The organism is Streptomyces roseolus (assembly GCF_014649855.1).
Taxonomy (GTDB): Bacteria; Actinomycetota; Actinomycetes; order Streptomycetales; family Streptomycetaceae; genus Streptomyces; species Streptomyces roseolus.
Map to the genome: position 1 here is coordinate 1 of NZ_BMTV01000036.1, position 57671 is coordinate 57671.

Annotated in this window: 47 protein-coding genes; 13 read left to right on the forward strand and 34 right to left on the reverse strand. The window is 75.4% G+C overall.

Going from position 1 to position 57671, the window contains the following annotated elements:
- Positions 1-137: 137 nt before the first annotated feature.
- The 3 genes from IE245_RS31775 to IE245_RS31785 form a co-directional block, all read right to left on the reverse strand.
- Positions 138-1052, reverse strand: coding sequence for a hypothetical protein (locus IE245_RS31775; protein ID WP_189953975.1), 915 nt, complete (start codon positions 1050-1052; stop codon positions 138-140).
- A 77-nt stretch (positions 1053-1129) separates the two neighbouring features.
- A complete protein-coding gene (locus tag IE245_RS31780; RefSeq protein WP_189953977.1) occupies positions 1130-2563 on the reverse strand; it encodes a polysaccharide lyase 6 family protein in 1434 nt (477 codons plus the stop codon).
- A gap of 128 nt (positions 2564-2691) precedes the next feature.
- Positions 2692-6144 (reverse strand): hypothetical protein, encoded by a 3453-nt coding sequence (locus IE245_RS31785; RefSeq protein WP_189953979.1) that lies wholly within the window; start codon positions 6142-6144, stop codon positions 2692-2694.
- 251 nt (positions 6145-6395) lie between these two features.
- On the opposite strand from IE245_RS31785, the gene IE245_RS31790 reads away from it, so the two are divergent.
- From IE245_RS31790 to IE245_RS31800, 3 genes are all read left to right on the forward strand, one after another.
- Positions 6396-6950 (forward strand): GNAT family N-acetyltransferase, encoded by a 555-nt coding sequence (locus tag IE245_RS31790; RefSeq protein WP_189953981.1) that lies wholly within the window; start codon positions 6396-6398, stop codon positions 6948-6950.
- Positions 6951-6961: 11 nt separating this feature from the next.
- Complete coding sequence (locus IE245_RS31795) at positions 6962-7615, forward strand: hypothetical protein (RefSeq protein ID WP_229851768.1); 654 nt, start codon at positions 6962-6964, stop codon at positions 7613-7615.
- A 94-nt stretch (positions 7616-7709) separates the two neighbouring features.
- Positions 7710-8216 carry a DinB family protein gene (locus IE245_RS31800; protein ID WP_189953984.1) on the forward strand — a complete coding sequence of 169 codons (507 nt, stop codon included), beginning with the start codon at positions 7710-7712 and terminating at the stop codon, positions 8214-8216.
- A gap of 118 nt (positions 8217-8334) precedes the next feature.
- On the opposite strand, the gene IE245_RS31805 is transcribed toward IE245_RS31800, so the two are convergent.
- The 5 genes from IE245_RS31805 to IE245_RS31825 all read right to left on the reverse strand — a co-directional run bounded on the left by IE245_RS31805 (position 8335) and on the right by IE245_RS31825 (position 11580).
- The gene (locus IE245_RS31805) at positions 8335-9426 is read right to left on the reverse strand and encodes a sensor histidine kinase (RefSeq protein ID WP_189953985.1); all 1092 of its coding nucleotides are present in this window, start codon (positions 9424-9426) and stop codon (positions 8335-8337) included.
- Positions 9419-10135, reverse strand: coding sequence for a response regulator transcription factor (locus IE245_RS31810; protein ID WP_189953987.1), 717 nt, complete (start codon positions 10133-10135; stop codon positions 9419-9421). Before IE245_RS31810 ends, IE245_RS31805 begins: the two co-directional genes overlap by 8 nt.
- Positions 10136-10144: 9 nt before the next feature.
- Positions 10145-10843, reverse strand: a complete 699-nt coding sequence (locus tag IE245_RS31815) for a VanZ family protein (RefSeq protein ID WP_189953990.1) — start codon at positions 10841-10843, stop codon at positions 10145-10147.
- Between the two features lie 117 nt (positions 10844-10960).
- Complete coding sequence (locus tag IE245_RS31820) at positions 10961-11239, reverse strand: hypothetical protein (protein ID WP_189953992.1); 279 nt, start codon at positions 11237-11239, stop codon at positions 10961-10963.
- On the reverse strand, positions 11236-11580 hold the full coding sequence (locus IE245_RS31825) for a hypothetical protein (protein WP_189953994.1): 345 nt from the start codon (positions 11578-11580) through the stop codon (positions 11236-11238). The genes IE245_RS31820 and IE245_RS31825 overlap by 4 nt, the downstream gene beginning before the upstream one ends.
- 190 nt (positions 11581-11770) lie before the next feature.
- On the opposite strand from IE245_RS31825, the gene IE245_RS31830 reads away from it, so the two are divergent.
- The 3 genes from IE245_RS31830 to IE245_RS31840 all read left to right on the forward strand — a co-directional run bounded on the left by IE245_RS31830 (position 11771) and on the right by IE245_RS31840 (position 14222).
- Positions 11771-12337 carry a dihydrofolate reductase family protein gene (locus IE245_RS31830; RefSeq protein ID WP_189953997.1) on the forward strand — a complete coding sequence of 189 codons (567 nt, stop codon included), beginning with the start codon at positions 11771-11773 and terminating at the stop codon, positions 12335-12337.
- A 27-nt stretch (positions 12338-12364) separates the two neighbouring features.
- Positions 12365-13000, forward strand: a complete 636-nt coding sequence (locus IE245_RS31835; RefSeq protein WP_229851770.1) for a hypothetical protein — start codon at positions 12365-12367, stop codon at positions 12998-13000.
- A 127-nt stretch (positions 13001-13127) separates the two neighbouring features.
- The gene (locus tag IE245_RS31840) at positions 13128-14222 is read left to right on the forward strand and encodes a hypothetical protein (protein ID WP_189953999.1); all 1095 of its coding nucleotides are present in this window, start codon (positions 13128-13130) and stop codon (positions 14220-14222) included.
- 326 nt (positions 14223-14548) lie between these two features.
- Here IE245_RS31840 and IE245_RS31845 read toward each other — a convergent pair whose 3' ends face one another.
- Both IE245_RS31845 and IE245_RS31850 read right to left on the reverse strand, forming a co-directional pair.
- Complete coding sequence (locus tag IE245_RS31845; protein WP_189954001.1) at positions 14549-14851, reverse strand: hypothetical protein; 303 nt, start codon at positions 14849-14851, stop codon at positions 14549-14551.
- Between the two features lie 182 nt (positions 14852-15033).
- A complete protein-coding gene (locus tag IE245_RS31850) occupies positions 15034-15879 on the reverse strand; it encodes a GntR family transcriptional regulator (RefSeq protein ID WP_189954002.1) in 846 nt (281 codons plus the stop codon).
- A 264-nt stretch (positions 15880-16143) separates the two neighbouring features.
- On the opposite strand from IE245_RS31850, the gene IE245_RS31855 reads away from it, so the two are divergent.
- The 6 genes from IE245_RS31855 to IE245_RS31880 all read left to right on the forward strand — a co-directional run bounded on the left by IE245_RS31855 (position 16144) and on the right by IE245_RS31880 (position 23101).
- On the forward strand, positions 16144-17406 hold the full coding sequence (locus IE245_RS31855) for an extracellular solute-binding protein (protein WP_189954011.1): 1263 nt from the start codon (positions 16144-16146) through the stop codon (positions 17404-17406).
- Between the two features lie 3 nt (positions 17407-17409).
- The gene (locus tag IE245_RS31860; RefSeq protein WP_189954013.1) at positions 17410-18339 is read left to right on the forward strand and encodes a carbohydrate ABC transporter permease; all 930 of its coding nucleotides are present in this window, start codon (positions 17410-17412) and stop codon (positions 18337-18339) included.
- A complete protein-coding gene (locus IE245_RS31865; protein WP_189954016.1) occupies positions 18336-19190 on the forward strand; it encodes a carbohydrate ABC transporter permease in 855 nt (284 codons plus the stop codon). The genes IE245_RS31860 and IE245_RS31865 overlap by 4 nt, the downstream gene beginning before the upstream one ends.
- Positions 19191-19261: 71 nt before the next feature.
- The gene (locus IE245_RS31870; protein ID WP_189954017.1) at positions 19262-20833 is read left to right on the forward strand and encodes a beta-N-acetylhexosaminidase; all 1572 of its coding nucleotides are present in this window, start codon (positions 19262-19264) and stop codon (positions 20831-20833) included.
- A gap of 67 nt (positions 20834-20900) precedes the next feature.
- On the forward strand, positions 20901-22340 hold the full coding sequence (locus IE245_RS31875) for a cellulose binding domain-containing protein (RefSeq protein WP_189954019.1): 1440 nt from the start codon (positions 20901-20903) through the stop codon (positions 22338-22340).
- 95 nt (positions 22341-22435) lie between these two features.
- Entirely contained in the window at positions 22436-23101 is a 666-nt protein-coding gene (locus tag IE245_RS31880) for a phosphatase PAP2 family protein (protein WP_189954021.1), read from the forward strand.
- A 12-nt stretch (positions 23102-23113) separates the two neighbouring features.
- On the opposite strand, the gene IE245_RS31885 is transcribed toward IE245_RS31880, so the two are convergent.
- The 21 genes from IE245_RS31885 to IE245_RS31985 all read right to left on the reverse strand — a co-directional run bounded on the left by IE245_RS31885 (position 23114) and on the right by IE245_RS31985 (position 49897).
- Entirely contained in the window at positions 23114-24439 is a 1326-nt protein-coding gene (locus tag IE245_RS31885) for a glutamate-1-semialdehyde 2,1-aminomutase (RefSeq protein WP_189954023.1), read from the reverse strand.
- A gap of 8 nt (positions 24440-24447) precedes the next feature.
- Positions 24448-24999: a dTDP-4-dehydrorhamnose 3,5-epimerase family protein gene (locus IE245_RS31890; RefSeq protein ID WP_189954025.1), complete on the reverse strand. Its 552-nt coding sequence runs from the start codon at positions 24997-24999 to the stop codon at positions 24448-24450.
- The gene (locus IE245_RS31895) at positions 24996-26198 is read right to left on the reverse strand and encodes a polysaccharide pyruvyl transferase family protein (protein WP_189954027.1); all 1203 of its coding nucleotides are present in this window, start codon (positions 26196-26198) and stop codon (positions 24996-24998) included. The genes IE245_RS31890 and IE245_RS31895 overlap by 4 nt, the downstream gene beginning before the upstream one ends.
- Positions 26195-27142 carry a glycosyltransferase family 2 protein gene (locus IE245_RS31900; protein WP_189954029.1) on the reverse strand — a complete coding sequence of 316 codons (948 nt, stop codon included), beginning with the start codon at positions 27140-27142 and terminating at the stop codon, positions 26195-26197. The genes IE245_RS31895 and IE245_RS31900 overlap by 4 nt, the downstream gene beginning before the upstream one ends.
- Complete coding sequence (locus IE245_RS31905) at positions 27139-28437, reverse strand: MATE family efflux transporter (protein WP_189954031.1); 1299 nt, start codon at positions 28435-28437, stop codon at positions 27139-27141. Before IE245_RS31905 ends, IE245_RS31900 begins: the two co-directional genes overlap by 4 nt.
- A 5-nt stretch (positions 28438-28442) precedes the next feature.
- The gene (locus IE245_RS31910) at positions 28443-29717 is read right to left on the reverse strand and encodes a DUF4910 domain-containing protein (RefSeq protein WP_189954033.1); all 1275 of its coding nucleotides are present in this window, start codon (positions 29715-29717) and stop codon (positions 28443-28445) included.
- Complete coding sequence (locus IE245_RS31915; protein ID WP_189954035.1) at positions 29714-30736, reverse strand: NAD-dependent epimerase/dehydratase family protein; 1023 nt, start codon at positions 30734-30736, stop codon at positions 29714-29716. Before IE245_RS31915 ends, IE245_RS31910 begins: the two co-directional genes overlap by 4 nt.
- 3 nt (positions 30737-30739) lie before the next feature.
- Entirely contained in the window at positions 30740-31387 is a 648-nt protein-coding gene (locus IE245_RS31920) for a PIG-L deacetylase family protein (protein WP_189954037.1), read from the reverse strand.
- Positions 31384-32178, reverse strand: coding sequence for a glycosyltransferase family protein (locus IE245_RS31925; protein WP_189954039.1), 795 nt, complete (start codon positions 32176-32178; stop codon positions 31384-31386). Before IE245_RS31925 ends, IE245_RS31920 begins: the two co-directional genes overlap by 4 nt.
- A complete protein-coding gene (locus IE245_RS31930) occupies positions 32175-33410 on the reverse strand; it encodes a class I SAM-dependent methyltransferase (protein WP_189954041.1) in 1236 nt (411 codons plus the stop codon). The genes IE245_RS31925 and IE245_RS31930 overlap by 4 nt, the downstream gene beginning before the upstream one ends.
- Positions 33410-34618: a glycosyltransferase gene (locus IE245_RS31935; protein WP_189954043.1), complete on the reverse strand. Its 1209-nt coding sequence runs from the start codon at positions 34616-34618 to the stop codon at positions 33410-33412. Before IE245_RS31935 ends, IE245_RS31930 begins: the two co-directional genes overlap by 1 nt.
- 7 nt (positions 34619-34625) lie before the next feature.
- The gene (locus IE245_RS31940) at positions 34626-35846 is read right to left on the reverse strand and encodes an O-antigen ligase domain-containing protein (RefSeq protein WP_189954045.1); all 1221 of its coding nucleotides are present in this window, start codon (positions 35844-35846) and stop codon (positions 34626-34628) included.
- Between the two features lie 66 nt (positions 35847-35912).
- Entirely contained in the window at positions 35913-37895 is a 1983-nt protein-coding gene (locus tag IE245_RS31945; RefSeq protein ID WP_189954047.1) for a heparinase II/III family protein, read from the reverse strand.
- A 92-nt stretch (positions 37896-37987) separates the two neighbouring features.
- Complete coding sequence (locus IE245_RS31950) at positions 37988-40222, reverse strand: bi-domain-containing oxidoreductase (protein ID WP_189954049.1); 2235 nt, start codon at positions 40220-40222, stop codon at positions 37988-37990.
- Positions 40223-40278: 56 nt separating this feature from the next.
- Positions 40279-42213, reverse strand: coding sequence for an asparagine synthase (glutamine-hydrolyzing) (asnB, locus tag IE245_RS31955; protein WP_189954052.1), 1935 nt, complete (start codon positions 42211-42213; stop codon positions 40279-40281).
- Positions 42214-42215: 2 nt separating this feature from the next.
- Positions 42216-43760 (reverse strand): Wzz/FepE/Etk N-terminal domain-containing protein, encoded by a 1545-nt coding sequence (locus IE245_RS31960; protein WP_189954054.1) that lies wholly within the window; start codon positions 43758-43760, stop codon positions 42216-42218.
- Positions 43757-45091 (reverse strand): Wzz/FepE/Etk N-terminal domain-containing protein, encoded by a 1335-nt coding sequence (locus tag IE245_RS31965; RefSeq protein WP_189954056.1) that lies wholly within the window; start codon positions 45089-45091, stop codon positions 43757-43759. Before IE245_RS31965 ends, IE245_RS31960 begins: the two co-directional genes overlap by 4 nt.
- A complete protein-coding gene (locus IE245_RS31970; protein WP_189954057.1) occupies positions 45088-46335 on the reverse strand; it encodes a glycosyltransferase family 4 protein in 1248 nt (415 codons plus the stop codon). Before IE245_RS31970 ends, IE245_RS31965 begins: the two co-directional genes overlap by 4 nt.
- Positions 46325-47641, reverse strand: a complete 1317-nt coding sequence (locus IE245_RS31975) for a nucleotide sugar dehydrogenase (protein WP_189954059.1) — start codon at positions 47639-47641, stop codon at positions 46325-46327. The genes IE245_RS31970 and IE245_RS31975 overlap by 11 nt, the downstream gene beginning before the upstream one ends.
- Before the next feature lie 73 nt (positions 47642-47714).
- Positions 47715-49193, reverse strand: a complete 1479-nt coding sequence (locus tag IE245_RS31980; RefSeq protein ID WP_189954062.1) for a sugar transferase — start codon at positions 49191-49193, stop codon at positions 47715-47717.
- A gap of 416 nt (positions 49194-49609) precedes the next feature.
- Positions 49610-49897 carry a hypothetical protein gene (locus IE245_RS31985; RefSeq protein WP_189954063.1) on the reverse strand — a complete coding sequence of 96 codons (288 nt, stop codon included), beginning with the start codon at positions 49895-49897 and terminating at the stop codon, positions 49610-49612.
- A gap of 90 nt (positions 49898-49987) precedes the next feature.
- Here IE245_RS31985 and IE245_RS31990 point away from each other — a divergent pair, with 90 nt between their 5' ends.
- On the forward strand, positions 49988-50524 hold the full coding sequence (locus IE245_RS31990; protein WP_189954065.1) for a hypothetical protein: 537 nt from the start codon (positions 49988-49990) through the stop codon (positions 50522-50524).
- 228 nt (positions 50525-50752) lie between these two features.
- Here the strand turns inward: IE245_RS31990 and IE245_RS31995 are convergent, their stop codons facing one another.
- From IE245_RS31995 to IE245_RS32005, 3 genes are read right to left on the reverse strand one after another with little or no spacing between them, the layout of a single operon-like run.
- Positions 50753-52642 carry a hypothetical protein gene (locus IE245_RS31995; protein ID WP_189954067.1) on the reverse strand — a complete coding sequence of 630 codons (1890 nt, stop codon included), beginning with the start codon at positions 52640-52642 and terminating at the stop codon, positions 50753-50755.
- Positions 52639-56166: a DUF5682 family protein gene (locus IE245_RS32000; protein WP_189954069.1), complete on the reverse strand. Its 3528-nt coding sequence runs from the start codon at positions 56164-56166 to the stop codon at positions 52639-52641. Before IE245_RS32000 ends, IE245_RS31995 begins: the two co-directional genes overlap by 4 nt.
- Complete coding sequence (locus IE245_RS32005) at positions 56163-57320, reverse strand: ATP-binding protein (RefSeq protein WP_189954071.1); 1158 nt, start codon at positions 57318-57320, stop codon at positions 56163-56165. The genes IE245_RS32000 and IE245_RS32005 overlap by 4 nt, the downstream gene beginning before the upstream one ends.
- Between the last annotated feature and the right edge of the window lie 351 nt (positions 57321-57671).

A 57671-nucleotide genomic window follows, 5' to 3' on the forward strand; every position in this document is an offset into this window, starting at 1 on the left:
TCCGCTACGAAGCGACCGTGCTGGTCGCAGCCATCAACGAGTGGCTGTGACCAGCACTTTCACAACAGACCCTAGCGCAGGGGGGCTCCGGCCACGCCAAATGAGGGGCCTGGCAGGGGGGTTCGAGCCGGTGCGCATCACGGTCCCGGCCACTCCGCCGCGTCCCTGAGCGCGTCCGGGAGCGGCCAGGACCGGGTCGGTCGCTCGTCGAACCGCAAGTCCGTGAGGAGGCGGGCGAGTCGGGGGCCGGCGATGGCGGTGCCGTCCGGGACGGTGGGGCCGTGGAGGGAGCGGAGCCGTTCGTGGCGGGCGAGTTCGTGCTCGTAGAAGGCCACCGCCGACGCGGTGCGGGCGGCCAGGTCGTCGTGCGGCAAGGTACGGTGCAGTTCGAGCAGCGGGGGCTCGACGGACTCGGCGACCGCCGCGGCGAGCCGCGCGTGACCGTCCAGGACCACATGGCAGTCGAGGCCGCTCACCCACCACAGCAGCACGGGCGGCAGCGTCCCCTCCCCGGCCTGCTTGCGGTACGCCTTCACCCGGGCGTCGTCGGCGTCCGGCATCGGGCGCAGCGGCAGCACCTCCCAGGAGCAGGAGTGGAGGAACCAGTCGAGGAAGCCGTCCGGATGGCCCTCGACGAGCATCGAGTTCCAGTACTCCGCGTGCGTCTCCCGCGCGTGCCGCCACCGCAGGAGCCGGTTTCCCGAGGTCAGCAGCCAGCGGCCCTCGTGGAGCGGGCCGTCCGGGGCGTCGGCGAGGTGGCGGGCGAAGCGGTGGGCCCACCGCTCCGGACCGCCGGCGAGGGCGCGTGCCGAATCGGCGCGCAGCGGCGGGACGAAGGAGCGGTACGCGCCGGTGCGCCGGAAGTCGACGCCCCCCAGCTCCTCGTCGACCACGGCGAGCAGCACCGGCCGCGAGTCCTGGGCGAGCATCAGCCGCCGTCCCGGACCGCTGAACACGCACAGCCCCGGCCGGGGGCGGTCGTCCCGTACGTCCAGGGTCAGCCCGGCCCACAGGCCGTCGTCCCGGGTGAGTTCGTCGCTTCGCACGCGCATGCCACGACCCTAGGCGGTGGCCGGACGTCTCCGGGCGCCCGTCCACCCCGGGGGGAGTGGGCGCCCGGCGGGCGGCGTCAGCTCGCGTTCGGGCCGACGTCGGCGGTCGTCAGCGGGCGGCGGACCGGGGCGAGGGCGGAGTACTCGTCGGCGCCGACGTCGCGGGCGGCGCCGCGCGCGTGCCCGTCGGCGTCCTCGGCCAGGGCCAGGGAGGTGAGGGTGGCGGCGTCGACGGCCGGGCTGCCGGCGGTGAGGCGGTGCACCCCGTCGGCGTCCTTGCGCAGCAGGGGGTCGACGCGGCGGAAGCCGGCGGACGGGATCGTGCCGTTCGCGGCCGAGCCCCACAGGATGTTGCCCTGCCAGACGAAGCCGGTGGCGCTGTCGAGGTCGACCAGGCTGCCGGCGGAGGCGACGAGGACGTTGTCGGCGACGACGACGTCCCGCGGCCCGTACGTCCGGCTCTCGCCGGAGATCGTCGCCGCGTTGCCGACGAGCGTGTTGTGCGCGATGACGGCCCGGTCGCAGGCGTCGTTCCCGCGCCGCTCCTCGGTCGTCTCGCCCTCGTGGTGGTCGCGGGTGGTGCCGCTGCCGATGACGATGCCGCGGGAGGTCGTACCGGAGATGTGGTTGTTCACGACGAGGTGGTCGTTGCCGTACAGGCGGACGCCGTTCGCGCCGCCGAGGACGTGGTTGCCGGCCACGGTGGTGGCGTTGCCGTGCCGCAGCACGATGCCGCCCTTGCTGTTCCGCAGGGTGTTGTGGCGGATGGTGTTCCCGGAGGACTTGACCGAGATCGCCTCGGGGTCGCCGTCGCAGCGCTCGAAGAGGTTGTACTCGACGAGGGCGTCGGCCGTGGACAGCGCGCGGTGGCTGACGCCGAGGCGGATCGCCTCGCCGCCGTTGGCACCGGTGTAGGAGTGGTCGGCGAAGTAATTGCGGAAGACATGGGTCCGCTGGGCCATGGCGGTCGTGCCGGGCCCGTCGACGACGAGGAAGATGCCCTGGGAGCTGCGGTGGTGGAAATAGTTCCGGTCGATCTTGGCGTCGTCGCCGCGCACCGTCAGCCAGTCGAGCCCGTCACGGTCGGCGAGCTTGAAGTCGTTGCGCGTCAGCCGGATCCGGGAACAGTCGGCGGGGAGGGCGAACGTGCTCGTCTGCCGGAACGCGAACCCGCTGATCGTGATGTTGCTGGACGCCGAGAGCACGAAACCGACGGGCCCGTTGAGCACGGCGCCCCCGCGGCTCGCCGACACGATGGTGATCGGCGCGTCCGTCGTCCCGTGCTTGCCCGCGATCCGGACGCCGGACGAGGGGACGGTGTACGCACCGTCCGCGAGCACGATCCGGTCGCCGGGCACGGCGGCGTCGATCGCGCTCTGCAGCGCCGCGACACTGCCGACGTTCACGGTCCCGGCCGCCGAGGCCGTCCCCTGCGCGGCCCCGACGACGGGAACGGCCAGAGCGGCGGCCGAGCCCATCAGACTGCCCTTGAGAAACGTACGTCGTCGCATGATGCAAGCCTCCTGGAAGTGGTCGCCCCCACTCTCCCCTCGACCCCTGCCGTCCCACTGACGCCTCACTAACGCGCCGGACGCCGCCGTCCGTGGCGGGGCCGGCCTCCGACCCGACGCCCCTCGACTCAGGGGCCCTCGCTCAGGTCCGCCTCGTACGCCAGCTCGCGGACGTCCGGCTCCGGGTGGCGGCGCAGGGCGATCACGGCCGCCCGGCACGGCTCCGGCCAGCCCTGCCGGGACCCGAGGGCCGTCGCGAGGGCGGCGGCGAGGAGACCGCGCACGAGGTTGCCGCCGTCACCGAGGGTCCGTACGACGGCGAGGACGGCGGCGGGGTCGGCGAGGCGCGCACGGTACCCATGGGCCTCGCCGAGGTCCTCGGCCGCACGGGCCGCGAGCACCGGACGGCCCGCGACGACGTCCGCCAACGCGTCGACCGCGGAGCCGAGTTCGTCTCCCGCCGAGGCCATGTCGATCGCCCGGACGAGGAGCCCCACACGGGTGGTCGCGGCCAGCGGCTCGTCCGCGAGCCGCCGGGCCAGGGCCGCGCAGTCCCGGGGTTCCTGCCGCGGCGACGACAGGAGGGACCGCAGCCTGCGGAGCGCCGGCAGATCACCGCCCCGCCCGCCGCCCTCCGGCTCGCCCGCCGCGACGCGCGCCAGCAGGCGGTCCACCGTCTCGCACAGCAGGCTGCCCGGCGCCACGCCGCCGACGGGGTGCGGCAGTCCGGAACGGGACAGCTCGTTGAGCCCGGAGTTCACCGACCAGAGCCCGCCCGGCCTGGTGACGTCCGTGTAGACCGTCACGAGCGCGTCGCCCGCCTCCGGGGCGTGACGGGCCCAGTCGGCGAGGCCGGACAGGGCGCGGTCGGCCGTCCGCTCGTCCGCGGCGAACGCCAGCCGGGCGACCAGCGCGCCGAACCGCCGCCGGTGCGCACGCGCCAAATCCGCCGGCCGCACGCCCAGGACCGCGAGCCGCGCCGGCTCCGGCCCCTCGGCGACCGCCGCCTCCAGCAGCGCCCACATCTCCTCGGCGGGCAGCAGCGCGGTGGCGAGGCCGACGACGGTGGCGTGCACATCGGGATGGACGCCCGGCGTCCGGGCCACCCGGGACAGCAGCGCGGTGGCGGCCGCCGGGGGAAGGTGGCGGACGGCGAGCCGCGCGGCGGCCTTCCGGACGGTGACCTTCACCCCCTTCTCGCGGGTCAGGACGGCCTGGAGGAGGTCCGAGACCTGGGAGGGCCGGGCGTGGAGGGCGGCGCGGCCGGCGGCCGACCAGGCCGCGACGGCCCGGTCGTCGCCCGCGTGATCGAGCAGGCTGCGGAGGACCGACGCCGGTGCGTCGGTGTGCGCGGCGGCGTCCAGAGCGGCCGCCGCGAGCGCGGGCTCGACGCGCCCGTCGGGGGCGTCGGAGGAGGGCCCGCCGTCCGGCGGCGAGGCGTACCGCCGGAGCAGGGCCCCGCCGTGGACGGGAACCGGCGCGACCGCCCGCAGGAGCGCGGCCCGCTCGTCGACGCCCCGGCCGGGATCCGCGACGGCCGCGGCCGCCAGCCGGACGGCGGCCTCCTGCTGCCGGGGCAGCCACCGGTCGGCGTGCCGGAACGACGGCAGCGCCCGTACCGTCCCCGCCGCCGGGAACCGGTCGCCGGGGCGCGGGGACTCCGTCAGGGCCGCGTCCAGGAGGTCCGTGCGCTCGGCGGTCAGGACGGCGAGCACCGGGGGCAGGAAGACCGCCGAGGGCTCCCGGTCCAGGAGTCCGGCGACGCGGACGCCCCGGGTGGCGGGATCGGCGAGCCAGGCGGCGGCGACGTCGCCGAAGCTTCCGTCCGGACAGTCGGCCAGCGCCTTCCCGAGACGGTCCTGGAGCTCGGGGACGTCGTACGCGCGGCGCCCGCAGGACGCGACCAGGGCGAGCAGGGGCGCGACGTCGCCCCGGGCGGCGCTCCGGTCCAGCCACGGGCCGAGCGCGCCGACCACGACGCGCACCCCGTCCGCCCGCGACGACCGTGCGAGAGGGCCGGGTCCGACCGTGCCGGTGTGCGCGGTCAGGGCCTCCAGGAGGCGCGCGGCGAGCTCCGCCACCGGCGCGGTGGGTGTCGCCCCGGAGAGGAGGGCCACGACCAGCCCGCGGATCGTGTCGCGGGTCAGGTCGGAGCAGTCCCGGGCGTTCAGGGCGTCCAGGCACAGCCGCTCCAGGGCCTCGGCGCCGTGCCCGTCGCCCGTGACCGCGGCGCGCAGGAGCGGTGCCGGGACGAGGGCGAAGGAGTCGAGGACGTCCTGGCGGACGGGGTCGCGCTCGTGGGCGAGACGGCCGGCGGCCCGGGCGAGGACCGCGGCGACCTGCTCCGGGTCACGGCTCAGGTCGGCGTTGAGGACCAGCCGGGACCAGGCGGTGGCGCGGTCCTCGGCGTCCCCGGTGGTGAGGGCGGCGAGGAGCCGGGGGCGGGCCTCGTCCGGCGGGAGCAGGACGAGCAGGTCCTGGACGTCCCCCGCCGGGCCACCCTCGGCCTCGATCGCGTGGACGGCGGTACGCGCCCGGGCGTGCCGCTCGGCCGCGGGCAGCAGCCCGAGCACGCCCGGGTGGGCCCGGACGTTCCGGCGCGGAGGGGCCACGGCCACGACGGCGTCCAGGAACGCGCCCCGGCGCGCCGGAGGCAGCGCCCGGAGCAGGGTGCGGAAGGCGTTCCGGTGGAACCACAGCGCCCCCAGCGCGGGCAGTGACGGCGGGTCGGCGGCCACGAGGCGGCGCATGACCGCCGGCCCCGGCGTCCGCTCCCAGCGGCCCGCCGCCCGCTCCGGGTCGGCGAACCACCGCGCGACGCGTTCGGGATCCACCGCGACGAGGTCGGCCAGCCGGTCGTGCACCGGCCCGGGGAGGCCGTCGGGGCCGTACGCCTCCAGCAGGTCCAGTACGCGCTCCGGGGCGGCGGCCAGCGCGGTGGCGATCCCCGTCGCGTACCGCTTCCACCAGGCGTTGCGCAACCGCCGGTTGAGCGGGGCGAGTTCGTGCTCGGCGTGGTCGAGCACCGCGTCCGGATGCCGCCGGGCCAGGGTGCTCCAGTCCTCGTACGCCAGGACGCCCGCGACCTCGGGCAGCAGCCGCGCGGCGAACTCCGTGGAACAGCCCGCCAGCAGCAGGGCCGCGTCCCGGTCGCCGTACTCGACGCGCACCCGCCGTACGAGCCGCTCGGCGAGCGCGGACCGCCGCCCGTCGCGCAGCAGCCGGGCGAGATCGGCGCGGACGACGGCCGGGGCGTCGGAGTGGGCGGCCTCGACGGCGAGGTCGAAGGAGTCGTCGGCTTCGGCGACGGGCAGGCGGCGGGCGCAGCGGAGCGCGTACCGGCGGACCACGGGATCGAGGTCCCCGAGCCGGGCGAGCAGGTGCGCGGTGTCCCCGGCGGCGAGCGCCGCCAGCGCGCCCAGCCGCCGTTCGTACGCGCCGAGCGCGTCCAGCTCCACGAGGAGCGGACGCAGTTCGCCCCGGCCGGCGAGCCGGTGGGCGGTGACGGCGGTGAACCTGAGCCGGGCGGCGTGGGGCAGGGCTTCGAGAGCGGCGAGCAGCTCGCCGGCGGTGGAGATCATCGCGGGCATTGTGCCCGACGGCGTCGACCCGGGCCCATCGAATATCCCCCGCGGGAGCCGGTACGGCGGGGCGGGTAGGCGCCCCCGACGGGGCGGGACCCGGACCGCGCGGAGGCCAACGGCCTGTTCGACAGGCCGGGATGACCGTGCCGCCCGCCGTCGGGGCCCTCCGACGGCGGGTTCGTTCCCCGGAGGACCCGACGACCGGCCCGTTATGCTGCCTTGTCCCCGTGGCCAGGAAGGAACCCCGTATGAGCAGCGCCGTCCCACCGTTCCCCGCTCGGATCGAGCTGTCGGGAGAGGGGCTCGTCCTGCGTGACTGGACCGAGGCGGACGTGTCCGCGATGCCGGCCCTGTTCGAGGACCCCGACGTGGCGTACTGGACGCCGATCGTCTCGCCCTTCGACGGGCAGGCCGCCGCCGCGCGCGTGGAGACGGCCCGGAGACTGCGGGCGGAGGGCACGACCATCCTGCTCGCGATCACCGTCGACGGCGGCGCGCCGCTCGGCGAGGTGATGCTCCGGCGCCTCCCGGACGGCGCGGAACTCGGCTACGCCGTCGGCCCCGCCCACCGCGGCCAGGGCCTCGCGGGCCGCGCCGTACAGATCATGGCCGCCTACGCCTTCGAGCAGCTCGGCCTGGAGCGGGTGGTCCTGGAACTGGAGGCCGAGAATGCCGCCAGCGTCGCCGTGGCCACCAGGACGGGCTTCACCCTCCTCGACGTCCCCCTGATCGAGGGCGAGGAGAAGGGCCGGCCGTTCGCCCTCCAGACCTGGGGCCTCTTCCGGGACGCCCAGACCTCCTGAACCCTCGCGCGATGGTCCTCCCTCCCGGGCCGGCCGGCGACCCCGCGCCCCACGGGGGCACCCCGCACCGGGAGTTCCGGTGCGGGCGTTCCGCGTGGAACGCCGCCGCGCTGCGGCTGCTCGACGACACGTACGCCTTCGTGGCGACCGGCCCCCGGCGCCACGACGACTGGGCCCACGACGTACGCGCCGTGATGCACCGGTCGGTGACCGACCCCCGCGGCTGGATCCGGCTGGACGGCGACGGCGCCGCCGACGTCCGCCACACCCTCCCCGCCTACCCCTTCGACCCTCCGGCCGCGTCCGGCTTCCCCGCCCGCCTCCACCCCGTGGACGCGGACACGGCGGTCGGCGCGCTCGCCGTCATGGCCGAGGAATGGCAGGGGGAGTCCGCCCCGGTCCGCACCCGCCCCGACCGCGACGCCCTCCTGGCGGACGCCCGCACCCTGCTCGACCGGTACGGTGCCGGCGCCCGCTACTGGACCAACGCGACCGCCGCCGCCACCGGCCGCCCGGACTTCGTGGCGGCGGGCCTCACGGGCACCCGCTCGCACTCGTTCGTCACCAGCGCGTACGTCAACGGCCTGGACCTCTTCGAGGACCTGGGCCTGATCGCGGTGAGCGCCGACGAGGTGGGCGTCTTCTGGTCCATCGGCGCGTACTGACGGCCCGCGCGCCCCTCGCCGAGGCCGCCCCGCCGCCCGCCGGCCTGCCGAAAACGTGTCGACAGCGGCCGCGCGGGTCGGAAAGACTCGCGCGATGACCAGAACCTCCGACACACCCGCCGCGTGGGACGAGCGCACCCAGCTCACCACCTTCCTCGACTACGCGCGGGACACCGCCCTCGCCAAGTGCGAGGGAATCTCCGAGGAGAACGCCCGCAAGGCGCTCCTTCCCCACTCGCCGCTCATGACGGTGAGCGGGCTGATCAACCACCTGCGCTGGGTCGAGTACTACTGGTTCCGGGTGGTCTTCCTGGGGGAGGAGGACGAGGGCCCCTGGACCGAGGAGGACCCCGACCGCGAGATGCGCGTCGCGGTCGACTTCCCGCTCCCGCAGCTGCTCGACGAGTACGCCGCGCACTCCGCCCGCCACCGCGACCTGGTCGCGGCGCACAGCCTGGACACCAGGGCGGCGCGGCCCGTCCGCGACGGCCTCAAGGTGGACCTGCGCTGGATCCTCCACCACCTCGTCGAGGAGACGGCCCGCCACAACGGCCATCTGGACATCCTGCGGGAGATGCTCGACGGCTCCACCGGCTCCTGACCCCGCCGGCCCGTGGCGCGCGCCGCGCCCCTGCCGACGGTGGCGCGCTCCGGCACGTGGCGGCCGTGCGCGCCCGCGTGGCCGAGCGGGAGGCGACGAGGCCGACGACGCGGCCGGACTACGGGGTGCTCGGGGGCCGGTCCGGGATCACGACCGTGACCACGAGGCCCCCGGCCGGGCGGGCGGCGAGGCGCAGGGTGCCGCCGTGGGCGCGCACGATGCTCCGCACGAGCGCCAGGCCGAGCCCGACGCCGGCGTGTCCGTCGGTACGGACGCGGTCCGTGCCGCGCCGGAAGGGCTCGGTCAGGGTCGGTACGAGCTCCGCCGGGAGCACCGGCCCCGTGTTCTCGACCCGGACGAGCCCGGCGCCGTCCACCGCCTCGGTGTGCACGGTCACCGTGCCGCCGGCCGGCAGATTGTGGACGACGGCGTTCTGGACGAGGTTCGTCACCATCCGCAGCAGGAGCTCCGGCGAGCCTCCGGTCCGCGTCGCGCCACCGGTGACGTCGAGCGTGACGCCGCGCCGTTCGGCGAGCGGGAGCAGGGTCTCGGCGGCCTCCTCCGCGACGAGGGAGAGGTCGACGGGCTCGCGGGCGAAGCCGCCGCGGTCGCTGCGGCTCAGCAGCAGGAGGGCCTCGGTGAGGTCGATGGACCGCCGGTTGACGGCTCGGAGCCGCTCGATGAGCTCGTCCCGGTCGCGCGTGGGGTCCTCGCGGGCGACGTCGAGGAGCGCCTGCGAGACCGCGAGCGGCGTCCGCAGCTCGTGCGAGGCGTTCGCCGCGAACCGCTGCTGCTCGGCGACGTGCGACTCCAGCCGTCCGAGCATCGTGTCGAAGGCGTCGGCGAGCTCCCGGAACTCGTCCTGGCGCCCCTCCATCCGGATCCGGTGCGCCAGCGAGCCGCCGCCCGCCGCCCGCGCCGCGGCCGTGATCCGGTCGAGCGGCGCGAGCATCCGCCCGGCCAGGAACCAGCCCCCGACGAGCCCGAACACGAGGAGGAACCCCAGCGCCACGCCCGCCGCGGGGAAGAAGGTCCGCACCAGGAGGTAGCGGTTGGGCGACACCCCGAGCAGGCCCTGGTCCTTGTCGGGCACGTAGCGCAGCAGGAACCCCCACACCACGGCCAGCAGCAGCGCACCGGCGACGGCGAGGAACCCGGCGTAGCTGAGCGCCAGCTTCAGCCGGACGCTCGGCCCGGGCCGCCTAGCCACGCGGACCTCCGGCCCCGCCGGGCGCGCTGTCCCCTCCGGCCGTCCCGGGCCCGGTGTCGATGCGGTAGCCGACGCCCGGCACGGTGGCGATGACCCACGGCTCACCGAGCCGCTTGCGCAGCGCCGAGACCGTGATGCGCACGGCGTTGGTGAACGGGTCGGCGTTCTCGTCCCAGGCCCGGGCCAGCAGCTCCTCGGAGCCGACGACCCCTCCCTCGGCGGCGACGAGGACCTCCAGGACCGCGAACTGCTTGCGGGTGAGCGCCACGTACCGCCCGTCGCGGAAGACCTCCCGGCGGAACGGGTCCACCCGCAGCCCGGCGAGCTCGCGGACCGGCGGCCGGGCATGCCCGCGCCTGCGGTCGAGCGCGCGCAGCCGCATCACGAGCTCCCGCAGCTCGAACGGCTTGGTGAGGTAGTCGTCGGCCCCGAGGGCGAACCCGGACTCCTTGTCGTCGATCCGGTCCGCGGCCGTCAGCATCAGGATCGGGATGCCGCTGCCGGAGGCCACGATGTGCCGCGCGACCTCGTCGCCGGACGGGCCGGGGACGTCCCGGTCGAGGACCGCGAGGTCGTACGCGTGCAGCCGGAGCAGTTCCAGCGCGGTGTCCCCGTCGCCCGCGACGTCGGCGGCGATCGCCTCCAGCCGGAGCCCGTCCCGGACGGCCTCGGCGAGATACGGCTCGTCCTCCACGATCAGTACGCGCATGCCCGAAGCCTAGGCAACCCGGCCGGTCCCGGCCGCGCGCGAGGCCGCGCCCACGGGCGCCCCCGTTCCCGCGCGGGTACGCCACCAGCGGCGGGACGCCAGCCCGGCGAGGACGGCTCCGGTCGCGTTGACCAGGACGTCGTCCACGGACGTCACCCGGTCGAGGCGCAGCACGTACTGGGCGGTCTCCACCAGCGCCGAGCAGCCCGCCCCCAGCGCCAGGAGCCGCGGCAGCGTCGCCACGGCGGCGAACCGGACCGGGGCGAAGAACCCGAGCGAGGCGAAGACCAGCAGGTTGCCGACGATCCCGAGCGGCCCCATCACGACCAGGTCCCGCAGCGGCACCAGGCTCACCCGGGGCGGTACGACTCCGGCCCCGCCGCCCGGGATCAGCGTCATCCACAGGAACGGCAGCGTCCCGTGCACCATGCCCACCTCGGCCAGCGAAAGCCGCCGCGCCGACGCGACCCCCGCCGCCCGCCGGCGCCGCGCGAGCCCCCACGCCACGAGGACCGCCGCCGGCAGCGTGACCAGCGTCATCAGCACGACACCGTTGAACGTCCCGAAGCACCGCTGCCACTGACCGGACAGGCACAGCGGCGCGCTCATCAGGAGCGGCCCCCGTACGACGAACAGGCCGCCCGCCACCAGGAGGGCGGCGAGGGCGGCGAGGCAGAGGCGGGCGATCCGGCGCGTGTCGCTGTGCATGCCGTCCATGGAACAGGGCGGGCGGTTGCGGCGGCGTATGCGGTTTTCGATACGCGCACGATACGGAGGAGGGGCTCCGGTCCCCTCGCGCGACACGGAGGACGACGGGCCGGCAGGTCACTCCCGCCGGGCGTCCTCCAGCCAGGTGATGCGGGTGAACGTCACCGACTCGGGGTCCCCGGCGAACCACTCGACGAGCACGGGACGCCCGGGGACGTCGAGGTCGAAGACGTCGCCCCACTCGTCGATGGGGCCGGCCCCGGGCGGCACGGTGCCGCGCTCGTGCGCGGCGGTGACGCCGGTCAGGGTCCGTACGGTCGCGGTGAACGTCTCCGGGGCCTCGGCGGACATGGCGGCGAGGACGGCGGCCGCCTGCTCGCTCAGACCGTGGTTCACCGGGCCCCGTTCAGCGAGGCCAGGACGTCGTCCAGGGGCCGGACCCGCATCCCGTCCCCTTCGCCGACCCGCAGCGCACCCGCCTGCGCGCGGTCCGCGTCGCTGCGCCGCGTGTCGGCGACGGCCCGCAGCTGCCACCGCTCCATCACCGCCAGCTGCGCCTCCCCGGCCTCCGCGGCCAGCAGCTCCTCCAGGAACGGCCCCCTGCGGCCCGGCGCGAGCGCCGCCGCGATCGCGTTGGCGGTACGGGGCAGACCCGGCTCGGCGGACGCCTCGGCGGACGCGTCGGTCCCACCGGACCCGCCGGCACCGGGTCCCCCGCCACGGGACGGGCTGCCCATCGCGGACCTCCTTCCGTCCGGACGCCGCCGTCTGACGGGGCGTCGACTCCCTGGGTCCACGGTAGGGGAGCGACTGACCGACGGGGAGCGCGCGGGCGCGTCGGGAGCCGGGCCGAGGGGGGACCGGCTGCGAGAATGGCGTCGCCCGGCGTGGAGCGGCTGTCGGACCCGTGGCTGAAGGGGACTTCTGATGCGCAGTGTGACCTATTCGATGGGCGTCTCGCTGGACGGCTACATCGTGGACGCGGACGGCGACATCGACTGGGGGGACCCGGACGAGGAGGTCTTCCGCTTCGTCATCGAGGAGACCCGGAGGGTCGGAGTCCACCTGCTCGGCCGACGGCTGTACGAGACGATGCTGTACTGGGAGGGCATGGAGCAGGACCCGACGCTCGACCCCCCGACGCGCGCGTGGGTCGAGGTGTGGAACCCGCTGCCCAAGGTGGTCTTCTCCCGGACGCTGACCGAGGTGCGGGGACGTGCCCGGCTCGCCACCGGCAGCCTGGCGGAGGAGATCGAACGGCTGCGGGCGGAGCCGGGGGAGGGCGACATCGCCCTCGGCGGCGCGGACCTCGCCGCCGCGGCCGCCGAGGCGGACCTGATCGACGAGTACCGGGTCAGGATCTCGCCGGTGCTGCTCGGTGGCGGCACCCCCTTCTTCGCCCGGGACCGGCGCCGGGTGAAGCTCGAACTCGCCGAATCCCGCACCTTCCGCTCCTCCCAGGTCGTCCACCTCCGCTACCGTGTGTCGCGCTAGCGCACGCGCACCGAGGGACCGGAGCAGATGGTGCACGTGATGCGGGCCGTCCTGGAGGTCTCCGTGCCCGAGGGGTTCGACCTGTGGCCGGTGGCCGGGGCCGACGCTTCCGGGTTCCTCGCGCTGACCGGGCGGCTCTCCCCGGCGGAGGTCGGGACGGCCGTGACGGCGCTCGCCGCCTGCAACAGGCCGGCCGGCGAAGGCGACGACCGGCCGCCGCGGGACGCGGCCGGAACCTTCCTGCGGGGGCTGCTCTCCTCCGACGAGGTCTTCGCCGCCGGAGGCCTGCGCGTCGTCGACCCCGGCACGGGCGTCGCCTTCGTTCCCGGGTGCTGCGACGGGCTGGAGGACTGGCGGGACTGGTACCGGCTCGCCGACGGGGACGGGACGCTCGGCTTCGGGCACGAACCGGTGTCGCCGGCGGCGGAACGGCACGGCGACACCCTCCGGCTCACCGTCGACGCCGAACGGGACGACAGCCCGGTGATCGAGCTGCCCGCCCACGCGCTGCGCGGCATGCTCGCGGGAGTGGAGCGGGACCTGGCCGCGTTCCTCGACCTGGCGGTCGCGTGGGCCGCCGTCCGCGTTCCCGGACACGACCGGGCCCTCGTCGCCGCCCTCGCCCGCGCCCTGGACGTGCCGCCGCCGACCGGGACGACCTGACGGCTCGTCCGGGCGGCCCGGCCGGTTGTCGGACGCCCGTGCGATCATGCGGTCCGACCCGTCGACCACGGGGCGAGCGAGAACGGGAGTGCGTGTGAGCGGGACCGGGGGGCCGGACGGAGCGTCCGTGTCGGACGAGGAATGGGAGCGGTTCCTGCGGGACGCGGAGGCGGGAGCCGGCAGCGCGCCCGTCGAGCCGTCGGCGCGGGCCCGTGAGACGGAGCGGCGGCTGCGGGACGGGGCCGGGCGGCCCGAGGGGTGGCGCACGTACACGCCCGCCTCGCCGCGCCCCCGGAGCAGGACGGGCTGGTACCTGACCGGGTTCGCCGCGGCCGTCGCGCTGCTGGCCGTCGCGCTCTTCCCGCAGCAGATCGTCGGCTGGTCCGGCGGCGACGGCGGGCAGGACGCGACGCCCCTCGCCGCCGAGACCGGGCCCCCGCGGGAGGCGCCGGGGGCCGGGCCGGACGGCCGGGCCACCCTGGCCGAGCCCTTCCGGGGCTCGCCCGCCGCCCGGTGGGCCGACGGCGCGGCCGGGATCACGGTGCCGGCCGCGAAGGCGACCGGCTGGATGGACGCGGCCCAGGTCGAACAGGCCCTGGGGCGGAGCCGGGACTTCCTGGTTGCCGCCGGCCTCGACCCCCGCGTGCTGCGCGGCGCCCGCCCCACCGAGGCGATCACGCTCCTGAACCCGCACCAGAAGGACGTCCAGCGGTACCTCCGTACCGCCCTGTCCGCCAGGACGCCGACGCCCGACACCGATCCGCTGCTCCTCTTCAGCCGCTTCCGGCCGGAGCAGACCCGGCTGGTCGGCGACGTCGTCAAGACGCGGGGCCGGCTCACGTACCGCGAGGGGAAGCGCGGCGCGGTCGAGGTGACGGCGGACGTCACCTTCGTCTACCCGGTCACCCCGGCCGCCGGCGACGGCGAGGTCATCCGGACGATCGCGCGGCGCCAGATCGTCATGAGCTGGGACGACCCCGACGAGGTCGTCACCGAACCGGGCACGATGACCCTCCTCTCCTACGCCCTCGACATGACCAACGGCGGCTGCGACGCCCCCACGGGCTACTTCGTGCCGCCCTTCGGCCGGGCCGCCGCCGACGAGGAGGGGGCCACCGACGCCTCCCGGCAGGTCGACCCGTACGACCGCACCGAACCGCTCGACCTGAGCGGCGGGACGGGTACGGCAGGCGACGGATGCGCCACCGCCACCCGCTCCTGAGCCTCCCCGGAACCCGCGGGACGAGGAATCCGGAGCCCGCGGGACGAGGTGTCCCGAGCCGCAGGACCGCGCCGGCCACGTCCTGCGCGACGACCGGGGCCCGCGCGTCCTCGACTCCCGCACCCTGGTGACGGCCTTCGCCTCCTGAAACGGACTGTGCCCCACACCCTGAAGGGTGTGGGGCACCGGAGAGCGGGATTCCAACGACCGGTCGGCCCCTCCCTCCGTGGTTCCCACCGTAGTGGGTGCCCGCAGGGGGAAGCCCTGATTCCGTGCCTCGATGACCGGAACGGGTGACGGCGGGCGGGCTCGCTGACGAGCATGCGTCAGGCGGAGAACGATCCGGCGCCGCCCGGCACGTGGGTGCCGTGGCCGGGCTGGACGACCACCGAGGGGCCGACGCAGAACGGGTTGCCGTAGATCCGCACCGGTCCGTCCGTCCGGTTGGTCAGCACGTGCGCGACCGTGGGCAGCTGCCGGCAGCCGGACGGGTCCCGGTAGACGTCCAGCGGCTGGACCTCGGTGGAGAAGACGACGACGTCGCCGGAGGCGGCGGCCTGGGCGGAACCGGCCGGACCGAGCACCGCGCTCGCGGCGACCAGGGAGATCAGAACTGCTCGTGTGCGCATCGGGCGTCCTTGGCAAGGGAGGTTCCCGCATCGGCGCGGGCTCGCACCACAGCTACCGGGCGGCCCGGCCAAGATCCACTTCATCCCGGGTGGTTTCACTCTCCAGGCCGAGAGGAACCCGCCTGGAGGAGACCGTCCTTGACACCGCACACGCCGCCCGCGCCGCACACGACGGCGGTGGCTCAGGTGTGGTGCTGGACGACGCCCCGGGTGGAGAAGGGGACCGGGTCGCCGGCGGTGAAGTCGCCGGGCGGGATGCCCGGGTGGTGGCCCTGTTCCGCGTCGGAGTGGTCGTCGGCGGGGTTGAGGGTGAGACGGGAGACGATGCGGTAGCGGTCGCCCCGGTACAGGGAGTGGACGTACTCCACGGCGCGGCCGTGGCTGTCCGTGGTGAGGCGCTCGAAGAGGAGGGCGGGGGAGAGCTCCGGGACGTCCAGGAGGTCGGCCTCGGCGCGGGTGACGACGGTGGGCTCGATGGACTGGACCGCCTCGCTGACCCGGATGCCGTGGCGGTCGCGGAGGTGTTCGTACAGGTCGCCCTGTTCCAGCTCCTCACTGGTCAGGCCGGGAGCGAGGTCGGCGCGGACGTGCAGGTGCTCGATGGCCATGGGGGAGCCGTCGACGAGCCGGAGGCGGGCGACGTAGAGGATCTCGGCGGCGGGGGAGACCCGCAGCTTGCGGCTGACGCGGGCGCCCGCCGGAAGGGTGCGGAACTCGAGGAGCCGGCTGGTCCACACCCCGCCGGCCTGCGGGAGGGTGAAGGAGCTGCGGTCGGAGATCAGCTCCTGGGTGATCTTCTCCGCCGCGACGAACATGCCCCGGCCGTGCTCGCGGACCAGCAGCCCCGCGACGACCAGCTCGTCCACGGCCGCGCGCAGGGTGGGGCGCGACACGCCGAGCCGGGCGCAGAGGGCGCGCTCGGACGGGATGGCGTCGCCGGGGCGCCTCGCCTCGATGAGCTCGCGGATCGCGTCACGGACCCGCTCGCGCTTGAGCATCGCGCCGGAGGCTGCCGCGTCGATCTCCATGGGGCTCTCGTTCGTCGTCGGGACATGCTGTTCGCTGGTCAACCATAACTGGTCCACTGGTCAGCTTTCAACGGCGAGCGCGGCTCCGTCGGTCGGTTGGCTCTTCCCCTGAAGTCGGCGAAAAACGCTCTGTGTTCCGGGGGTTGACGGTCACATTGGTCCATGCCACCTTCATCTCGCGTCAACTGGTAAACCCCTGACAGGTCAAGTGGTCAACTCGGGGTCTGCCTCGTTCCTCCCCGTTCTCACGCCCCGAGGTGAACCGTGAAGCACCGCCCCCCTGCCCTGCTCGGAGCCCTGCTGCTGAGCACCGGACTCGTCGCCTGTTCCTCGTCCGGCGACGGGTCGAACGCCGGTGGACCCACCGTCCTCGACGTCTGGCTGATGCGCGACAGCGTCTCGGAGGCGTTCCAGCGGGAGTTCGAGGCCGGCTTCGAGAAGGCCCACCCGGAGATCGACGTCCGCATCCAGATCCAGGAGTGGGAGGGCATCGGCGAGAAGGTCACCGCCGCCCTCGCCGGCAACGACGCCCCCGACGTCATCGAGGTCGGCAACACCCAGGTCGCCCAGTACGCCCGGAGCGGCGGCCTCACCGACTTCACCGACAAGGTCGACGACCTCGGCGGCCAGTTCTGGCTCGACGGCCTCGCCGAGCCCGGCGCATGGGAGGGCAGGCAGTACGGCATCCCGTACTACGCCGCCAACCGCGTCGTCATCTACCGCACCGACCTCTTCCGGGAGGCCGGCATCGACGCCGCCGCCATCAAGACCCGCGACCAGTGGCTCGCCGCCACCGAGAAGCTCGACAAGGACGGCGTCCAGGGGATCTACCTCCCCGGCCAGAACTGGTTCGCCCTCGCCGGCTTCGTCTGGGACGAGGGCGGCGACCTCGCCGTCCACGAGGACGGCAGATGGAAGGGGGGCCTGGACAGCCCGGAGGCCGTCCGGGCGATGGAGTTCTACCAGCGGCTCCAGGCGCTCGGCAAGGGGCCCAAGGACTCGGACGAGTCGCGCCCGCTCCAGGCCGACGTCGTCGCCCAGGGGCGGATCGCCCAGGTCATCGCCACCCCCGGCGGCGCGAACGTCATCGCCCAGAAGAACCCCGACCTCAAGGGCAAGCTCGGTTTCTTCCCCATACCGGGCAAGACCGCCGACCGCCCCGGCGCCGTCTTCACCGGTGGCTCCGACCTGGTCGTGCCCGCCGTCGCCCGGCACCAGGAGGAGGCCTACACCTTCATCGAGGAGCTCACCGGCGACGCGTGGCAGACGAAGCTCGCCCTCGCCATGAGCTACGTCCCCAACAAGACCACGCTCGCCAACGCCGTGGCCTCCGACCCCGGCGCGGCGGCCATGGCGGTCGGCGCCGCCCACGGACGCGCCACCCCCCACACGCCCCAGTGGGCCGCCGTCGAGGCCAAGAACCCGATCAAGGACTACATGACGGCCGTCCTCACCGGCCGCGACCCGAAGGCCGAGGCCGCCAAGGCGTCCCGGTCCCTCACCACCACCCTGAACAGCGGCTCCTGACGGATGACCAGTCCCGTCCTCCGGCGAGCGGGGCGCACCCGCCGCCCCCTCGCCCCCGGCCCGTACCTGCTGATCGCCCCCGCCGTCCTGGGGATGCTCTACCTCCTGCTCTACCCCTTCGGCCGGGCCCTGCTCATCTCCTTCCAGGACTTCGGACTGCGCGAACTCATCCGCGGCGACGCCGAGTTCGTCGGGCTGCGGAACTACCGGACCCTGCTGTCCGACCCGGTCTTCTGGGACGTCGTCCGCCGCACGTTCCTCTTCATGGCCGTCAACGTCGCCGCCATCATGGTCCTGTCGACCCTGGTCGCCCTGATGACCGAACGCCTCGGCCGGATCGGCAGGGCCGTCGTCCTCAGCTCGCTGGTGCTGGTGTGGGCGGTGCCCGTCGTGGCCGCCACCACCGTCTTCCAGTGGCTGTTCCACTCCGAGTTCGGCATCGTCAACGAGACCCTCACCGACCTCGGCCTCCGCTCCTTCGAGGGCTACGCCTGGTTCGCCGACGGCCGCGCCGCCTTCACCATCCTCGTCGTCCTCGTCGTCTGGCAGTCGGTGCCGTTCGCCGCCCTCACCCTCTACTCGGCGCTCACCACCGTCCCCGGGGAGCTCTACGAGTCGGCCCGGCTCGACGGCGCCGGCGGCCTGCGGATCTTCCGCTCGGTCACCTTCCCCCTCGTCCGGCCGATCTTCATGCTCGTGCTCTCCCTCGAAGTGATCTGGACCTTCAAGGCCTTCGTCCAGATCTGGGTGATGACCCGCGGCGGCCCGGGCGACGCGACGACGATCCTGCCCGTGTACGCCGTGCAGACCGCGCTCGCCCACCAGCGCTACGACCTCGGCTCCGCCGCCTCCATGATCACGCTCCTGCTCATGAGCGGCGTCCTCGCCCTCTCCTTCCGCCGACTGTTCCGCCAGGAGGGGGAGCATCCGTGACCACCACCCGCAGGGCCGCCCCCGGGCGCGCCCTTCGCAGGACCCCGCTGTACGCGGCGGCCGTCCTGACCGTGACGCTCTGCCTCTTCCCCGTCTACTGGATGGTCGCGACCGCCTTCAAGCCGTCCCGCGACATCCAGTCGTACGAGCCCGGCCTGATCCCCGCGGAGTGGACCCTCGACCACTTCCGCACCGCCGTACAGGCCGACGGCTTCGCCCTCTTCTGGCGCAACAGCGTCCTGGTGACCCTCGGCGCCGTGCTCCTCGCGCTGGTCGTCGCGCTCGGCGCCGCGTACGCCGTCGCCCGACTGCGCTGGCGGGGCCGCCGCCCGTTCGTGCTGGCCGTGTTCATCGCCCAGATGGCGCCGTGGGAGTCCCTCGTCATCCCGGTCTACATCATCTCGCGCGACACGAACATGCTCGACCGGCTGCCCACCCTCACCCTCGTCTACTTCATGATCACTCTGCCGTTCACGGTGGTCGTGCTCCGCGGCTTCATCGCCGGCATCCCGCCCGAACTGGAGGAGGCGGCCCAGGTCGACGGCTGCACCCGCGTCGGCGCCTTCCGCCGGATCGCCTTCCCCCTGCTCGCGCCGGGCCTGATGGCCACCTCGCTCTTCGGCTTCATCACCGCCTGGAACGAGTTCACCTACGCCAACTTCCTCATCATCAAGCAACAGGACAGCCGCACCCTGCCCGTCTGGCTCTCCTCCTTCCAGACCACCTTCGGCACCGACTGGGGAGCGACCATGGCCGCCTCCACCCTCTTCGCCCTGCCCGCCCTGATCGTCTTCCTCGCCCTCCAGCGCCATGTGACCTCGGGCCTCACCGCCGGAGGCGTCAAGGGCTGACCGGGCCGACACGACACGACCACCCCGCCGCTTCCGCGCCGCGCCCCCGCAGAACACCGGAGACGAACCCCGTGGACCTGCCCCGCCCCGCCCGCCCCCGCCCCGAGCTCGCCCTCGTCCCCCGCCCCGGCCGGCTCTCCCCCCGGCCCGGCCGCTTCCGCCTCGACGCCGGCACCCGCCTGCGCGTCGCCCCGGGCGCCGAGCGGGCCGCCGACCTCCTGCGCGACTATCTGGCACCCGCCACCGGGCTGCGCCCGGAGCACGCCGAGGACGGCACCTTCGTCCTCGCCCTCGACCCCGCGCTCACCGGCCTCGGAGAGGAGGGGTACGGACTCACCGTCGCCGCCCACGGCGCACTGCTGCGCGCCGCCCGCCCCGCCGGCCTGCTGCGCGGCGTCCAGACGGTGCGCCAGCTCCTGCCGTACGAGGCCCTCGCCGGCCGGCCCGCGCGCGAGGTCGAGCTGCCCGGCGTCGAGATCACCGACGTGCCGGCGCACCGCTGGCGCGGCATGCTCCTCGACGTCGCCCGGCACTTCCAGCCCGTGGACTACCTCCACCGCTTCGTCGACCTCCTCGCCCTGCACAAACTGAACGTGCTCCAGCTGCACCTCACCGACGACCAGGGCTGGCGGATGCCGGTGGCCGCCTACCCGCTGCTCACCGAAGTCGGCGGCCGGCGCGCCCAGTCGATGGTCGGCCCGGCCGGCAGCGACCGCTTCGACGGCCGCCCGCACGCGGGCTCCTACACCCGCGCCGAACTCGCGGGCCTCGTCGCGCACGCGGCCGCCCGGGGCGTCACGGTCGTCCCGGAGATCGGCGTGCCCGGCCACGTCCGGTCCGCGCTCGCCGCCTACCCCGCGCTCGGCAACCACCCCGAACGGCGCCTCGACGTCTGGACCCACTGGGGCGTCTGCGCCAACGTGCTCGGCGTCGGCGACCACGTCCTCGACTTCTTCCGCACCGTCCTCGACGAGACGATGGACCTCTTCCCCTCCCCGTACGTCCACATCGGCGGCGACGAGGTCCCCACCGCCGAATGGGAGTCGAGCCCCGCGGCGATCGCCCGCGCCGCACGGGAGGGACTGCCCGGCCCCCGGCACCTGCACGGCTGGTTCCTGGAGAGGACGGCCGACCACGTCCTGCGGGCCGGCAGGCGCCCCGTCGTCTGGGCCGAGGACGGCGCCGCACTGCCCCGGGACTGCACGGTCATGAGCTGGCGCACCCCGGAGCACGCCTGGGCGGCGGCGCACCGGGGGCACGACGTCATCCACGCCGACCACCGCCGCGTCTACCTCGACTACGCCCGGGGCCCCGGTCCCGCCGAGCCCCCCGCCCAGCCGGGCCACAGCCTCGACCTGCGGACCGTGTACGACCTCGACCTGCTGCCGCCCCCCGGCGCGCCGGAACCCGCCGGGAAGGTCCTCGGCGCGCAGGCGCAGCTGTGGACCGAGTTCGTCCCCACACCCGACCACATCGAGTACCTCACCTACCCCCGCCTGTGCGCCCTCGCCGAGCGGGTGTGGAGCCCGGACCACGACTGGACCGACTTCCGCGCCCGGCTCGACGGGCACCGCGCCCGGCTCACCGCGCTCGGCGTCCCGCACGACGCCCTCCGGGACCGGACGGCGCCCGCCCCCGCGTGACGCGTGCGCGCACCACCCCACGAACCCTCCCGCCGGCCGGCGGGAGCGAACGGAAGGAAACCGCCGGATGAGTACCCCCACCACCAGCCGCGGCACCCGGGCGGCCCTCGCGCTGACCGCGGTCGTCGGCAGCGCCGCCCTGGCCGCCCTGCCCCTCACCCCCGCGTCCGCCGCCCCCGGCGACGGCCTCGCCGTCCAGTACCGCACCAGCGCCTCCGGCGCCACCGCCGACCAGAGCGAGCCCTGGCTCAAGGTCCGCAACACCGGCAGCACCGCCGTGGACCTGAGCCAGGTCAAGGTCCGCTACTACTTCAAGGCCGACTCCCCGACCGCCACGTACCGCTTCGCCTGCTCCTGGGCCGTCAAGGGCTGCTCGGTGATCACCGGCACCTTCGGCACCCCGGCCCGCCCCACCGCGACCGCCGACCGTTACCTGGAGATCGGCTTCACCCCCGCGGCCGGCACCCTCGCCCCCGGCGCCGACACCGGCGACATGCAGCTGCGCTTCCACCGGACGGACTGGCAGACCCTGACCCAGGGCGACGACTACTCCTTCGGCGGCGCCCAGACCTCGTACGCCGACTGGGCCCGGGTCACCGCCCGGATCGCCGGGACCACCGTCTGGGGCACCGCCCCGACCGGCGACGAACCCACCGACCCGCCCACCCCGACGGACCCGCCCACCGACCCGCCGGCCGGCGGGGCGACCCTCTTCGACGACTTCTCCTACACCTCCCACACCGACCCGGCCCTCGCCTCCCACGGCTGGAGCGTCCGCTCCAACTCCGGCGGACCCGGCGTCCCCGGCGCCACCTGGGACCCCTCCAAGGTCACCTTCGCCACGCAGAACGGCACCACGGTGATGAACCTGGAGACCTCCAGCGCGGGCACCGGCGCCACCACCACCCACACCGAAGTCCTCACCAAGGCCACCAAGTTCAGGAACGGCACCTACGCGGCCCGGGTGAAGTTCTCCGACGCGCCGAAGTACGGCCCGGACGGCGACCGCGTCGTCCAGACCTTCTTCACCATCAACGACCTCAAGGCCCCGATGGCCGACGACTACGCCGAGTACGACTTCGAGTACCTGCCCAACGGCGGCTGGGGCGAGCCCGCCCACATCCTCTACACGACCTCCTGGGAGACCTACAACCCCGACCCCTGGCAGGCCGTCAACCAGCACAGCGAGAGCCGCACCAGCTTCGCCGGCTGGCACGACCTCGTCGTCACCATCGACAACAGCCGGATCACCTACTACGTCGACGGTGCCGTCTTCGGCACCCACGACGCCGCCTACCTCCCCGAGCGGCCCATGTCCATCAACTTCAACCAGTGGCTGATCGACCTCAATGGCCAGCCCTCGACCGCCCCGCGCGCCTACGACCAGCAGGTCGACTACGTCCTGCACGTCAAGGACCAGGTCCTCACCCCGGCCCAGGTGACGGCCAGGCTCGCCGCCCTGCGCGCCGCCGGCACCACCTTCGTCGACGAGGTCCCCGCCTCCTGACCCACGCACGACGGAGGGGCGGGATCCGCCGCACCGGATCCCGCCCCGCCCGCACGGTGGCTAGGGTGGCGGGGACGGGGGAGGGGGAGAGCCCGATGGGACGGAACCACGCGGGACCGGGGAGGGCGGTGCTGCCCGGGCCGGTGCGGGGACGGCTGGGGGCCGTGGCGGGGCTCGCCGCGACGGCGGTGGCCGTGCTCGGGGCGTGGTACGGAGGCACGGGCGGGCCCGGCGGGGTCGACGTCCGGGTCCGGAGCCTGCTGGGGGACCCCGGGCCGTCGTGGCGGGAGTTGGCCGAGGGCGCGGACTTCCTGGGGGAGCCCGTGGGGGCGGCGGCCCTGGTCGCGGTCGGGGTGCTCGGGTGCCTGGCGGCGCGGTGGCCCCGCGCGGCCGTGCTCCTCGTGGGCGGGGTCTGCGCGTCCGTGGCCGCGACGACCCTGCTCAAACCCGTCGTGGGGCGGACCATCCACGGCGGGTACCTCGCCTTCCCGAGCGGGCACACCGCCTTCCTCACCGCGTTCGCGCTGGTCGTGGCACTGGTGGCGAGCGGCAGGCTCGGCCTCGGCCGGACGGCCGGCCTGTCGCTCGTCCTCGCCGCCGGGGCGGCGGGCGGGGCCGTCATGGGCTGGGCCCAGGTCGTGCTGGACGCGCACTATCCGACCGACGTCCTCGGCGGCTGGTGCACCGCGTTCGCGGTCGTCCCGGTGGTCGCCCGGTCGATCGACCGCCTCGCCGGCACCCCTGACGCACAAGTCGACTGACGTTCTGTCAGGTCATGCCAGGCGGCGGAAGACCGGTTTCACCGGCCGGCCCGTCAGCCACGGCGTCGGATCGCCCGCGTCCAGTGCCTTCCGGTACACCGCGCACGCCCGCGCCACCACCTCGACGGTGTGGTCGACGTCGGCGTCGTCGAGGGCGCCGCTCACCACGAAGGACGGGGCCAGCACGCCGCCCGCCAGGAGCCGGTGCAGGAACAGGGTCCGGTACTCCTGGGACGGCCGCCCGTCCCCGTCGAGCGTGGCGAAGACCAGGTTGCTGGGCCGGCCCCGTACGACGACGTGGTCCGCGACGCCCGCGGCCGCCGCGGCCTCGCGGACCCCGGCGGCGAGCCGCTCGCCGAGGGCGTGCAGCCGGGCGGTGACGCCCTCCTCCGTGTAGGTGCGCTGCACGGCCATCGCGGCGGCCAGCGCGTGCGTCTCCGCGCCGTGCGTGGTGGACAGCAGGAAGACCCGCTCACCGGAGTGCCGCAGACCGCCCCGCTCCATCAGCTCCCGGCGGCCGGCGAGCGCCGAGACGGCGAAGCCGTTGCCGAGCGCCTTGCCGAAGGTGGACAGGTCGGGGACGACGCCGTACAGACCCTGGGCGCCCGCCTCCGACCAGCGGAAACCGGTGATCATCTCGTCGAAGACCAGCACGCACCCATGCCGGTCGGCCAGGGCGCGCAGACCGGCGAGGTAGCCGGGCGGCGGTTCGGTCTGGGTGGCGGGTTCGAGGACCAGACAGGCGACCTCGCCCTCGTACCGGACGAGCAGTTCCTCCGTGGCGGCCAGGTCGCCGTACGGGAAGCGCACGGTGAGGTCGGTGGTCGCGGCGGGAACGCCCGCCGCCATGGGAGTGGTGCCGATGAACCAGTCGTCGACCGAGAAGAAGGGGTGGTCGGCGCAGACGGCCACCCGGGCGCGGCCGGTGGCGGCGCGGGCCAGGCGGACCGCGGCCGTGGTGGCGTCCGAGCCGTTCTTCGCGAACTTCACCATGTCCGCCGTCGGCACGGTGGCCAGGAACCGTTCCGCCGCCTCGATCTCCACGACGGACGGCCGGACGAAGTTGCCGCCGCGCTCCAGCTCCCGCCGCACCGCCTCGACCACGCGCGGATGGGCGTGGCCGAGGCTGACCGACCGCAGTCCTGAGCCGTACTCGACGTACCGGTTGCCGTCGACGTCCCAGACGTGGGCGCCGCGACCGTGGCTGATGACCGGCGCCAGGTCCTCCGGGTACTGGTCGTCGCCCTTGGCGTAGGTGTGCGCGCCGCCCGGGACCAGGGCGTGCAGGCGTTCGTTGGCCGCCCGCGACCGGGGGAGCGCGAACTCTTCGGTTTCCACCGGCCGCCTCACCTCCCCAGCCGCTTCAGGACGTCGGAGAGCGCCGGGGCCTCCCGGTCGCGCCGGGACACCGAGGTGACCGGCAGCGGCCAGGGGATGCCGAGCTCCGGGTCGTCGAAGGCGATCGTCACGTCCTCGGCGGGGTCGTGCGGGCGGTCGATCCGGTAGGAGACGTCCGCGGGCCCGGTCAGCGCCTGGAAGCCGTGCGCGCAGCCGGCGGGGACGTACAGGGTCGCCTGCGTCTCGCCGGACAGCTCGACACAGAGCCGGCCGAGGTACGTCGGCGAGTCCGGCCGCAGGTCGACGACGACGTCGAGGATCCTGCCGTACGAGCACCGCACCAGCTTCGCCTCGCCGGCGCCCGAGCGCAGGTGCATCCCGCGCACCACGCCCCGGACCGAACGGGACAGGCTGTCCTGGACGAAGGCGTCCGGGTCGATCCCCGCCGAGCGGACGACCTCGGCGTCGAAGGTGCGGCAGAAGGAGCCGCGCGCGTCGGTGTGCGGCGTCGGCTCGAAGAGGCGGGCGCCGGCGATCTCCGGGACGTGGGTCGTTTTCATCGTGCCTTCCGGGACGTGGGGACGGGGGCGGGGAACAGGGACGAGGACAACGCGGCGAAGTGGGCGTCGAGCCGGCGCGCGGTGACGCCGTTCCGTTCGGCGAGGACGCGGCGCACCTCGGCCGCGTGCTCCTCCAGCGCGTGGAACCGGTCGAGCAGCCGGCCGGCGTCGACCTCGCGCGCCGGGTGCCGGTACGCCCCGAGGCCCATGTCCTCCATCAGCGCGTCGCTCTTCGCGGCGTAGCTGAGCGCGAGCGTCGGCGTTCCGGTCCGCAGCGCGCACACCAGGTTGTGGTAACGCGTCGCGACCACCGCCTCGGCCGCCGCCGTCTCCGCCATCAGCTCCGTGAGCGAGGCCGCCTCCGCGGCGGTGACCAGCGGCGAGTCGACCGCGTCGAGGATCGCGGCGACCACCCTCGCGTCGCCGGCGTCGCCGGTGAGGAGCCGCACCCGACGCCCCTCCTCCGCCAGGGCGCGGACGAAGCGGGTCGTCCCCTCCACGTAACGGCGGTGGATCTCCCCGGCCCTGGCCCGGTCGTCGTTGCCGCCGTGGAAGTCCATGACGCCGACGCACACCGGTCCCGGCGGTGCGCCCGGGGGCGGCGCCGGCAGGGCGAACGCGAGGTCGGGGTGGACCGCGTCGCCGGTGGTGTCCACGCCCATCGCCCGCATCGCGTCCCGGGACAGCCCGTCCCGGTAGGAGCGGTACGCGGCCAGCCGGGCCGACCAGCGGACCAGGACGCGGGTCGGCCGCTCGGCGACCGCGTCCGCGCCCACCCCGACCAGGGCGACGGGGGTCCGAAGGAGCCGGCCGCTCGCGCAGAGCAGGAAGAGGGAGTACGGGAAGCCCCACGGCCGCAGCGGCAGCGTGGCCTCCAGGACGCCCATGCCCGGCACGATGACCAGGTCGTGCCGGCGCACCCAGGCGGCGGTGCGGACGGCGTCGACGAGCTTGCCCAGCGCCTTCCCGGCGACCGCGCCCGCCCGCGACGCGGTCCGGTACTCGCCCCGGTACCAGTGCAGCCGGGTCGCCGGGATGCCGAACCGGGCCGTGACGGCCTCCGGGCCGCCGCACAGCGCGTCGACGACCGCCGTCGGGTGCGCGGCGCGCAGGTACCGGAGGACGGCGTCGAGCGAGCCGTCGTTGCCGAGATTGCCGGAGCCGAGCAGTCCGAACACGCCGACGCGTACGGGGGTCACCGCCGCCTTCCCTCGCGGCCGGCGACCAGCGCGTCGACCGAGACGGTCAGCTGCGCCGGGTCGACCGGGGCGCGGTCCTCCACCCGCTCGCCGGCGCCCGGCCGGGCCCGGCTCGCCGCCCAGTCCGCCAGGTGCCGGTAGCAGGCGCGCCGGTCCGCGGAGGAGAGCGGGGCCCGCCGGATCGCCGCGACGAACCCCCACACGTACTCGGCGAGCAGCCGCGGCGTCGGGTGCAGCGGGCCCGCCCGGCGCGGGTCCAGGTTGACGCAGCGGGCCCGCTTGGAGGGGTTCGCCCGCTCGGCGCGGGTGGGGTGGTCGCGGCGGAAGTACAGCAGCTCCGGCACCTGGTGGAAGGGGCCGTTGAGGCCGATCTCGGCGACGAAGGTGCGGTCCGCGTGGTGGTAGCTGTCGTGCGGCCGCACCCGGCGGAGCACGTCGGCGCGGATCACGCCGTAGAAGTCGTCGCCACCCGGCTCGAACAGCATGCTGCGGAAGCGTTCGGGGGCGTGCGGGGAGGCGGTGGCCAGACCGTACGCGTACGGCACCTTCACCCGGCCGTCGCCGTCGATGACGGCCTGGTCGGCGTGGGCGAGGATCACCTCCGGCCGCTCGTCCAGGGCCTCCACGCAGCGCCGCAGCAGGTCCCTGGCGTACAGGTCGTCGTGCGAGGCCCACTTGAACAGTTCGCCGCGGCACTCGGTGAAGACGTGGTTGTGGTTCGGCGCCGCACCGATGTTCCGGGCGAGCCGGAGGTAGCGGATCCGCGGATCGCGCGCGGCGTAGTCGCGGCAGATCTCCTCGGTCCCGTCGGTCGACGCGTTGTCGGAGACCACCAGCTCGAAGTCCCCGTACGTCTGCCCGAGAAGGGCGTCGAAGGACTCGGCGAGGTACTCCTCGCCGTTGTACACGGGCAGGCCGATGCTGAGCCGGGGAACGGCGGTCATGAGGTCCTCACTTCACGGATCGGTTTCTGGTCGTGCTCACGCAGGGCGGACCGCAGCTGGAGCCACCACACGGCCGAGCCGGCGAGGGTCGCCGCGGCGACGCCCCAGGCCGAGCCGACCGCGCCGCCCGCCACCGCGCCGCCGAGCCCGCCGGCGGCGTAGCAGGAGGAGGCGAAGAGCTGGGCGCGCAGACCGCGCCGGGCCGCGCCGAGCGCGCGCAGCCCGGCGGCCGCGCCGGTGCCGAGGCCGGCGCCCGCGACCCCGAGGGCGGCCGGGACGACGAGCGGCGCGGCCGAGTGCCAGACGTCGCCGAGCACCAGCGCGCCCGCCCGGTCCGGCACCAGGAGCAGCGCCGCGCCCCACAGCAGCGCCGCGCCCGCCTGCCCGCCGCCGAGCAGCAGGCAGAACCGGCCGAGCCGGTGCGGCGTCCGGTCGAGGACCCGCGCCGCCTCCGCGACCGTGACGAGCGACAGGCCCATCAGCACGGCGAGGAACGGCCCCAGGAGCAGCTCGGCGCCCCGGACCGCGCCCACCGCGCCCGCCCCGGCGAGCGCGCCGAGCCCGTACGCCCGCAGCTGGCCCGCGCCGCTGAGGCTGACGTTCTCGACGAGGTACCGGCCGCCGAGGTCGCTCTGCTCGCGCAGCCAGCCGCGCACCGCGCCCGGCCGGGGCCGCACGCCGGACTGGAGGCAGCCGTACGCCGCGGCGACGGCGGCCGACCCGCCCCAGGCCAGCAGGAAGGCGGCCACGCCGCCCACCCGGGCCGCCACCACCAGGGCGGGGACGAGCGCGACGCCCCACACCACGTCGTTGACGAAGGCCTTGCGGCCCTGGCCGGCGGCGAAGAACGCGAACCGCCAGGCGTCCTGGAGCAGCAGCGCGGGCAGCACGACCCCCAGGCACGCGAACGCCGCGCCCGTGCCGCCGCCCAGGGCGAGCCCGACCGCCAGGCACACCGCGCCGACAGCGGCGCCGACGCCCAGCGCGGCGCCCGACGAACGGGCCGCGGCGGCCCGCCAGGACGCCGCCGGCACCGCGCTGAAGCGCACCACCAGCGGATCGGTGGCGATGCCCCGGGAGACGTTGAGGACCACGCCGTACGTCACCCACGCCAGGCTGAACACGCCGAAGGCGGCGAGGCCGAGCGAGCGGGCCACGTAGACGCCCACCGCGAAGTTGGTCATGCTGGAGGCCGCCTGGTCGGCGAGGCCCCAGGACAGCCGGCCGGCGAGCGCCCGCCGGCCGGAGCGCCCCGCCGGGGCCGCCTCCGCCGCCTTCCCCTCCTCGGTGGTCACCGGCCTCACGCCTTGATCAGCCCGGCGTCGCGCAGCGCCTCGGCCGCGGTGGCGACGGTGTCGAAGGGCAGCCCGGACCGCTCGGCCACGTCCAGCAGGCTCGGTCCGCCGTCGGAGAGGCTGAGCACCCACAACATCGCGAGCTGCGCCTCCTTGGCGTCGCTGCGCCCGCCGAGCGAGTCGTACAGCCCGCGCCTGCCGAGCTGCGGTTCGCCGTACGGGCTGAGGTTGACGTACCGCCGGTTGCGGTCGAGCACCGCGAACGCCTCCCGGCAGACCGCGAGGGTGTCCTCCATGGCCTCCGGGGAGACGAAGTCCGGGTCGTCCGCCGAGGTGTGGTACTCGGGATAGCCGCCGTACGGCGTCCGGCTGAGCGAGCCGACCCCGAGGTCGAAGCCGGGGGAGCAGTACTGCCGCTCGTCGTAGCCGTACGGCGCGAAGTCGACGATCCCGTGCGGGCGTCCGGACGTCTCCAGGACGTGCCGGAGCACCCGGTCGATCTCCGCGTCGCCGCGCCTGCTCCGCTTGTACGTGAGCCGGCCCCGGTCGCCCGCGCAGGCCAGCACGAGGCCGTGCTTCACCCGCTCGATCCGCTCCGCGTTGCGGGCCAGCCAGGTGATGGCGCCGATGGTGCCGGGCGCGAAGACGAACCGGTACGTGTAGTGCGGCGTCCCCTCCGCGAGCGCCCGGGCGAGGAAGACCGCCACGGCGATCCCGGCCAGGTTGTCGTTGGCGAGCGCCGGGTGGCAGACGTGACTGGAGACGATCACCTCGTCGGCGACCCGGCCGGGGACCACGTGCTCGGCGTAGGTGAGGTGCCCGTCGGCGAGCGTGGAGTCGATCCGCACCTCGTACGGGCCGTCCGGCAGGGCGTCCAGGGTGTTCTGGGACAGGCAGAAGCCCCACTCCGGCGTGTAGTAGCTGGTCCGGTACGGCACCAGGTCCGGCTGGTCCGGCAGGGTGTGCAGATGGCCGCGGAGCTCGGACAGCGGCATCGTCGCCGCGACCGGCACGCTGTAGCCGAGCACGTGGAGGCTGGACGCGGCGAAGTCGACGACCCGCCGGCCGGTGGCGTCGGCCACGTACGCGTCCCTGATGTTCCACTCCTGCGGCACCGTCCAGTCGAGCACCCGCGTCCCGGTCGGCACCTCGTGCACCCGCAGCGGGACGTACTCGCCCACGACGTCCAGGGTGGCGCGCACCCCGTCGCCGGTGATGCTCCGGCACAGCGGGTACAGCCGCTCCACCAGGGCGTGCATCTCCTCGCCCGGCGTCGTCATCGACGTCGCAGGGTGTCGTCGACGGCCCCGGCCTCGGCGGAGGCGCGCAGCACCGCGAGCCGGGTGAAGCGCCGCTCGAAGGCCTCGCGGCCCAGGCCGTGTGCGCGGTAGGCGTCGGCGAGTTCGAGCGCGCCGCGCTTCACCGACCACGCGCAGTCGAAGCCGGGGACGGCCGCCCGGAAGCGGGAGAAGTCCACCCGGTACGAGCGCGGGTCGGCGCCGGTCTCCCCGGTGATCACCACCTTCGAGCCCTCCACCGCCTCGGCGACCTGCTCGGCGATCTCGGCGACCGTCACGTTGTTGCCCTCGCCGCCGATGTTGAACGCCCGGTCGTGCACGGCTTCCCGGGGGGCCGTCAGGGCCGCCGCGAACGCGCGGGCGATGTCCTCGGCGTGCACCAGCGGACGCCACGGGGTGCCGTCGGAGAGCACCAGGACCTCGCCGGACAGCAGCGCGTGCCCCACCAGGTTGTTCAGGACGATGTCGGCGCGCAGCCGGGGCGAGAAGCCGAAGGCGGTGGCGTTGCGCAGGTACACCGGGCTGAAGTCGCCGTCCGCGAGCGCGTGCAGGTCGTCCTCGACGCGCACCTTGGACTCCGCGTACGGCGTCACCGGGCGCAGCGGCGCGTCCTCGCCGACCAGTCCGTCGCCGCCGGCCGCGCCGTACACCGAGCACGTCGACGCGTACAGGAAGCGCCGCACGCCGGCGTCGCGGGCCAGCCGGGCGAGGCGCACCGAGGCGTGGTGGTTGATGTCGTAGGTGAGCTCCGGCGCCAGCGAGCCGAGCGGGTCGTTGGAGAGCGCGGCCAGGTGGATCACCGCGTCCACCCCGGCCACGTGCTCGGCCGTGACGTCGCGCAGGTCCACCCGGTGCCCGGGCGGGTCCGCGGGCGCCGGGCCCAGGACGCAGTCGGCGAAGAGGCCGGCGTCCAGGCCGACGACCTCGTGCCCGGCGGCCGCCAGGACCGGGGCCATCACGGTGCCCAGGTAGCCCTGGTGTCCGGTCAGCAGTACGCGCACGATTCATTCCCCCAGGTCGAGAGTGAGTTTGGTGACGTCGAAGGCCTCCGCGTAGCGCGCGTGGCATTCGATGCCGCGGATCCGGGCCAGGCCGAGGAAGGCCTCCCGGTCGTACCAGGGCCGGTGCCCCTGCGAGGGGTAGTGCTCCTGCAGCAGCCGCACCTTCTCCTCGGCGGTCCCCGCCGTCAGCGGCTGGTACGCCGTCGGGCGGCCGAGGTCGGCGTCCCACTTGACGATCTCGTAGCCGAGCACGAGGTGGTCGCGGAACGCGGTGGGCACCAGCCGGGCCAGGCCCCGGTGGTCCTGGTGCGCGTCGGCGGTCCGCGGGGCGAGGACGACGTCCGGCTCCGTCCCCGCCCGCAGCTCCTCCACCGCCGCCTTGGCCTCGTCCCAGTGGGCGGGCAGCCGGCCGTCCGGCAGCTTCAGCACGGTCAGCCGCAGGTCGGCGTCCGGGCAGAAGGCGGCGAGCGCGGCCCGCTCCTCCGCCTCCCGCTCACCGCCTCCGCCGGTCAGCACCAGCGCGTCGACGCGGACGCCCGGCCGGGCCCGGCAGACCGTCAGCAGCGTGCCGCCCGCGCCGATCGCGATGTCGTCGCAGTGCGCGCCGACCGCGGCGACCCGCTCCACGGGCCCGGCCCCCAGCCGGATCACGCCCGCGCTCCCACGCGGTCCCGCTCCCACACGGCCCACGGCCGGTCGCCCCGGGCGTAGGCCTCGTCGAGCGCCGCCCGCTCCTTCACCGTGTCCGTCGGCTTCCAGAACCCGCGGTGCCGGTGGGCGACGAGCCGGCCCTCCTTGGCCAGGCCGGCGCAGCCGTCGGCGACCAGGTCCCCGCCCTCCGGTATGTGGTCGAAGACCTCCTGCCGGAGCACGAAGTAGCCGCCGTTCTCCCACAGCGGCAGCTCGCTCACCGGGGTGATGCCCCCGACCAGGCCGTCCTCGCCCAGGTCCACGCAGTGGAACGACGACTGCGGCGGCACCACCATCATCGACGCGCCGGCGTCCCGCCGCGCGAAGCGGTCGATCATCTCCGGCAGCGGGGCGTCGGTGAGCACGTCCGCGTAGTTGGCGAGGAACATCTCGTCGCCGTCCAGGTGGTGGCGGACCCGGCGCAGCCGCTCGCCGATCGGCGACTCGATGCCGGTCTGCGCGAAGGTGATCGTCCAGTCGGCGATGTCGGTGGTGAGCAGCTCGGTCCGGCCGCCCCGCAGCACGAAGTCGTTGGAGGTCGTCTCCTCGTAGCTGAGGAAGAACTCCTTGATGTGGTGCGCGCCGTAGCCGAGGCACAGGATGAACTCGGTGTGCCCGTAGTACGCGTAGTACCGCATGACGTGCCAGATCAGCGGCCGGGGGCCGACCATCGCCATCGGCTTGGGCACGTCGTCGGAGGCCCCGGCGCGCATGCGCAGCCCGTAACCGCCGCAGAACAGGACGACCTTCATCGCGTCACCTCGACGATGCTCAGTTCCGGGATGGGGAAGACCAGCCGGCCGCCCCACTCGTGCACGTAGGACAGCTGCTCGACCAGCTCGTCCCGCAGGTTCCACGGGAGGACGAGCACGTAGTCCGGCCGGTCGGCGGCGATCCGCTCGGGCGGCAGGACCGGGATCCGGGTGCCCGGGGTGAACCTGCCGTGCTTGTAGGGGTTGCGGTCGACCGTGTACGGGAGCAGGTCAGGCCGGATGCCGCAGTGGTTGAGCAGCGTGTTGCCCTTGCCGGGGGCGCCGTAGCCGACGACCGTCTCGCCCCGCTCGGCCGCCTCGATCAGGAACCGCAGCAGGTCCCTGCGCACCTTCGCCACCCGCTCGGAGAACCGCGCGTACCCGGACAGCTCGTGGAGCCCGGCGGCCTTCTCCCGGTCGAGGACCTCCGCCACCCGGTCGCCCGGCTCGCCGGCCGCCTCCGCCGGGCGGGCCCACAGCCGGACCGAGCCGCCGTGCGTGGGCAGCAGCTCGACGTCCACCAGCGTCAGGCCGCCGCTCGCGAGCGCCCGGGCCGCCGACTCCACCGTGTAGTACTGGAAGTGCTCGTGGTAGATCGTGTCGTACTGGTTCTCCTCGATCAGGGTCAGCAGGTGCTGCACCTCGATCGACACCCAGCCGTCGTCGGCGACCAGCGCCCGCAGCCCCTCGGTGAACCCGACGACGTCCGGGATGTGCGCGTACACGTTGTTCGCCACGACCAGGTCCGCCGGCCCGTGCTCGGCGCGCACCGCCGCACCGGTGCCCGGCGACAGGAACTCCGTGAGCGTCGGCACGCCCGCCTCCCGCGCCGCCGCGCCCACGTTCACCGACGGTTCGATGCCGAGGCAGCGGATCCCCCGCTCCACCACGTGCTTCAGCAGGTACCCGTCGTTGCTCGCCACCTCGACGACGAACGCGTCCGGGCCGAGCCCGAGCCGCTCCACCGCGCCCGCCACGAAGGTCCGCGCGTGCTCCACCCAGGACGTCGAGTACGAGGAGAAGTACGCGTACTCCGTGAACGTCTCCTCCGGCGTGATCAGCGGCGGGAGCTGCGCGAGCCGGCACTCGGCGCACACCCGCAGGTGCAGCGGGTACGCGGGCTCCGGCAGGTCCAGCCGGTCCGCGGCGAGAAAGCTCTCGCACGGCGGGGTCGCCCCCAGGTCGACGACGCTCACCAGCGCCGCCGAGCCGCAGAGTCGGCATCGTGTCATCAACTGCCCCCCATCGATTCCGTCCGCCCCGCGATCGCGGCGCGGTACTCCTCCACCAGGCGCTCCAGACCGACCGCCGGGCTGAAGAACCGCTCGTAGCGGCGCCGGGCCGCCCGGCCCATCTCCGCGTTGCGTCCGGCGTCGGCGGCGATCCGGCGCACCAGGGACGCCAGCGAGCCGGCGTCGCCCGGGCGGTGCAGCAGCCCGGTCACCCCGTCCTCGACGAGCTCCGAGAGCCCGCCGTGGCCGGCGGCCACCACCGGCACCCCGGCCGCCATCGCCTCCGCCGCCACCAGGCCGAAGGTCTCCCGGGCCTCCGACGGCGCCACCACCGCCACCGCGGCGGCCACCGCCTCCCGGACCCGCGCCGGGTCGTACAGGCCGACGAACCGCACGTCCTCCCGGCCCTCCGCCCAGGCCGCCACCTCCCGGTCCAGCGGCCCCGCCCCGGCGATCACCAGCGGCACGCCCACCCCGCCGTCCGCCGCCAGTTCCTCCCACGCGGCCATCAGGAGCCGTACCCCCTTGGCCTCGGTCAGCCGGCCGAGGAACAGCACGTGCCGGCCGGGGCCCGTGCGGACCGTGCCCGGGTCCGGCACGAAGTTGTGCTTCACCACCATCCGTTCGGCCGGCATGCCGGACCGCACCAGCACCTCCCGCTGCGCCGCCGAGATGCACAGGAAGCGCTCCACACCGGACCACCAGCGGCGCCGGTTGACCGCCAGACCGACCGCGAGCGGCACCGTCGCCAGGCGCGAGTCCCGGTAGCAGCCGTGCCGGACGGCGGCCAGCGGCACCGTCGGTCCCACGCAGTCGCCGCACGCCCGCCCGTCCCGGTGCAGGGTGCCCGGCGGGCACACCTGCGTGTAGTTGTGCAGCGTGGCGACCACCGGCACGCCGGCGTCGGCGCAGGCGGCGAGGACCGACGGCGACAGCAGCGGGAAGACGTTGTGGACGTGCACCACCTCCGGCCGCTCGGCGCGCAGCCGCGCCGCCAGCTCCCTGCGCGCCGCCGGGTTCCACGGCACGAGGAGCGGCACCGCCGCCTTCCCGAGCGGCGACCGGGAGCCGATCGAGTCGCTGCGCCGCTCGAACAGCCCGACCCGGTGGCCGGCCGAGCGCAGCAGCGCCACCTCCTCGTCGACGACCCTGTTCTCGCCGCTCGGCTGCGCCGAGGAGTAGCGGTTGTGCACCACGAGGACACGCATGCTCAGGTCACCTCCTCGCCCACAGCGGGGCGGGTCGGGCGGGCGGCTCGGCCGCCGCCGGGGCCGGGACGGGGGCCGGTGCCGCCAGCAGCGAGGCGGCCAGGGCCAGGTGCAGCAGATACGCCGAGGCGTCCCCGAGACCGACCTCGGTGTACGAGGAGAGCGCGCAGTAACCGATCAGGAAGATCGCGCACGCCCTCGGCAGCGACGGCGGCCGCAGCAGCGCCACCCCGCCGAGCACGAGGAGCAGCGCCGCGACCAGCGTCACGCCGAGGAGGCCCTGCTCGTGGTAGACGGCCAGCCAGCTGTTGTCGATCGGCAGCCCGTCGAAGGACTTGTCGCCCAGGCCCGCGCCGAGGAAGCGCTCCCCGGCCGTCCGGGGCGCCGCGAGCAGCGCGTCCCAGACCTTCGCCCGGCCGGTGAGGTTGGCGAAGTTCTCCTGGCTCTGCCCGCGCAGGAACCACGCCCGCAGCGCGGAGCCGAACACCACCGCGGCCACCGTGGCGCACAGCACCGCCCAGGCGAAGACCCGGCGGGCCGCCGCACTGGTCAGGAACAGCGAGCCGACCGCCAGCACCAGGCCGATGAGCAGCCCGAGCGTCGCCGTCCGGGTGTGGGTCATCGCGAGCAGGACGAGCGCCGGCACGACCACCACCGCCGCACCGGCGAGGGTCGTCCGGCGGCCGAGCAGGAGCAGCACGGTGAGCCCGATGACCACCGCCGCGTACTGCCCGATCTGCGGCGGCGTCAGCGGCCACAGCGCCCCCACGAGCCGCCCCCCGTAGTACTCGGGCAGGGCCGTGCCCGGCGCGACGGCCAGCCCGGCGGCCACCAGGCACAGCACCGCGAAGTACATCCGGACGTGCAGGCGCACGAAGCCCAGGCCACCGTTCCACCAGCGGGTCAGCAGCCACAGCGTGGCGACGAACAGCGCCAGCCGGGCGCACCGGAACAGCGCGCCGAACCCGACCTCCAGGTGCAGGCCGGCGATCACGCTCGGCACCAGCAGCAGGGTGAGCAGGAAGACGAAGGCGCTGGGCCGCACGCGCAGCGGCCGGTTGACGGCGAGCGCGAGCGCGAAGGCGACGACCAGCGCCCCCATCGTCACCATCTGGATGAGGGAACGGGGGATCACGACGACGGTCTTCGCCCCGGCGGAGCCGAGCGTGTTCAGGGCGAGCAGTGCCCAGGCCGCCCCGGCGGCCCTCGGCACGCGGTCGGCGGTCACCCCCGCCCCCCGCCCGGCACCACGGGTGCCACCGGTGGTGTTCCCGGCACCGCCCGGTGCCGCTCCTCACTCACCACGCGCCCCCCGGCCGTGGAACCCGAGCACGGTGGTGAACCCCGCCGCGCCGGCGGCGGAGCCGGTGCCGATCAGCGCGGTGGCCGGCTCCTTGCGGCCGAAGCCCGCGGAGTACCAGCCCAGCGGCGGACGGCTCTCCCCGCGGTGCGCCCGCCATGACAGCTCCCCGGGCAGGTCGAGCACCGCCGAGCGGTCCTCGCCCTCCCGCGACGACCAGGTGAGCACCGCCCGGTTCCCCACCAGCTCGGCGTCGACCGACGGACCCAGGTGGAAGGCGAGACGTACCCGCCCGCGCCCGCCGCGCACCTCGTCACGGATCCTCAACTCTCCCGTGGTGGAGGAGAGTTCGACCGAGCGCCGGTGCACCACGCCCTCGTAGCCGTCGTGCTCCGCGCACCAGCGGGCCGGCCTCCCGCCGGAGGCGTCCGGGACGTCCGCGACCAGGACGTGGGTGCGGGCGTGCCGGGTCCACAGGAACGGGCCGCCGGAGACGGACTGGTCGGCGCCGTCCCACTGGAGCGTGTTGTGGGCGAGCGTGGACCGGAAGTAGCTCCGCCACTCGGGCTGCCCGTGGTAGCAGTACGTCCCCGGGTCCGCGAGCACGTCGACGCCGTCGTGCCGCACCTCCACGGACAGCGCGTCCGCGTGGGCGTGCGCGGCGATCGACAGGAAGCCGTGCGGACCGCCGTCGCAACGGCACCAGATCCCGCCGGGACCCCGCAGCACGGTCAGGCCCGCGTCGGCGAAGTGGGCCGGCCGGGTCCGCGGCCGGGACACGGCCGGTGCGGCGCCGCCCTTCCCGTACGGCCGGACCAGCGCGGCCAGCAGCGGGGTGCGGACATCGGTGCCGGGCGCCTCCGGCCACCAGGGGAGCCGGCCGAAGACGGCGTCCCCGGTGGCGAGCAGCGAGCCCCAGCGGTCGGTGCCCGGGCCGTCGAGGACCAGGCCGTGGCCGTCGTCCGCGTCGCCCTGGCGCGGTGGCCGCAGCCGGTCGTCGACGACGGCCGCCAGCGCGTCGGTCATCCGCAGCAGCACGAGCCGGACGGTCCTCGGGACCGGCACGCCCGCCGTGTCGGCCTCGGCCACCGCCGCCAGGCCCAGTTCGAGGACCAGACCGTGGTACTCGGTGGCCAGCTCCCGGTTGAGCCCGGAGGGGAAGGTGTTGCCGCGCAGGTGCCGCTCCAGGGAACGCAGCGCGTCGACCCGCCACCGCGCCGAGGAGGGGAACCAGCCGAAGGCGCAGGCCGCCGCGAACTGTCCGGCGGCCTCCGCGACGACGTGGTTGTTCGCCGACGAGCCCCGGCTGGGGAAGGCCGCCAGCCACCGCTGGTGGTGCCAGATCTGGCGGAGCGCCACCGGGTTCTCCTCGAACAGGCCGGGCGCGCCCGGCCAGCCGTCGAGGAGCCGGCGGACCCACACCCAGGACAGGAGGCGGATCCCCAGCTCGATGCCGCTGGTCCAGTGCACCCCGCGCAGCGGCGCGTTCGCCGCCCACCAGGACCGCAGGTGCGCGTCCACCCGCTCCGCGTACCGTTCGTCGCCGGAGAGCGCGTAGGCGGCGGCGAGCACGGTGAGGTACTGGTGCCGGGACAGCTCCCAGATCTGCTTGACGTCCCCGACCGCCTCCTCGTCCCGGTACGGCACGTCGAAGGCGTACCCCCAGGGCGCCCGGCGCCCGGTCTTCGGGTCGTACCACCAGTCCGGGGCGACCAGGTCGTCGCGCGCCACCCCGAAGAACACGGCCCGCCCGGCCATCAGCCGGTCCGCCTCGGCGAGCAGCCGCTCCGCCGCGTCCGGCGGCACCGCCGCCAGGGCACCGGCGGGCAGCACGGCGGTGAACCGGGCGCCGGTCACGGCCGGGCACTCCGGTCGCGCCGACCGCCACCGCCGCCTGCGCACCGCGTCGCCGACCCGGCCGCCGACCTCCCGGGGACCCATCCGGGACAGCCGCCGCAGGTACCAGCCCGCGCTCATGGTCCGCGCGCCCTTGCCTCCGGCGCTCCCGGCCCGCGCGTCCGCGGACCCCGCGTCCGTGGTCCCCGCGCCCTTCGCCGCCGTGCTCCCGGTCACCGGGCCCCCGCCAGCGCCACGGGCACGCCGGCGGCGAGGGAGGCCGGCACGGCGAGGGTGGCCGCCGTGGTGGCGACCAGCGACTCCAGCGGCACGGGCATCGGGCCGCCGGTCCGCACGGCCTTGACGAACGCGGCCAGCTCGGCCGACTGGCCCTTGTCCCGCGCCTTCGGCAGCCGCGAACTCACCCACCGCCTGCGGCCGTCGTACACCGAGGCGCGGACGAAGTCGTCGAACCGCAGCACCCTGCCGTCCGCGACCAGGTCCAGCGTCTCCTTGGGGAAGCCGGGCGCGCCGCTCGTGACGTAGCTCAGGGTCGCGGTGGAGCCGTCCGGGTAGCCGAGCACCACCTGGAGGTCGTCGTTGCCGGGCGGGGCGACCGCGTACACCGACACCGGGTCGGCGCCGAGCAGCCGGCTCGCCGTGTCGACGAAGTGGCCGCCCTCGCCGGTGAACCGCGAGCCCTCGGAGCCCGCCCGGAGGTACCAGCTGCCGTGGTCGAGGCGGCCCGCGTTCACGAGGTAGCGCAGGCTCGCCGGGCCGGTCCGGGCGCCGAAGCGCTCCTGGGCCTCCCGCAGCAGCGGCGCGAACCGGCGGTTGAAGCCCACCTGGAGCCGGTCGTTGCCGGACTCCTCCACGGCCGCGAGCACGCCGGCCAGCTCGTCCTCGGTGAGCGCCAGCGGCTTCTCCACGAAGACCGCCTTGCCGGCGAGCAGCGCCCGCCGGGTGAGGCCGGCGTGCGAGCTGTGGCGGGTGACGACGAACACCGCGTCGACGGCCGGGTCGCCGAGGACGGCGTCCAGGTCGGTCGTGGCCCGGGCGAAGCCGAACTTCCGCTGCGCGTTCGCCGCGGACAGCGCCGTCGTGGTGACGACCGCCGACAGCTCGACGCCCTCGCGGCCGGTCAGGTGCGGCAGCAGCATCGAGGAGGCGTAGTTCCCCGCGCCGACGAACGCGAGCCGCACCGGCCGCCCCGCGACCCGGGCGGGGGGAGCCGTACCGGCGGGACGCGTCACCGACGGCACCGTCACCGACGGCACCGTCACCGTGGGCACGGCCGTCACCGCCGTCCCGGCCGGGGCCCCGTCGACGGCCTCCGCCGCCGTCCCGTCGGGGTACCGGAACAGCACCGCCACCGCCTTCAGCGCCCCGTCCTTCAGGCGGCCGTACGTCTCCACGGCGTCGTCGAAGTCGGCGACGTGGGAGACCAGCGGCTCCACGGAGACCCGCCCCCGGGCGACCAGGTCGAGGAAGCAGGCGAGGTTCCGCCGCTCGGTCCAGCGGACGTGGCCGATCGGATAGTCGCGGCCCTCCAGCTCGTACTCCGGGTCGTAGCGCCCGGGGCCGTAACTCCGGGAGAACCGGACGTCGAGCTCCTTCTCGTAGTACGCGTTCCACGGGAGGTCCAGGCGGCACTTGCCGATGTCGACGACCCGGCCCCGGTCCCGGGACAGCCGGGCGGCCAGCTCCACCGGCTGGTTGCTGCTCCCGCCGGCCGCCAGATACACCTGGTCCACGCCGTGTCCGGCGGTCAGTTCGGCGACCGCGTGCGCCACCGCCGCCGAGTCCGGGTCGCCGCAGGCCGCCGCGCCGAGCCGCTCGGCGAGCGCGCACCGCTCCGGGTCGGGGTCGACGCCGACCACCCGGACGCCCGCCGCGGTCAGCAGCTGCGCGAGCAGCTGGCCGATCAGCCCGAGGCCGATGACCAGCGCCACCTCGCCGAGCCGCGGCTCGCCCTGGCGCAGGCCCTGGAGCGCGATCGACCCGACGGTCCCGAAGGCCGCGTCGCGGGGCGCGAGGCCGTCCGGGACGGGGGTGTAGAGGTTCTTCGGCACCCAGTTCAGTTCGGCGTGCAGGGCGTGCTCGTTGCCCGCGCAGGCCACCAGGTCGCCGACCTTCACGTCGTCGATCCCGGCGCCGACCCGATCGACCACCCCGCACAGCGAGTAGCCCAGCGGCGTGTACGAGTCCAGCTTGCCCATCACCTTGCGGTAGGTGGCGGGCACCCCGTTGACGGCGACGCTCTGCACGACCTTCGCCACCTGGTCGGGCCGCGAACGGGCCTTGCCGACCATCGACATGCCGGCCTCGGAGACCTTCATCAGCTCGGTGCCGGTGGATATCAGCGAATAGGCGGTCCGGACGAGCACCCCGCCCGGCTTGCAGCCGGGCACCGGCACGTCGAGCAGCGCCAGCTCGCCGCTCTTGTAGTTCTGCACTACCTGTTTCACCGAGGTCCTCTTGTCTCTACTCGTCTTCTCGTGGCTCTGCGCGGCTGTCGCCGGCTCTACGCGGTGCGGGAAGGGCTACGGTCCGCCGCGGAGGTCGCGCCGCGGTACCAGTACTCGAGGGTCAGGACGTGCCACAGGTGCTTGGAGTGGTCGTGGTGCCCGGCGGCGTCCTCGGCGACGAGCCGCCGCAGCGCGTCGCGCCGCAGCAGTCCGGAGCGGACCAGCTCGCCGTCGTGCACCACCTCGCGCACCAGCGGCGCGAGGTCCCGGCTCATCCAGGCCCGCAGCGGGGCGCTGAACAGGCCCTTGGGCCGGTGGACGACCTCCCGGGGCAGGACCGAGGACGCCGCCTCCTTCAGGACGGCCTTGCCCCGCCGCCCGACGATCTTCCGGGAGCCGGGCACGGCGAACGCCGCCCTGACCACCTCGACGTCCACGAACGGCACCCGCACCTCGGTCGACGCGGCCATGCTCGCCCGGTCCGTGTAGGCCAGGTTCAGACCCGGCAGGAACATCCGGGTGTCGCCCAGGCACATCCGGTTGACGAAGTCGTCGAGGTCGTTGTCCCGGTAGACGTCCGCGTGCTCGGCCAGCACGTCGTCGACCGCCCCGGCCAGGTCCGGATCGACCAGGTCGAGCAGCTCGGCCCGGTCGTACAGCGTGTAGCTGCGGCGGAACGCCGTCTCCTCCGGCAGCTCCGCGAAGGACAGGAACCGCTTCGCGAACCGCACCGACCGGTAACCCCGCCGGGCGGTGGCGACCGGCAGCCGGTCCACCGCGCCGGACACGGCCCGCCGCAGCGGCCGGGGGACCCGCTGGTAGCGCAGCGCCACCAGATTGGCCAGGTGCTTGCGGTAGCCGGCGAACAGCTCGTCCGCGCCCATCCCCGACAGCATCACCTTGACCCCGGCCTCCCGGGCCGCCGAGCAGATCAGGAAGGTGTTGATCGCCGCCGGATCCCCGATCGGCTCGTCCAGGTGGTACGTCATCCGGGGCAGCAGCTCCTGGACGTCCGGGGCGATCTCGATCTCGTGCAGCTCGACCCCGAACCGGCCGGCCACCTGCCGCGCGTAGCGCAGGTCGTCCGGCATCGCCTCGAACCGGGCGTCCTCGGCGCGGAAGCCGATCGTGTAGGCGGAGATCCCCGGCCGGTCACGGGCGGCGAGCGCCGTCAGATAGCTGGAGTCGAGACCGCCGGAGAGGAAGGTCGCCACCGGCACGTCGGACAGCAGGTGACGGCGGGTCGACTCCTCGACGACGGCCGCGAGGTCGGGCACTTCTCCCGCGCGGGCCCGGTCACGCCCCTCGGCGGCGACCTCCCGCAGGTCCCAGAACCGGCCGCGCTCCACCCGCCCGTCCGGACGGCACCGCAGCCAGCTCCCCGGCGGCAGCTTCTCCGCCTCCCGGAACGCGCACCGCGAGTCCGGCACCCAGTAGTACAACAGCGAGGCCACCAGCGCCCCGTGGTCCACCTCCAGGGATCCGCCGCTCACCGCCGCGAGCGCCTTCAGCTCCGACGCGAACACAAGGCCCTCGCCGCGCCGCAGCAGGAACAGCGGCTTGACGCCCAACTGATCTCGTACGAGGACGAGTTCACCGCTGCGCTCGTCGAGGATCCCGAACGCGAACATGCCGCGCAGCCGGGGCAGGCAGTCCGTGCCCCACCGCCGCCACGCCTCCAGGAGCACCTCGGTGTCCGACGTCCCCCGGAACCGCACCCCCGCCGACGCCAGCTCGGCCCGCAGCTCCGGCGCGTTGTACAGCTCGCCGTTGTAGGTGAGGACCAGGCCGTCCTTCTCCATCGGCTGCGCGCCCGTCTCCGACAGGTCGACCACGGACAGCCGGCGGTGCCCCAGGTGCACCTCGCCGTCCCCGGCGCGACCGCTGTACCGGCCCGCCCCGTCCGGCCCCCGGTGCGCCAGCGTCTCGGTGAGCCGGTCGGTCACCGCCTTCCCGTCCGGCCACCGGTACGTACCCGCGATGCCACACATCTCTACCGTGCCTCCTGGTCGCTGTCCGGGACCCGCGCCGCCCGCACCGGCAGCCGGTCCGTCCGCCACCGGCCTTCCCCCACCGCCCCACGGGCGTGAGGGGCATCCCCACCGTTCCGCGGGGACCGCCGCGCTTCCGGCGCGCGCGGCGTCCCGGAGGCCGCCCCGTCCCACAGCGTGCCGTCGGTCCGGTCGCGCGGATCGGGGTCCACGAGCACCACGCCCACCACCGGGACGCGCTGGTCGGCGAGGTGCCGGGCCACGGCGTGCAGCCAGGCGACGCTGCCGAACCCGGCCCGCACGAACAGCACCGCCCGCGCCCCGAGCTGCGGCAGGTCCGCCCACGCCGCACCCGGCGCCACCGATCCGACGCCGAGGCGGCGCTCCCGGTGCGACAGCTCCGCCGCGCCCCCGCCGTCGACCACCACCGGATCCCCCGGGGCCGGACGGCGGCCCGCCAGCGGCAGCCCCGGCAGCCCGTCGACCACCGCCACCGGACCGTCCGCGCCCAGAGCGCGGGCGAGGTCCAGGGCGACCGCCCCCGTCTCCCGCGCACAGCCCAGCTCCAGGAGCGACACCGGCCCCGCCGCACCGCGCACCGTCCGCGCCAGCGACCGGGTCAGACGCTCCCGTGCCTCCCGGGTGCGCCGCCGCCACGACCGGCGCGGCAGCTCCGCGACGACCGAGGCGCCGAGGTGCGCGGCGATCTCCCGGCGCAGCACCGGACGGTCCGCCACCACCGAGCCGACCGCCGCCACCGCCAGGCCCAGCGCGAGTCCGAGGGCCAGCCCGATCGCCGCGTCGACGGCGACCGCCTTCGGCAGCGAGTGCGGCACCGCGCGCGGGGCGTCCACGATCTGCGTACCGGCGACGAGACGCGGGGTGCCGACCCGGGCCTGCGCCGCGCGCTGGTCGAAGTCCGAGATCCGCGACGTGAGTTCGGCCCGGCGGGCGAACAGCGACTCCATGTCCGCCGACGCCGCCGGCGCCTTCTCCCGAGCCGCCTCGGCGATCGCCCCGTTGACCCGGGAGAGTTCGTCCCGCATGCGGTCGCGCTGGTCGAGCAGCGCCTTCGCCTCGGCGTCCGCCGTCTCCCGCAGCCGCCGCACGTGGTCGGCGACGAACGCGTCGGCGAGCGCCCCGGCACGGGCCACCGCCTCCGCCTCGCTCCCGCCCGAGACCGTGATCCCCATCAGGTTGTTGGTGAGCCCGAGCCCCTCGTACTCCTCCATGAACTCCTCGGGCCTCACGGGGGAGCCGAGCGACCGCAGCGCCTCGCCCGCGATCCGCGTGGTGTGCAGCAGCGCGACATCGGTGCGGATCAGCGTCCCGGGATCGTTCGGCTGGTCCTCCTGGTGCGCCACGAGCACCTTCACCGTCGCCGTCGGCGGCGGCACGAGCACGCACGCGAGCACCGCGCCCGCGAGCAGCCCGAACAGCGCCAGCGACGACCACAGCCGGCGCCGTCCGCGCACCGCCGCCAGCAGCGTCTGCAGGTCGATCAGCGGAGCGGCGGCCGCCGGCTCCTCCTCCGCGTGCGTCGTCACCGGGCACCCCCCTCCGGCCGGCCCCGTACCGCCCCCGCGACGACGAGGCCGACGACCTCCTGCCGGGCGTCCGCGCACGCCCCCGCGATGCCCGCGAGCTCGCCCGACGTCCAGCTGCCCGGGCTGACCACGACCACGACGCCCGACTCGCCGTCCCGGTCCGGCAGCAGCGGATGCGACACCGTCACCCCCACGAGCCGCAGCGCCGGACGGCCGTCGTCCGGGGCGGAGGCGCTCCCGGCCTCGGCGACCAGCTCCCCGGCGGCCCGCCGGGCGATCTCGTCGCCGTCCGGGACGACGACGAGGAGCCGGCCGGCGGCGGGCAGCCGGTCCCGGAGCCGGGCGTACACCCGCCGGTACCGGATCCGCCGCCCCGAGGCGTCGCCGGACGCCCTCGGCACCGGCACGTCCCAGCGGACGTCGAGCCCGAGCAGCCGACGGAGCCACGCCCCGGGACCGCGCACCCCGGGACGGACCGCGGGACGCCCGCCGGGCACGTCGACGGAGCCGACGGGCACCGCGCCCAGCGCGGCCGCGATCTCCGTCTCGGTGCGCGGCCGGCGGCTCATCCGCGCGGCGGCGAGATGCCCGACGACCGCGAGGAGGAAGAACGACACGGCTCCCGCGGCGACGAGGTGGACCCGGGTCGGCGGCGCCTCCCCGGCCGGCCGGACCGCCGCGCCCATCACGACCATCGCGACCCTCCCCGCCCTTCCGGCCGCCGGATCCGTCTCGTCCAGCTTGGTCATGGCGTCGCGCAGCGCCGTACGCAGCTTCTCCAGCTCCGTACGGGCCTGCACGCTCTCCACCGTCCGGCCGGGGTCGGCGGCGCCGGCCAGCTCGGAGATGCGGCGGCTCGCCGTCTCCACCGCCTTCCGCAGCGTCTCGAGCCGCGTCTCCGCCTCCGGGTCGGCGGTCCCCCCGCCCACCCGGGTCGCGAAGGCGACGAACTCCCGCGCCGTCGTGTCGGAGAGCCGCTGCGCCCCGGACGCGGTGTCGGCCGTGCCCGAGATCCTGATGACGTTCCCCTCGGCCACCTCCGCGGCGATCCGCTCACGCAGCTCGACGCCGTCCGCGCCGCTCCGGCCGAGCGAGGCGGCCACCCGGTCGACCACCACCGAACTGGTCGCGATCTGCGCCTGCGTCAGCAGCTCCCGCTCCTCCCACGACCCCGGCAGCAGCACCGACACCGAGGTCGTGTAGCGCGGCGGCAGCAGCAGCGAGACGCCGTGCCCGACGAGCGCGCCCGCCAGCGCGAGCACGGCGAGGAGCCGCCATCGCCGACGGAGGATCCGCCCCAGACTGACCAGGCGTATGGTGTCGTCGCTCAACGGCGCGGCCCCGTCCCCGCCCGGCCCCGGCCGCCGCCCGACAGCGCGGCGGCGTAGGCGTCGAGCAGTGCGCGCTGGGAGTTCCGCCAGGCCAGCGGTCCGCCGATCCGCTCCTGGCCGGCCTTCCCCATCAGGGCCCGCTTCTCCGGGTCGTCGAGGAGCAGCGCGACGAGCCGCGCGAACTCGGACTCGTCGTTCGCCGGCGCGTACAGGGCCGCGTCACCGGCGGAGACCCGCGCCTCCCGCAGGTCGAAGGAGACGATCGGCCGGCCCATCACCATGTACTCCAGGACCTTGTTCATCGTCGACACGTCGTTGAGCGGATTGCGCGGGTCGGGGGAGAGGCACACGTCCGCGGTCGACAGGTAGCGCACCAGATCCGCGTCCGGCACCCGTCCGGTGAACTCCACCCGGTCCGCGAGCCCCAGCCGTCTCGACAGCTCCACCATCGCGTCGAAGGTGTCCCCGCCGCCCACGAACACCGCGTGCCAGTCGGTGCGCCCCAGCTCGTCGCGGAGCCTCGCCAGCGCCCGCAGCGCGTAGTCGACGCCGTCCTGCGGCCCCATCACCCCCAGATAGCAGAGCAGATGGGGCTTGCCGCGCTTCAGTTCCGGCTCCGGCGGCACGGGACGGAACCGCTCGGTGTCGGGCGCGCTGCGCACCACGAACACGTCCTCGGCCCGCCGGCCGCCCCGGCGCACCGCGACGTCCCGGTAGCTCTCGTTCGTGGCCAGCACCACGTCCGCCGCCCGGTAGGTCATCCGCTCCAGCCCGCACACCGCCCGGTACAGCAGGTCCTTCCCGCGGTCGAACCGGGACAGGTACAGCTCGGGCACCAGGTCGTGCTGGTCGAAGACGAACCGCGCCCCGCGCCGCTTCAGCCACCGCGCCGGCAGGAACAGCAGGTCGGGCGGGTTGCAGGCGTGGACGACGTCGACCGGCCCGACCTTCCGGGCCAACCGGACCGTGTGCCAGAGCGCGGAGCCGTACTCCCGCAGATAGCCGGCCGGCCCTCCGGTGGCCGCGCGCAGCGGATAGCGGTGGATCCGCACCCCGTCGATCACCGCCTCGCGCTCCGTGTCCCGCCTGCCGCCCGCGGGGCAGATGACGTGCACCTCCCAGCCCGCGTCCCGGAGCGTCAGGCACTCCTGCCACACCCGCCGGTCGAACGGCACCGACAGGTTCTCCACCAGGATCAGCGCGCGCCGGCGGTGCCGGTCGCCGCCGGTCTCGTCACCAGGCAAGGCCCACGTATCCGGGTTCGGCCCGGCGCGCGTCGGCGTCGGGGAGGCGGACGAGGTCGATGATCAGCGGGCCGTCCCCGTGGGGCAGCGCCGCGAGGACGGCCGGGTCCCTGGTTCCGACCAGGCACACCTCGGCGTGGTCGAGCACCTCGTCGACGGTGTCGGCGAGCAGCTGCGCCAGGTGCGGCAGCCGGTTCTCGATGTACTCGCGGTTCGCGCCGAGCAGCCGGGAGAGGTTCACGTTGGCGTCGTGGATCCGCAGGTCGTACCCCTTGCCGAAGAGCCGCTCCGCCAGCTCGACGAGCGGGCTCTCGCGCAGGTCGTCCGTGCCGGGCTTGAAGGAGAGCCCGAAGAGGCCCACCCGCCGCTTCCCGGTCCGCTCGACCAGCTCGACCGCCCGCTGGAGGTGGTCGGCGTTGGAGACCAGGACGTGCGAGAGGATCGGCACCGACACGTCGGCCCGCCGCGCCGCGTGGACCAGGCTGCGCAGGTCCTTGGGCAGGCACGAGCCGCCGAACGCGAAGCCGGGCCGCAGATAGGCGGGGCTGATGTTCAGCTTCCGGTCGGCGAGGAACACGTCCATCACCTGGTGCGAGTCCACCCCGAGCGCCTGGCACACCGCGCCCAGCTCGTTCGCGAAGCCGATCTTGAGGCCGTGGAAGGCGTTGTCCGCGTACTTGATCGCCTCGGCCGTCGGCACCGGCACCCGGAACACCGGGCCGGGCAGCCCGTCGTACAGGGACTCCACGACGTCGCCGCTGTCCGCGTCGAGCTCGCCGACGACGGTCTTCGGCGGGTCGAAGAAGTCCCGCACGCTGGTGCCCTCGCGCAGGAACTCCGGATTGACCGCCACCCCGACGTCCACGCCGACGGTGCCGCCGACGCGCTTCTCCAGGAGCGGCACCAGCAGGTTCAGGCAGGTGCCCGGCAGCATGGTGCTCCGGTACACCACGGTGTGCCGGCCGCCCCGCTCCGCCAGCGCCTCCCCGATCTCCTCGGTGACCCGCTCCAGGTAGGTCGTGCACAGACTGCCGTTGGCCTCCGACGGCGTCCCCACGCACACCAGCGACACGTCGCTGCCCGCGATCGCCTCCCGGGCGTCGGTGGTGGCGCGCAGCGCCCCCGAGGCGACGACCTCGGCGACCAGTTCGCCGATCCCCTCCTCGACGACCGGCGCCCGGCCGCCGTTGACCAGGTCGACCTTCACCGGATTCACGTCCACCCCGATGACCTCGTGCCCCAGACTGGCCAGGCACGCGGCCGACACGCAGCCCACGTAGCCGAGCCCGAACACGCTCACCCTCATGACCCGCCTCTCCCCCCGGACAGGCCCTCACGGCCCGTCCTCCGCCCCGCACCCAAGTCGCCGGCTCCCGGCATCAATAAGCCCCCTGACCGTGTATCACCGCGCGGAAGGTCTTCCAGAGGATCACCGTGTCCAGCGCGAGCGACCAGTCCTCCACGTAGCGCAGGTCGAGCCGTACGGCCTCCTCCCACGACAGGTCACTGCGCCCGCTGATCTGCCACAGGCCGGTCAGCCCGGGCTTCACCAGCAGCCGCCGGCGGATGTCCGGGCTGTACGCGGCGGACTCCTCCGGCAGCGGAGGCCTCGGGCCCACCAGCGACATCGTTCCGGCGAGTACGTTGACGAGCTGCGGGAGCTCGTCGAGCGAGTACCGGCGCAGCACCGCACCGACCCGCGTCACCCGCGGGTCCCGGCGCATCTTGAACAGCGGTCCCGCCCCCTCGTTCCGCCCGGCCAGCTCCTCGCGCGCCCGGTCGGCCCCGGCGACCATGGTCCGGAACTTCAGGATCACGAACTCCCGGCCGTCCTTGCCCACCCTGCGCTGCCGGTAGAGCACCCCGCCCCGGCTGTCCGTCAGGACGAGCAGCCCGACGGCCAGCATCAGCGGTGCCAGCAGGACGAGGAGCACCGCCGCGCCCAGCCGGTCGACGACCTCCTTGACGGCCCGGCGGCCCCCGGTGAACGCCGGCATGCTGACGCGCAGCAGCGGTATGCCGAGCACCGCGTCCACGTGCAGCCGCGGCCCGGCCACCTCCATCAGCACCGGGGCGACCACCATCTCGGCGTCGCTGCCCTCCAGGTTCCACGCCAGCCGCCTCAGCCGTCCCGGCGACCAGTGCGGGTCCGGGGTGACGGCGACGACCCGGAAGCCGTCGCGGTGCACGTGGTCGGCGACGTCCGTCAGGCGGCCCACGACGGGAACCCCGTCGAGGCGGCCGTCGTCGGGCCCGAGCCCGTCCGTCGTGCACACCGCGTCCACCCGCCACCCGAGGTGCGGGAACTTCCGGGTCCGGGAGATCAGGTCGCGTACCGTCGCCGCGCTCCCGGCGGCGAGCACCGGCCGCAGACAACGGCCCTCCTTCCGCTGCTTGTGCAGCCACAGCCGCAGCAGGTACCGCGCCGTCATGGTGACCAGCGCGATCGCGGGGATCGCGACGAAGATCCACAGCTTGATGTTGCGCGAGGTCAGGGCGATCCCGCCGAGCGCCAGAGCGACCGTCGCCATGAACAGCGAACGCCCGAGCCGCCGGAACTCCTCCGCCCCCTGCCCGAGCACCGCCGGAGCCCACGCCCGGCTGACCGCGAGCGCCCCCAGCACCAGGAGCTCGGTGCCGAAGGCCAGGATCCCCCACTTCTCGTGCCAGTCGGCCGCGTCCCTGGCCCCGAAGAAGTCCCCTATCGTGCCCACCACGAGTGCGGTGGCCACCACGTCGCCGGTGATCACGGTACGGCGGTACCGCTGCTCCCAGTCCATCGACGGTCGACTGATCTGCCCGCTCGCCAGGCGCTCACGCGCAGACGGAGACGGGCTGAGTAATCCCCCTTGCCGCACAGAACCCCCCAGGTCCCAGTGGTCGACGCGCTCGCCTTGCACTGTTCCTCAGCCCGGGGCGGCTCCCCACCGTCCCCGTATGGCACACAGGTTCGCGAAGTCTGACCGCGCTGGTCCGGCGCGATCAGCTGAAGCATGGTCAATCTAGAGCATGCGAACCGGGTTGGAGAGAGGGTGTGTGCAATTTGTGCGCAAGGTTTGAGCCGTTGTCCACCACTTGCTCACCGGCCCCGTGCGACCAAGTGTTCCCACGTGTCACCTCGGTCACTCACGCATCACGGGGTTGCCATAAGGAGGTTGTGCCGTAAGGAGATTGACGCAACGTCAGATGGTGACGAGCAAGCCCTGCCGGTGGGGTCCTGTCGCCGCCCGCGTCGACGGCAGGCCATACGCCAGGGTGAACTGCCCGGCCCGGGTCAGCCGAGTCCGCGGTGCGCCGCCCACATCCCCGCGGCGCGCCCGGCGGCCTCGGAGACCAGGGCCGCCAGCTCGGGTTCGTCGGGAACCGGGAACGACACGTACGCGCCCCGCCCGCCGGCCACCGGCCGCCCGTAGGCCTTCACGGCGAGGTGACCGTCCGGGAGGAGCCTGACGTTGAGCGTGGTGAGCGTGAACTCCTCGCCGCGCCGGGTGTCGGTCCACCGGAGCGATTCGGGGATCGTCACGTTGATCGCCAGGGCGCTTACTTCCAGGTCGCTGTTCATCCGGCGATTCTTCCATCCCCGGCCGCGAGGGCCCCGGGGCGCCGCGTACCCTCGACGTCGCGAGGGGCGGACACGAGGGGCGGGCGATCCATGCCGGCATGCGAGGGCGTGCACGCCGAGGGGCACGGCGCACGCGCGCGGTGCCTGCCCGAGCCGTGGATGTGCCGCGTCTTCCACGTCGACGGCAGCCTGCGGGACATCAGGGCCCTCGATGTGACCCGTGCCGAGTGGATCGCGGTCCTGGAGCGGCTGCGCGCGGTCGCCGACGAGACGGAGGTGGAGCATCCGTACCCCCGTCTGGACCCGGTGCGGCCCGGCGTCGCCGAGCTCTTCCGGGCCTGGGCGGACGAGCCGGAGGGGGAGGGGACGTCGTTCGCGTTCCGGGTGCGCTTCGGTGCCGTGTGGTTCTTCGCGCTGCCCTTCGACGAGGAGGAGATCGAGTTCTCGCTCGTGCCCGACGACGTCGTCGACGCGGCGGGCGTGACCGCCGTGCTGCGCTTCCTGGCCGAGGTGGCCGGTGCCTCCGGGCGGCGGACGGTGCTCACCGCCGAGACCGTCCGCTACGACGCCGGCCTCCCGACGCTGCTCTCCCACGACCCGGCGGCCGGTCTCACCTCCTCTGTCTGAGCGGGCACGCGGAGCGCACCCTCCCGCCCGCCCGTCCGCCGCCCGAGGGCGCCCGGGCCGATGACCGCTCCGGGGAGGCCCCGTTCGTCGTCCGGCTCCGGGGGAGCCGGCGACCCCACGGTCGCCTCCCCGTCCGCCCCGGCGCCACGGCGAATCCCCCGGAGCCGGACCCGGCGGGCCCGGGGCGCCCGGCGGATCCGCCGGGCGCCCCGGGTACGGCGCGGTCGGTCAGGACCAGGAGGCCAGGACCAAGGCGCGTTCGGCGGCCTCCAGGTGGACCGCCGACGCCAGCCACGCGCGGGCGTACGCGTCGGAGGAGGCGTCGACCAGCCGGCCGAAGGAGTCCCGCGGTCTGCGGTCGGCTTCGGCGGCCAGGCCCTCGGCGAGCTCGGCGGCCCTGGTGAGGCCCGCCCGGCGCAGCGGCACCGCCGGCGCCGCCCGGTCGGCGCCCCGGGCCGCCTCGGCGACGGCCCGCCGCCCGCCCGCGACGCCGGTCTCCAGGAGCCGGCGGACGCGCCACAGCGGCGCGTCGGCCAGCGGATCCGGCCCACCGGGCACCGGTGCGGGCGCCGCCGCTCCCGCCGCGGGGCGGGGGAAGTGGTCGCCCTGGAGCCGGTCGTAGCCCAGGTCCGCGCGGCCGAGCCACTCCTCCGGCAGCCGCAGCGTGGCCGACGCGCCCGGCACCGGGGCCACCGCGAGCGGCCGGAGCGTCGCCGCCCGGTCGGGGTCGGGGCGGCCGAGGACCCGCAGGACGAGCCCGGGGTGCCCGCCGATCCGGCGTAGGTTGGCCGTGTGGGCGAGCTCCGGGTGCGGGTGGGCGACGCGCAGCCGCACCAGCGGACCGCCGTCGAGGACCCGGGCCACCAGGTGGTCCTCGGCCGCCCCCAGCAGCTCCACGTCACAGCCGAGCAGCTCCGGCCCCGTACCGCCGGCCGGCTCCGCGCCCGCGGCGAGCGCGGCCGCCACCGCCTCCCGTACCGGCCGGGCGAAGAGCGCCGCGACCGGCTCCTCCGACCAGGCCGCGCCGCGCACCGGCGTCGCGCGGACGCTCCGGCCCGCACCGAGCCGCCCGTCCGCCGAGACGGTCGCGCCCGCGATCAGCAGCCCGCCGCGCGCGAGGCCGGCGTGGTCGAGCACGGCCCCGCCGAGCGCGACCGACGCCGTCCCGGCGCCCTTGGCCCGGCCGATGCCGCCCGGCCGCACGTCGGACACGGTGTGGAACGCGCCCCCGGGGCCGAGGAGATGGGTGGTCACCCCGCCGTACCCGGTCGCGGAGAGCACCGGCTCGCGGCACAGTCCGAGCACCCGCAGGCTGCCGCCCTTCTCGTACGCGCGGCGGGCGCCACCGACGGCCTCCGGCCCCGCCACCCCGGACGCGAGCGCGAACGCGCCGGCGAGCAGTTCCCGGAACGCGGCCGTCAGATCGGACAACCGCTGTCCCCTGCCCTGCTCCCGCGCGTTCCGCAGTCCCCGTACGACCCTGAGCGCGGCGGCCTCCGCCCGCGGCAGCCCCGCGAGCCGCGCCGTGTGCGCGGCGCGCAGCAGCTCGGCCTGGACGACCGTCCCGCCCGCGGTGACCCCGGCGGCCAGCGCCTCGGACCCCGCCTGCCAGAGGGCCGCCCCCGCACGCGTCTGGGCGGGCGTGAGGGACGCCGTCATGACGTCCTCGACGGAACCGGAACCGGACGCGGTGGTGGAGTCGGGCGCGGTGGTGGAGTCCGGCACGGGGTCCACCGGCAGGGCGCCCACCTGCCCGGCGGCCGGTGACGCCGCCTCCGCCGAACCTTCGCCGGCCTCCGCCTCCACCACGGCCGACGCCTCCGCGTCCGCGATCGGGGCCGCGCCGAGCACGGCCGTGCGGTGCAGGCAGCGCGGTGCCAGGAGGCAGCTGCACACCGCCTGCCCGGCCTCGGTCACCGCACCCGAAGGCCCCGGCGCGAGCGTGACCAGGGTGTCCTCGCCGAACCGCACCTCCACGGTGCCGTCCGCCCCCTCCGTCGCCTTCCCGGCGCACTCGGCGACGGCGGCGTCGAGCTTCTTGCGGAGCCGCGCGGTCAGCGCCTCCACGGCCTCGGCGAGGACCTCGGGGGCGACGGGCGGCAGGGTTGCGGTGCTCAACGGGCTTCTCCACGGAGGCGGTCGCCGACCCAGCGGGCGAGGGCGAGCGGGCTGAGGGCGGCCACCGGCATCCCGGCGGCGACGAGCCGGCGCGCCACCGGCACCGAGTAGCGGGGCGCTCCCGCGTCGTCGAGGGCGGCGCAGCCGAGCAGGTGCGCCCCCGACGACGCCAGCGCGCGGACCTCCCCGAGGAGGCCCGACAACGGCGCGCCCTCCTCGAAGTCGCTGACCACGACGACGAGGGTGCGGCTGGGCACGGTGATGAGCGTGCGGGCGTGCGCGAGGCCCGCCGCGATGTGCGTGCCGCCGCCGACCCGCACCTCCAGGAGCAGCGACAGCGGATCCTCGACCCGGTCGGTCAGGTCCACCACCTGCGTGGAGAAGGCCAGGAAGTGCGTGGACAGCGTCGGTACGCCGCCGAGCACGGCGGCGGTCAGGGCCGACCACACGACGGACGCCTCCATCGAGCCGGACACGTCGACCACCAGGATCAGCCGCCAGTCCGCCTCCTTGCCCGCGCGCGTGCCGAACACCGGGCGCTCCGGGACCACCACGACCCGCCCGTCGTCCAGGCGCCGCGTGTGCGCCAGGTTCGCCCGCAGGGTGCGGGCGAGATCGAGGCGGCCTCCGGGCCGCCGGGTGGGCCGGGGCGAGGCGAGGCCGGACAGGGCGGGACGCACCCGGGTCGCCAGCTCCTTCGACAACTCGTCGACCAGCCGCTTCACCAGCGGCCGCAGCCGCGCGAGCTGGGCCTCGGGCATGCCCCCGGCCAGCGAGAGCACCGAGGAGAGCAGTTCCACCGAGGGGCGCGCGGACGCCGGGTCCAGCTGGGTCAGCACATCGTGCCGGCCCGCGTCGGCGGCGTCCGCGAGGACCTCCTCGCGGACGTCGGCCCCGAACAGCGCCTCCAGCTCCTCCGCCCACTCGCGGGCCGTCGGGAACGACGCCTCCTGCCCGCCGCCCTGCCCGGCCACGCCCCCGTCGAGCCCTTCCGAGCCTTCTCCGCGCCCGTGGCCGTACAGCTCGTCCAGCGCGTGCGCGTACCGGCGGGCCCGCCCGCCGAGCCTGTCCGTGTGCCGGCCGAGCAGCAGCCGCCACCGGTCGGCGGTCCCGATCCCGTGCTCCGGCACGGGCAGCGGCGCCCCGCCCGCCGGCGCGGGAGCCGGTCCCCCCTCGGGCGCCCGCACAGGGGCCGTTTCCGCCGCCGCCGGTACGGGCGCGGCTCCCGGCCCGGCCAGTGCCAGCGACTTCAGCGCGGCCGACCCGGCCGCGTCGGCCGCCGCCCACAGCGCGAGGAGCTCCGCCGGGGCGTCCAGGGAGAGGTCGAGACGGTCACCGAGCCGCTCGCCGACCGTGGTCAGCAGCCGCTCGCGGGCCGCCGGGGACAGCGCGTCGAAGCCGCCCCGCAGGGCCGGCAAACGGTCGAGGAACTCCTGGTCGGCCAGCGTGTCGACCCGGTCCAGGAGCGGGACGAGGGCGTCCGGGGACACCTGGAGCAGCGGCCCGGCGGCGGTGAGCAGCCCGGCCAGCCGCTTCGACAGCGCCCGCCGGGCCGCCGGCCCCGAGGCGCCGTCGATCCATCCCGCCGCCCGCTCCCCGAGCCCGGCGGCCGGGTCCAGGTCCAGCAGGACGCGCACCGCGAGCGCCGCGCCCTGCACGAGCGGCGAACCGTCCGCGGCGAGGTCGGCGAGCGCCCGGTCCATCCGCAGGCCCAGCTGCCGCGCCGCCGCCCGGTCCGCCAGCGCCACCAGGGCGGTGGCGTCCGCGGGCGCGTCGCTCCCGGCGAGGCCGGGCAGCGCGCGGACGGCGGCGTCGAGGAGCTCACCCGCCAGCGCCTCCGCGGCAGCACGCGTCTCCTCCGTGGTGCCGGGGTGATGGCCGCGCCGCAGACCCTCCAACAGGTCCAGGGCGCCGAGGAGTTCCGGCAGCCCCGCGCCCCCGGGCAGGACCTCGGCCGCCTCCCGCAGCCGCTCCCCGACCAGCTCGGGCAGGTCGCAGCGGGCGGCCGCGGCGAGCCCCGCGAGGACCTGCGCCGGCGTCGGCCCGCCGTCGGCCGCCGCGCGCCGCGCCGTCTCGGCCAGCGTGCCGGCGGCCGCCTGCGCGGCCGTCACCCCGCGCACCCCGGCCAGATCGAGCCGGGCGGGCACCGAAGGCGTCCACGCCAGACGCCACTTGGTGCCCAGGGCCGTGCCGTCCCCCGTCGAGGCCACGGCGACCGGCTCCCCGTACGAGGCGCCGATGACGAGCAGCCGCTGGAGCAGCACCTCACGGCGCCCGTCCAGCTTCGACCGCAGCGGATCGAGCCGCACCTCGCGCGGCTCCGGCTCGTCCGGACGCGGCAGCCGGAGCTCCGCCAACTCCTCCTCCACGGACGGGCCGAGCCCGGAGCGCGGCGCGTGCGGCGTGAGCCGCCCCCGCACCGTGCCCACGAACACCGCCTCCAGAGCACGGGCCAGCGCCCGCCCCCGGCCGAGCGGTTCGCCCTGCCCGAGCACCGTGGTGACGGCCTCCAGGACCTCCCCGCGTCCCGGTGCGGGCAGCCCCCGCAGCGAGGCCAGGTCGCAGGCGAGCCGCAGCGCCTCGGCGGCCTCGCCCGTCCCGGCCGTGTGACCCGCCCGGCGCAGCTCCCGGCACAGCCCCGTCAGCGCCGCGGCGGCCGCCTCCCGCAGCCGCTCCGGCACCCCGCCCGCCTCGAACACGGCCTGCTGCCACCGGGGGTCCCGGATCCCCGCCGGATAGCCCGACCGCGAGTCGAGCAGATCGAAGGAGTACGGAACGAACGAGGTGACCGTCGCCCCGCCCGCCGCGGCCCCGGGGCCGCCGTCCGGTGCGGCCGGGTCCCCGGCCCCCGCCACCAGGGCCGGGGCGTGGAAGGCGCCGATCACGGCCGCGACCCGCCGCCCGCCCGCGCCCGCCTCGGCGATCACCCGGCGCATCCGGGCCTCGCGGGCCAGGTCGGTCGCGGGCACCTCGGCGTCCGCGCGCAGCGCCCAGCCCACGCCGAGCGCGGCCCGGCGCACCGCCTCGGGCGCGCACCCGGGGGCCAGCACCTCGACGGCGCGGTCCCACAGGTCGTCGCCGTCCCGACCGGTGCCGGCGGCCGTCAGCGCGTCGGCGAACAGCCGCCGCCCGGCGCCGGCCGGCCCGGCGGACTCCCTCTCCGCCGACCAGCCCGGGTCCCCCAGGGGCAGGTCGCAGCAGACGACCTCGGCGCCCCGGGCCCGCGCCCAGCGCACCGCCGCCAGTTCGGGCGAGAAGTCGGCGAACGGGTAGAACGCCAGCCGTCCGCCCTCGCCCGTCCCGGCCAGCGCCACCGGCGCGACCGTCTCGGGGTCGGCGAGGTGCCCCAGCCACGGCTGGAAGTCGGCGGGCAGCTCCACGCAGACGACCTCGGCGTCCGCCGCGTCGAGGAGCGTGGGCACCACGGCGGCCAGCGCCGGGCTGTGGTGCCGCACACCGAGCAGGTACGGCGCGCGGGACGCGGCCAGCGCGTCGACGGCCGACCTCGGGTCGGTGACGGTCACTTCAGGCTCCCGCGCAGGTCCCAGAGGCGGCGCCACATGGCCGAACCGGTCTCCGCGCGGCGGCGCACCGGCCCGTCCCAGTAGCCGAGCAGCCGGGCGTGGTCCGCCGGGTCGTCCTTGCGGACCACGCCCAGGAGGTGCCCCGGCAGGAGGTCGAGGACGTCGCCGCCGGGCAGGTACGCCGCCGAGAGCCCGAGCGACGCCGCCACCTGCACCGCCTCGGCGGTCGACATCACCGTGCCGGGCCGCTCCACGTCCCAGCCCTCCGTCGACCGGCCCGAACGCAGATCGCGGAAGACCGTGACGAGCGCGTCCAGGACGGCGTCGTCGACCGAGAACTCCGCCCCCGCCCGCCGCACCGCCGCCACGGCCTGACGCCGGATCAGCGTCGCCTCCGCGTCCGCGTCCGCGATCGGGTCCACGGTCTCGAAGTTGAAGCGGCGCTTGAGCGCGGCCGACATCTCGGAGACGCCCCGGTCCCGGAGGTTGGCCGTCGCGATCACGGTGAAGCCGGGCGCGGCGCTCACCACGGCGTCCTCGGTCGCGGTCAGCTCGGGGACGGTGACGCGGCGGTCCGACAGCAGCGACACCAGGGCGTCCTGCACCTCGGGCAGACAGCGGGTGATCTCCTCGACCCGCACGACCCGGCCGGTGCGCATGGCGGACAGCACGGGGGAGTCGACCAGGGCCTGCGGGGTGGGGCCCTGGGCGAGCAGCAGGGCGTAGTTCCACCCGTACCGGAAGGCGTCCTCGGTGGTGCCGGCGGTGCCCTGGACGGTGAGGGCGCTGGTGCCGCAGACGGCCGCGGCGAGCAGCTCGGACAGCATCGACTTGGCCGTGCCCGGCTCGCCGGTCAGCAGCAGACCGCGCTCACCGGCCAGGGTCACGACGCAGCGCTCCACGAGCGCCCGCTCGCCGACGAACTTCGGCACGATCTCCAGCTTCGCCGGCAGCCCGTCGCGGCGCTCGGGCAGCGCGAGCGCGACGCCGGCGCTGCCGCAGACGAAGGTGACGACGGCCCGCGGGGTGAGCGCCCAGCCCGGCGGACGCGGACCCGGGTCCTGCGCGGCGAGGAAGGCGAGTTCGGCCGCGTACCGCTCCTCGGCGGGCCGGACCTGCCGGGCGGGGGCGGACTGTTCGGTGGTGACGGTCATGCGCGGTTCCTTCGGAAGATCGCTGGAGACGAGGGACGAACGGTGTACGGAGGAGGGGGCGGGCCCGGCCGGGAGGGGCCGCCCCGTCGAGGCGGCCCCGTCCGGCCGGGACGCGTTCCGGCGGGCCTGCCGGTTCCGGCGGGCCCGCCGGGCGAGTCCACCACAGCGGCCCCACCCGGGAGAGGACCGCCCCTGCGGGCCCGGGGGCCGGGCGCCGCCGGGCGGGGTCCCACCCCTGCGGGCCCGCCGGGGAGGAGCCCGCCCCCCCACGGGCCCGGCCGGTCGGAGACCGCCGGGGAGGGGCCCGCGCCTATGGGCCCGGCCGGCGGGGCCCTCCCGGCAGGGCACCGC

Excerpts from the sequence above, each read along its gene's own strand:
- IE245_RS31775 (WP_189953975.1), bottom strand. The coding sequence starts at position 1,052 with ATGCGCGTGCGAAGCGACGAACTCACCCGGGACGACGGCCTGTGGGCC.
- IE245_RS31780 (WP_189953977.1), bottom strand. The coding sequence starts at position 2,563 with ATGCGACGACGTACGTTTCTCAAGGGCAGTCTGATGGGCTCGGCCGCC.
- IE245_RS31785 (WP_189953979.1), bottom strand. The coding sequence starts at position 6,144 with ATGATCTCCACCGCCGGCGAGCTGCTCGCCGCTCTCGAAGCCCTGCCC.
- IE245_RS31790 (WP_189953981.1), top strand. The coding sequence starts at position 6,396 with ATGAGCAGCGCCGTCCCACCGTTCCCCGCTCGGATCGAGCTGTCGGGA.
- IE245_RS31795 (WP_229851768.1), top strand. The coding sequence starts at position 6,962 with ATGGTCCTCCCTCCCGGGCCGGCCGGCGACCCCGCGCCCCACGGGGGC.
- IE245_RS31800 (WP_189953984.1), top strand. The coding sequence starts at position 7,710 with ATGACCAGAACCTCCGACACACCCGCCGCGTGGGACGAGCGCACCCAG.
- IE245_RS31810 (WP_189953987.1), bottom strand. The coding sequence starts at position 10,135 with ATGCGCGTACTGATCGTGGAGGACGAGCCGTATCTCGCCGAGGCCGTC.
- IE245_RS31815 (WP_189953990.1), bottom strand. The coding sequence starts at position 10,843 with ATGCACAGCGACACGCGCCGGATCGCCCGCCTCTGCCTCGCCGCCCTC.
- IE245_RS31825 (WP_189953994.1), bottom strand. The coding sequence starts at position 11,580 with ATGGGCAGCCCGTCCCGTGGCGGGGGACCCGGTGCCGGCGGGTCCGGT.
- IE245_RS31830 (WP_189953997.1), top strand. The coding sequence starts at position 11,771 with ATGCGCAGTGTGACCTATTCGATGGGCGTCTCGCTGGACGGCTACATC.
- IE245_RS31835 (WP_229851770.1), top strand. The coding sequence starts at position 12,365 with ATGGTGCACGTGATGCGGGCCGTCCTGGAGGTCTCCGTGCCCGAGGGG.
- IE245_RS31845 (WP_189954001.1), bottom strand. The coding sequence starts at position 14,851 with ATGCGCACACGAGCAGTTCTGATCTCCCTGGTCGCCGCGAGCGCGGTG.
- IE245_RS31850 (WP_189954002.1), bottom strand. The coding sequence starts at position 15,879 with ATGGAGATCGACGCGGCAGCCTCCGGCGCGATGCTCAAGCGCGAGCGG.
- IE245_RS31860 (WP_189954013.1), top strand. The coding sequence starts at position 17,410 with ATGACCAGTCCCGTCCTCCGGCGAGCGGGGCGCACCCGCCGCCCCCTC.
- IE245_RS31875 (WP_189954019.1), top strand. The coding sequence starts at position 20,901 with ATGAGTACCCCCACCACCAGCCGCGGCACCCGGGCGGCCCTCGCGCTG.
- IE245_RS31880 (WP_189954021.1), top strand. The coding sequence starts at position 22,436 with ATGGGACGGAACCACGCGGGACCGGGGAGGGCGGTGCTGCCCGGGCCG.
- IE245_RS31890 (WP_189954025.1), bottom strand. The coding sequence starts at position 24,999 with ATGAAAACGACCCACGTCCCGGAGATCGCCGGCGCCCGCCTCTTCGAG.
- IE245_RS31900 (WP_189954029.1), bottom strand. The coding sequence starts at position 27,142 with ATGACCGCCGTTCCCCGGCTCAGCATCGGCCTGCCCGTGTACAACGGC.
- IE245_RS31910 (WP_189954033.1), bottom strand. The coding sequence starts at position 29,717 with ATGACGACGCCGGGCGAGGAGATGCACGCCCTGGTGGAGCGGCTGTAC.
- IE245_RS31925 (WP_189954039.1), bottom strand. The coding sequence starts at position 32,178 with ATGAAGGTCGTCCTGTTCTGCGGCGGTTACGGGCTGCGCATGCGCGCC.
- IE245_RS31930 (WP_189954041.1), bottom strand. The coding sequence starts at position 33,410 with ATGACACGATGCCGACTCTGCGGCTCGGCGGCGCTGGTGAGCGTCGTC.
- IE245_RS31935 (WP_189954043.1), bottom strand. The coding sequence starts at position 34,618 with ATGCGTGTCCTCGTGGTGCACAACCGCTACTCCTCGGCGCAGCCGAGC.
- IE245_RS31945 (WP_189954047.1), bottom strand. The coding sequence starts at position 37,895 with ATGAGCGCGGGCTGGTACCTGCGGCGGCTGTCCCGGATGGGTCCCCGG.
- asnB (WP_189954052.1), bottom strand. The coding sequence starts at position 42,213 with ATGTGTGGCATCGCGGGTACGTACCGGTGGCCGGACGGGAAGGCGGTG.
- IE245_RS31975 (WP_189954059.1), bottom strand. The coding sequence starts at position 47,641 with ATGAGGGTGAGCGTGTTCGGGCTCGGCTACGTGGGCTGCGTGTCGGCC.
- IE245_RS31985 (WP_189954063.1), bottom strand. The coding sequence starts at position 49,897 with ATGAACAGCGACCTGGAAGTAAGCGCCCTGGCGATCAACGTGACGATC.
- IE245_RS31990 (WP_189954065.1), top strand. The coding sequence starts at position 49,988 with ATGCCGGCATGCGAGGGCGTGCACGCCGAGGGGCACGGCGCACGCGCG.
- IE245_RS32005 (WP_189954071.1), bottom strand. The coding sequence starts at position 57,320 with ATGACCGTCACCACCGAACAGTCCGCCCCCGCCCGGCAGGTCCGGCCC.